The following is a 55,092-nucleotide window of genomic DNA, read 5'->3' as shown; positions in this document are numbered from 1 at the left end:
CCCTCGGCGAGCACCGTGTGCACCAGGCCGAACAGCAGGTAGGCGTCGGTGCCCGGCCGGACGAACACGTGCTCGTCGGCCAGCGCGGCCGTCCGCGTGCGGCGCGGGTCGACCACGACGAGCCTGCCGCCGCGTGCCCGCAGCGCCCGCAGCCGGCCGGGGAAGTCGGGCGCGGTGCACAGCGAGCCGTTCGACTCCAGCGGGTTCGCGCCCAGCATGAGCAGGTAGCCGGTCCGGTCGAGGTCGGGCACCGGGATGGCCATCGGGTGGCCGAACATCAGCCCGCAGGCGACATGCTTGGGCATCTGGTCGGCGGTGCTGGCGGTGAAGACGTTGCGGGTGCCGAGCGCCTTGATCATCGGACCGGCGTAGAGGGCGCCGGCCATGGTGTGGGCGCTGGGGTTGCCCAGGTAGACGCCGATCGCCTGGCGGCCGTGCGTCTCGGCGACCCGCGCGAAGCCCGCCTCGACGGCCGCGAACGCCTCGTCCCAGCCGGCCTCCCGCCACTGCTCGCCGTCGCGGATCATCGGGCGGCGCAGCCGGTCGGGGTCCTCGTCCAGGCGGCCGAGGCTGGCTCCCTTGGGGCAGATGAAGCCCTTGCTGAACGGGTCGTCCCGGTCTCCCCGGACGCCGGTCACGTGCCCGGCGTCGTCGAGGGTGAGGGTCAGTCCGCAGACGGCCTCGCACAGGGGGCAGGTGCGGTGGACGGTCGAGGGCATCACGACTCCTGAGTTCGTCAACTGAACTCATCTTGGCCGCTCTCGCGCGCGGGGGGAAGCCCCGGAGCCCCCGCGGTCTCCGGGGCTTGTCCGGAGGCGCGGCGCGGTTGCGCCCCCGGAGGTCAGCCCACCTGCGAGAGGACCAGCCCGTCGGGCAGGGTGGAGCGCAGATCGGGCGGCTCCTCTAGCTCGGACGAGCGGAGCGGGATCCACGACCGCCGGCCGTACAGGCGCTCCAGCCCGGGGGAGAGCGCCCCCGGCAGCTCGTCCCGCCGGACGATCTCCACCATGATCAGGTGCGCCCACCTGCGGTGCCGGTGGACGGCGGCGCTCCTGGCCCAGCAGGCGGCGGCGATCTCCTCCGCGTACGCCTCGAACTCCGCCGCCGAGATGCCGGCCCTGGTCAGCACCAGGGCCTTCTCCCCGGTGCGGGTCGGCGTGATCCACAGCACCAGCGGGATCCGGCCGGCGCGGGTGTGCATCGTCGTCTCCAGGCAGGTGCGCTGGAGGCGGTGCCGGGAGACCACGCACCAGAAGTGCGCCACCGTCCAGTTGCGGCCGCTCCTGGTGACGGCGGGCGCGGAGACCGCGGCGCTGAGCAGGACGAGCGGCATCCACCGGCCCTGCCCCGCCGCCCCCGCCATGGCCGCGGCGACCAGGACGAGCCCCGCGAGGAGCAGCAGCTCGGTCCGGTAGCGCCACAGCCGGGCCGGCAGGCCGGACCGGCCGGCGGCCGGCAGGTCCTCGCCGGCCGGGTAGATCTGGTTGCGCGGGTTGCGATCCATCTCACGACACCTCCTCGGCCACCGGTGGCGCGACGCGGAGCTGGTCGAAGCGTGGATCCCGGTAGACGCGGGCGCCGAAGCCGGCCCTGGACACCGTCCAGCCCCGCCGGAAGGCGAACTCGTCCGGCTCCATGCAGATCTCGCGGTCGGCCCAGGCGATGAGCTCCCGGATCCGGGACTTGATTCGGCTGAGCCCCTTGGTACCTTGTGAGTACATAGAAGACCCCTTTCGCGGCATTACTCGAGGTGGCTTCTCAAGCCGGACCGCAGGCTGGTCGACAGACGTCGCCGCAGGGTGGCAGCCCTTGTGCGGTGACCGGCCGGCGGCCTGGGTCCGGCTCTTCGGTGCGCTCCCACCGGGGTCTCCGGCGGAGCGACGGTCGCGGCTTCGTTTCAGACGAGTGCGAGATCCTTCCGGCAAGCGGCCTCCCTGGGGCGGGGATTCGTATCCGGGACGGCGCCGTTGCCGGTGGGGCGGCCCGCGTGGCCGCGCGCGAACATGAAGGGAAGGCCCGTGAGGTGCGGCCGTGTCGTCATCCCGGCCTCCTCCGCTGTTCGGTGCCTCCTGAGCCCGATGGTCTCTCCGTAACCTTTCCCCTGCAAGACCTTGAGCAAGAGAAGATTTACATTTCTTCGTTCCTTGCTAGATGTCTTGCGCTGCAAATTGCACGCGTAAGGCCGGACAGCCGGGACTGCTTGCCCGATATGCCGCGATCGTGGCACGCTGCAACCGCGGCTGCGTGCCACTACACATGCAACTTGCAAGGTAAGATTGGGCGACACGGCCCCCGTCCGGGCATCCCCAACGACCCTTCCCGGCTACACCTTCCTTCCCGACGAGGAGCGTGGGACGGTGCCATCGCAGCAGGGCAGCCCGACTGTCCGCAGGCTCAGGCTCGCCCAGGAGCTTCGCCTCCTCCGCGAGCGCAGCAAGTACACCGGGGGCAAGGCCGCCGGCGAGCTCGGCTGGTCGGCCAGCAAGGTCTCCCGCATCGAAGCGGCCAAGACCATGCCCAGCGCCGACGACATCAAGGCCCTGGCCAAGCTCTACCGGGCCGACGAGGCAAAGCTTGACGAACTCATCGGCCTGTTGCGAGATGCGGATCAACGCGGCTGGTGGGAAGATTACGAAGAGACTCTGCCGGAGGAGTACACAAGATTCCTCGGGCTGGAGGCAGAGGCGATATTCCTGCGCAACTGGGAACCCCAGCTCGTGCCGGGCCTCTTGCAGACCGAAGGCTATGCGCGCGAAGTCATCCTCGCCACGCGGGGCATCGCGCGCATCACGCAGAGCGGCGTCCGAAGCAGGGTCGAGGCGCGCATGGACCGCCAGCAACGGGTCCTGCACAGACCGGATCCGCCCAAGCTCCGCTTCGTGCTGGACGAGTCGGTTCTCACCCGCAAGTTCGGCGAGCCCTCGGTGATGCGGGCGCAGATGGAGCATCTGCTGGAGATGTCTCTGCTCCCGCATGTCAGCGTCCGCGTGCTGAGCATGGAGTCGCTCCATCCGGTCAACACGGGGACGTTCGTCCATCTCAAGTTCTCGGATTTCGACGATGTTGTATACCTGGAGCAGCTCTACACGGCTGACTTCGTCGAAGACCTCGAACGAGTGGCCGGATACGAGACCGCCTTCGACCACACCGCGTCCGAAGCGCTCGATGAAGACGAGTCACGCGTCCTCATCCAGCGCAAGGCGATGCTGTGGCGAGGCTAGGACGCACGACTCAACAGGGCAATGGCGCCCTACGCCCATATGGGGAGAACATGTACACCGGATCCAAGATCACGGCTTGGCGCAGGAGCAGCTTCTGCAACGGCAACTCGGCCTGCGTCGAAGTCGCTCCTCTCGCCGACGGCAACGTCGCGCTGAAGGACAGCAAGGAAGAGGACGGTCCCGTCCTCGTCTTCACGCCGTCCGAGTGGGAGGCCTTCACGGCCGGGGTTCGCGACGGCGAATTCGACCTGAGCGCGCTTGCCCGCAGTGAGTGAAGAACGGCCCTGGTCAGTTGTTGCGCCAACCATTCAGGGCCGTTCGGAAGGCTCGTGACAGCCTCTTCCTCGCTCGCCTTGCCGGGCGAGCAGCGATCACGTGCACATCATGGCACACAGCCTCAGAGTGATGATCCATTGACACGTCCGCGGAGCGGGGCCACCCGTCGCGGTCTCAGGAGCGCCGCCGTACGAGGAACAGGGAGCTCACCCCGGCCAGGACGGCGAGCGCGGCGCAGGCCAGGGCGGCCGTCAGTGCGGCCGTGGCGCCCTGACCCTGCAGCGAGATGAACAGTGTGCCGACCGTCGCCACGCCGATCACCTGGCCGAGCTGCATCACCGTGAGCAGCGCGCCGCTCGCGTCGGCGGCGTGCGCCTCGCCCACCCGCTCGGTGGCGAGGTTCGTCACCGCGATCTGGACGCCGAGCCCGGCGCCGATGAGCGCGCTCATCACCGCGTACGGCAGGCCGCCCCCGGCCGCCAGGCCGAGCCCCACGTACGCCGGCGTGGCCACCACGTAGCCGTAGGGCACCAGGGAACGCTGCAGGCGCGTGGGCAGGCGTGGCCAGGCGAGCCCGACGACGGCGAAGGCCAGCGCGCACGGCACCAGCATCATGCCCGAGGCCAGCGGCGACAGGCGCAGCTCGCCCTGCAGGTGCAGCGCCGAGGTGAACAGGAACGCGCCCCACGTGGCAGGCCCGAGGAGCAGCACCGCCAGGCCCGGACGCATGCCAGGAGCGCGCAGCACCGCGGCGGCGACCAGCGGCCGCCCGCCACGGGCGGTCACCCAGCGCTCGATCCGCACGAACACCGCGAACATCGGCACGCTCAGCGCCATCGACACCCAGCCCCACAGCGGCCAGCCCAGTTCCCGGCCCAGCACCAGCGGGACCACGAGCAGCAGCACGGCCGCCGCCAGCGTCACCAGACCGCCCGGGTCGAGCCCGGCCCGGCCGCCGCCCCGGTCCGCCGGCAGCACGCGCAGCCCCACCACCAGCAGCAGCGCGCCGATCGGCACCAGCACCAGGAAGACGATCCGCCAGCCCGCCCCGAACCCCAGCAGGATGCCCCCGAGCGCCTGGCCCACCACGATGCCGCCGCTCACCACGGCCGACCACAGGCCGAGCGCGCGGCCCCGGGCCGCGCCGTGGTAGTTGTGCTGGATCAGGGTGAGCACCTGCGGCATCATCAGGGCGGCGCCCACGCCCTGCGCGAGCCTGAACCCGACCAGCCAGCCGGTCGAGGGCGCCAGCCCCGCGCCGAGCGTGGTGAAGGTGAACAGCCCCAGCCCGGCGAGGAAGGCGTTGCGATAGCCGAACAGGTCGCCGAGGCGGGCTCCGGTGATCAACAGGACGGCGTAGACGATCGTGTAACCGGCGACGATCATCTGCAGCCCGGCGCCCGAGGAGCGCAGGTCGGCCTCGATCGTGGGGGTGGCCACGTTGACGACGTTGACGTTCAGGATGGCCAGGAACTGCCCGACGAGGATGACCGCCAGGAGCAGGCCACTGGCCCTGCTGCGCTCCTGGTGTACGGCCGGAGGGGGAGAGACGGCAGCGGTACGGGTCATGCTCCAACAGTGCCGGACATCGGATACCGGTAACGAGAGCCCCCTCATACTGGTATCAACGCTACCTGGATACCCGTTCCCGGCGGCTCCACCATGGAGAGGTGACAGTGGCAGAGGCCAAGCGCGCCGATCTCGCGGCGTTCCTGCGCACCCGGCGCGAACGCATCACCCCGGAGATGGTCGACCTGGCCCCCGGGCCGCGCCGGCGCACGCCCGGCCTGCGGCGCGAGGAGGTCGCCCAGCTCGCCGGAGTGGGCGTGACCTGGTACACGTGGCTGGAGCAGGGACGGCCGATCAACGCCAGCACCCAGGTGCTCGACGCCGTCGCCCGCACGCTCCGGCTCGACAACGCCGAGTGGCAGCACCTCTACCGGCTGGCCGGCCACCAAGCAGGCGTGCCCGCCGGTGACGCCGTACGGGTGACGCCGCAGATCCAGGAGATCCTCGACAAGCTCGACCCGATGCCGGCCTGCCTGTCCAACAGCCGCTGCGACGTGCTCGCCTGGAACTCCGCCTACGCCGTGATGGCGCCCGACGTGGTCGAGGCGCCCGAGGGGGAGCGCAACACGCTCTGGCAGAGCTGCGTGAGCTCCAGGCTGTCGGACATGCTGGTCAACCGCGAGCAGGAGCTGCCCGGCGTGGTCGCGGTGTTCCGCGGCGCCTACAGCCGCCACGCCGACGACCCGTGCTGGCAGGGGTTCGTCAGCAGGCTGTGCGCGGCGAGCCCGGAGTTCGCCCGGCTGTGGGCCCGGCAGGACGTCGCCGAGCCGGGCCCGCGCGAGAAGATCATGAAGCACGAGCGGGTCGGCGAGATGCGCTTCACCACGACGGTCCTCCACTCGCCCACCCCCGAGACCCGCATGGTCATATACACACCCATGGACGACGCCACCCGCCACGCGATCGACCGGCTGCTTGCCGAGACCTGACCTCGGCGTGACATCCGGCGGCATGGCATGCTCGATCCTTGACCCACCGGATCCAGCAGAAGTGGCGACATATGAGATTCCCCCCTGCCGCCGCGGCTGTGGCTCTCGCCGCCGCGCTCACCGCGTGCTCCGCTGCGGAGTCCGAGACCCCCGAACGCCGTGGCGAGACGGCCGCCGCCGAGAGCACGGCCCCCAGCCCCAAGCCCTCGCGGGTCCGCAAGCCGTTCACGATCGCGTTCGGCGGCGACGTGCACTTCGAGGGGGGCCTGCGGGCCCGGCTGAACAACCCCCGCACCGCGCTCGGGCCCATCGCCGGCGTGCTGCGCGACGCCGACCTGGCGATGGTCAACCTGGAGACCGCCATCACCACGGGCGGCACCCCGGCGCCCGGCAAGCAGTTCACCTTCCGGGCGCCGGCCAGCGCCTTCACCGCCCTCAAAGCCGCCGGGGTGGACGTGGTGTCGATGGCCAACAACCACGGCATGGACTACATGGACACCGGCCTGGCCGACTCGCTGGCCGCCATCAAGCGGTCGAGGTATCCCGTGGTGGGCATCGGCGCGAACGACACCGAGGCGTACCGGCCGTTCCGCAAGGTGGTCAACGGCAACCGCGTGTCGATCATCGGGGCCACCCAGGTGCTCGACGACCACCTCATCTCCGCCTGGACCGCCACACCCGACAAGGGCGGGCTGGCCTCGGCCAAGAACGAGACGCGGCTGCTGCGGGCCGTACGGGAGGCGCGCAAGCGGTCCGACACCGTGATCGTGCACCTGCACTGGGGCACCGAGATGCAGAAGTGCCCCAACCAGGCGCAGCTCGCGCTCGCCCCCAAGCTGGTCAAGGCGGGCGCCGACGTGGTGGTCGGCGGGCACGCGCACATCCTCCTCGGAGCCGGCTACCTCGGCGACTCCTACATCAGCTACGGCCTCGGCAATTTCGTTTTCTACAACTCAAACCCGGCGACCACCGGGCGGACCGGCGTGCTCACGCTGACCCTCAACGGCCGCAAGGTGCTCAAGGACACGTGGACCCCGGCGACCATCCAGGGCGGCGTCCCCGTCCCCATGACCGGTTCGGCCCGCACCCAGGCGGTCGCCGACTGGAGGGCGCTGCGCTCCTGCACCGGTCTGTCCACCCGGCCCTGACGGGTTATGTTCGAGGGGAGGAGCCGATAGCGGGAGGTCGCGATGCGGTGGATCGAGTCCGGTGACGTCCGGCTGGCCCTCGTCGAGGAGGGCGACCCCGCCCGCCCGACGGTGCTGCTCCTGCACGGCTATCCCGACACCCACCGCGTCTGGGACGAGGTCGCCGAACGGCTGCGCGACCGCTTCCACGTGGTCCGCTACGACGTGCGCGGTGCGGGCAGCTCCGGCGCCCCGGCCGACCACCGGCACTACGACCTCGACCACCTGGTGGCCGACCTCTCGGCCGTGCTCGACGACATCGGCAAGCCCGCCGTCCACCTGGTCGGCCACGACTGGGGCTCACTGCAGGGCTGGGACGCGGTGACCCGGCCCGGCGTCCGCGAGCGTGTCGCATCCTTCACCAGCCTCGGCGGCCCCGGGCTCGACCAGACGGCGGAGTTCCTGCGGCACGGCAGCCTCGGCGACGTCGCCGCCCAGCGCGCCCGATCCTGGTACATCGGCGCCTTCCAGCTCCCGGTGCTGCCCGAGCTGGCCTGGCGGACGTTCGTACCCGCGATGCTGGAGCGCACCATGCGGCTCGGCGACGGCGTCGAGCCCCGGCCCGGCCATCCCGCGGCCACGCTGCCCGCCGACGCCGCCAACGGGCTGTGGCTCTACCGGTGCAACCGAGCGGGACGGCGGCGCCGCCGCGACCCGCGCGTCGACGTGCCGGTGCAGCTCATCGAGGCCACCCGCGACTCCTTCGTCACCCCGAAGCTGCTGGCCTCGCTCACCCGGTGGGCGTCCCGCTGCTGGCACCGCCGGATCGTCGCCGGCCACTGGGCGCACCGCAGCCGTCCCGACGTGGTCGCCAGGATGATCGCCGAGTTCGCCGCGCACGTGGACGGCGGCGAGGCCGGGGGGAGCCTGCGCCGCTCCCGCGTGGCGCCGGGGCGCGGCGCCTTCGGCGACCGGCTGGTGGTCGTCACGGGCGCGGGGAGCGGCATCGGGCGGGCCACCGCGCGGGCGTTCGCCGCCCACGGCGCCGAGGTCGTCTGCGCCGACATCGACGCGGCCGCCGCCGCGCGCACCGCCGCCGGCATCGCCAAGGACCTGGCGGGTACCGCGCACGCCGTGCGGGTCGACGTGGCCGACGCCGCCGCGATGGAGGCCTTCGCCGAGGACGTGCGCTCCCGGTACGGGGTGCCCGACGTCGTCGTCAACAACGCCGGCGTCATCGTCGCCGGCCCGTTCCTCGACCACTCGATCGACGACTGGCGCAGGACCCTCGACGTCAACCTGTGGGGCGTCGTCCACGGCTGCCGGCTGTTCGCCGCCCAGATGACCGAACGCGGCGAGGGCGGCCACCTCGTCAACATCGCCTCCATGGCGGCGTTCGCCCCCACGGCCGTGCTGCCCGCCTACTCGGCGGCGAAGTCGGCGGTGAAGACGCTCAGCGAGTGCCTGCGGGCCGAGCTGGCCGCCGACGGCATCGGCGTCAGCGCGATCTGCCCCGGGTTCGTCTCCACGGCCATCGCGCGCAACGCCGACTACGTCGGCCCCGACCTGCGCGAACTCGCCGAGACGGGCGCCGAGCTGCGCGGCTACCCGCCGGAGCGCGTCGCGGCCCACATCCTGCGCGCCGTGCACCGCAACCAGGCCGTCGTCCCGGTCAACACCGAGGCGAAGCTCGGCTACGCGCTGTCGCACGTCTTCCCCGGAGCCATGCGCGGCGTCGCCCGGCTGTCCGCCGCCGCCAGAAATCTGTAATCGGCGGGTGACGATCAGCCGCTTCGGGAGAAGATGAGGGCGTGCCGACCCCTCAGACTGATGACTGCACCAGCCCACCGGCGTTGCGGCGCCGGCCCACCCAGCGCCGCAGCGCCCGCCGGGTCCAGCGGATGCTCGACGCCTGCGCGGCGCTGCTCGACGAGATCGGCTACGAGGCCCTGTCGACGACCCGCATCGCCGAACGCGCCGGCGTCGCGATCGGGTCCATCTACCAGTTCTTCCCGGACAAGCGGGCGATCACCCAGGAGCTGACCCGGCGCAACGTCGAGCAGTTCGTCTCGCGGGTGGGGCACCGCTTCATCGAGGAGGACTACCGCGGCTGGTGGGAGGCCGTCGACGCGATCATCGACGAGTACGTCGACATGCACCGGACCGTTCCCGGCTTCAAGAGCCTCCACTTCGGCGACGTCGTCGACCTCAACCTGCTCGACTCCGACTCCGACAACAACACGGTCATCGCCGGGCGGCTGCGCGGGCTGCTGCTCAAGGAGTTCGGGCTGGCCGACAGCCACGAGCTCGACGTGGCCATGCTGGTCGCCGTCGAGGCGGGCGACGCCGTCCTCAAGCTGGCCTTCCGCCGGAGCCCCGACGGCGAGCCGGAGATCATCGAGGCGGCCAAGCAGCTCATCCGGGGCTTCCTGTCGCGCCAGCTCCGCGCCTGGTCGCCCCGGCCGGCCTGACCGGCCCGGGCTGCGCTGTCGGCTTGACCGGCCCGGGCGGGGCTGTCTGCCGGTCTGACCTGCCTGGGAGCATTGTCGGCCGGTCTGACAGGCCTGGCCTGGCTGTCGGCCTGCCTGCGCTATCGGGGGGAGTGCGGCCGGTCGGCGATGGACGCGGGGCCGCCCACGCAGGGTGCGGGGAACGACACGGGCCGGATGTCCTCGCGGACCATCCGCGCGGTCAGCCTGGCCTCGACCGCCCGGAGGTTGCGCTCGGCCGTCTCGACGGCCTCCAGCCGGGCCGACAGGTAACCGGCCGCACCCGGGATCACGGCGGAGAGCACGATGGCGCAGCCAAGGGCGAAGGTCATCTGCTTCGACATGCCCATGACGGCCCCCTCGACTCGCGGCGCGCGAGGGCAGTTATGCCCGGGGGTCCGAGCGACACGCCGATCGCCGTCATCCTTTGACCCGTCAGTGGCGAAGTCGTGGCCGATCGGCGATGCGCATTGCCGGGGCAAACCGGCAAAGGGCTCGGTAGTCTCGCGGTGTGGCGCATGTGACCCGTGAGCACCTTGATCGCCTGCTAGAGCAGGCCCTGCTGGCCGACGACCACGACTCCCTGGCCCAGCGGCTGTACGACGTCGCGCTGGGCTATTCCTCGGGCGACGTCTCCAGGGCGTCGATCCTGGTCCTGGCGGCCGAGGAGTGGCGAGCGGCGGGGCAGCCCGCGCGGGCGCTGGAGTGCTTTCAGCGCGCGGTGGAGGACGGCGGCGAGTCGATCATCGACCCGCGTGCCGGCATCGCCGACACGCTGTTCGAGCTGGACCGGCCCGACGAGGCCAGGGAGGTCATCGAAACCATCAGAGCGGAGGGCGGCGCCACCACGGCGACCGCCCACACGGTCGCCGAGACCCTCGTCGCCTACGGAGACCTGCACGCCGGGCTCGACTGGGTCACGCAGGCCGTGCTGGCCAGCGACGAGGACGACCCCGAGCACGAGGCGTTGCTGCGCACCCGCTACCGCATCAGGGTCGATCTGGGGCTGCCGGAAGACGAGCTGGACGCGCTGGTCTCCTGACCTGGCGCACCAGGGCCGCGCCGCTGAGGTGCCGCGGCCCGTTCCGGCGTGCCCGAACCCCACACCGCACCCCGCCGGTGACGGCCGGACGCCGCCGGTCGTGTCCCGCGATCGGCCGGGGCTCGCGCAGGGGACGCCGTCGATCGTGTCCCTCGGGGCGGTGGGCGCCGCCGACCGTGTCGCGGGATCGGTCGAGGCACCGGGGCGGGGAGGATGTCGCGAGCGTGTCCCGGGATCGGTCGAGACGCCGAAGCGGGGAGGGTGTCGCGAGCGTGTCCGGGGTCAGTCGGGGGCGGGGCGGGGAGGGCGTCCGGGGTCAGTCGAGGTCGAGGTCCGGCAGGACGCCGTCGACCGAGTTCAGGGCGGGGGCCTCCGGCAGGCCGGGCACGCCCGGCACGTCCGGCAGGGTCTCGGACTTCTGATGGGTCCTGGGGGCGATCCGCTGACGGTCCGGACCGGCGGGACGCTGCGTGGAGGCGGCCGCCCCGGCCACCGGGACGCCGGCGAACGACTTACCGGTGGGCATGACCGGCAGCACCGGGAGGCCGGGCAGATCGGGCGCCGGGTGCACCGACGAGACGTCGGGCAGGCCCGCGGGGTTCGGGAGACCGGCCGGCCGCTCGGGCCGGTGCCCATCGGGGGCCGCCCCGGCGCCGCCGCTGGTCCCCGCGCCGTTCGTTCCCGTGCCGTTGGTCCCCGTGCCGTTGGTCCCCGCGCCGTTGGTTCCCGTGCTGCCGTTCGCGGTGGTCTCGCCGGGCTTGGCGGTGCTCCTGCCGCTCTCGTCGAGCGCGCTCCCCTTGCCGCGCTCCCTGCCGTGCCCCTTCCCGCCCTTCTCGGCCTTGCCGCGCGCGCCCGCCCCGCGGCCGTCCCCCTCGTCCCTGCCGGCGCTCCGGGACAGGGCGCTCCCGGAGGGGACGGTCCCGGCCGGGGGCGAGACCTCGCCGGTCCGGCCGTCCAGGCCCGTCAGACCGAGGCGCTGGGCGGTCCGCGTGACCAGCAGCGCCACCTTCTCGTCGTCGGTCGGCAGCCGGTCGTCGGTGGCACGGGTGAGGCCGTCGCAGACCGGCGCGGCGGAGCCGGCCGGCACCGGCAGGCAGGAGTCGGCGGTCACCGGGCCCACCCCCGGCAAGCTCACCCCCGCGGTCAGAGCGGCCACCGCAATGATGTTCCGAGATGACACTTCACGTCCCCCTGATCGTGTTTCGGCGATCCGATGAAGCGTCAAGCTAGTCACGGCGAACCGGAGCGGGGGGCCGCTTGCCCGAAGGCTGGGGCAGACGTTACCGACGATCGGCCGGCATGACCCTTCCCTGGAACGGCGAAGCCCGGAGGCCGATGGACCTCCGGGCTTCCCCCGCGCAACGTCAGGCGCGCTGGATGGTCAGCTCGTCGTCGCCGAGGTCGACCTTGACCTGGTCGCCGTCGACGACCTCGCCGGACAGCACCGCCTTGGCCAGCTTGTCGCCGATCGCCGACTGCACCAGCCGGCGCAGCGGGCGGGCGCCGTACAGCGGGTCGTAGCCGGTCAGCGCCAGCCACTCGCGGGCCGCCGGAGTGACCTCCAGCGTCAGCCTGCGGTCGGCCAGCCGCCGGGCGAGCCGGTCGACCTGCAGGTCGACGATCCGCGTCAGCTCCTCCGAGCCGAGCGCGTCGAACAGGATCACGTCGTCGAGCCGGTTGAGGAACTCCGGCTTGAACGCGCCCCGGACCGCGCTCATCACGGCCTCGCGCTTGGCGTCGCTCTCCAGCGTCGGATCGACGAGGAACTGCGAGCCGATGTTGGAGGTGAGGATCAGGATCGTGTTGCGGAAGTCGACCGTGCGGCCCTGGCCGTCGGTCAGCCGCCCGTCGTCGAGCACCTGCAGCAGGATGTCGAAGACCTCGGGGTGCGCCTTCTCCACCTCGTCCAGCAGCACCACCGTGTACGGGCGACGCCGCACCGCCTCGGTGAGCTGGCCGCCCTCCTCGTAGCCGACGTAGCCGGGAGGCGCCCCGACCAGCCGGGCGACGCTGTGCTTCTCGGAGTATTCGCTCATGTCGATGCGGGTCATCGCCCGCTCGTCGTCGAACAGGAACTCCGCCAGCGCCTTGGCCAGCTCGGTCTTGCCGACACCCGTGGGACCGAGGAACATGAACGAGCCCGTCGGCCGGTCGGGGTCGGCGATGCCGGCCCGGCTGCGCCGCACCGCGTCGGACACGGCTTGTACGGCCTGCCGCTGCCCGATGAGCCGCCTGCCCAGCTCGTCCTCCATGCGCAGCAGCTTGGCCGTCTCGGCCTCCAGCAGGCGCCCGGACGGGATGCCGGTCCAGGACGAGATGACCTCGGCGATGTCGTCGGGGCCCACCTCCTCCTTGACCATGGCGTCCTCGGGCTGGGCGGCCTCGGACGCCTCCCGCAGGGCCTGCTCCAGCCGGGGCACCTCGGCGTACATGAGCCGCGAGGCCGCCTCGAAGTCGCCGTCGCGCTGCGCCCGCTCGGCCGCGCCGCGCGCCTCGTCGAGCTGCTTCTTCAGCTCGCCGACCTTGTTGAGGCCGGCCTTCTCGCGCTCCCAGCGGCCGACGAGGGCGTTGAGCTCCTCCTGGCGGTCGGCCAGCTCCTTGCGGAGCCGTTCGAGCCGCTGGACGGAGGCCTCGTCGGTCTCCTTGGACAGCGCCAGCTCCTCCATCTTCATCCGGTCGACGTTGCGCTGGAGCTGGTCGATCTCCACGGGACGGGAGTCGATCTCCATGCGCAGCCGCGAGGCGGCCTCGTCGACCAGGTCGATGGCCTTGTCCGGCAGGAACCGGCTGGTGATGTAGCGGTCGGACAGCGCCGCGGCGGCGACCAGCGCGCTGTCGGCGATCTGCACCTGGTGGTGGGCCTCGTAGCGGCCCTTCAGCCCGCGCAGGATCGCGATGGTGTCCTCTACCGTCGGCTCGCCGACGTACACCTGCTGGAAGCGGCGCTCCAGCGCCGGGTCCTTCTCGATGCGCTCGCGATACTCGTCGAGCGTGGTGGCGCCGATCATGCGCAGCTCGCCGCGGGCCAGCATGGGCTTGAGCATGTTGCCCGCGTCCATGGCGCCCTCGGCCGCCCCCGCGCCGACGACCGTGTGCAGCTCGTCGATGAAGGTCACGATCTGCCCGTTGCTCTCCTTGATCTCGGAGAGCACGGCCTTCAGCCGCTCCTCGAACTCGCCGCGGTACTTGGCGCCCGCCACCATCGCGCCCAGGTCGAGCGAGATGAGCCGCTTGCCCCGCAGCGACTCGGGCACGTCGCCGGCCACGATGCGCTGGGCCAGGCCCTCGACCACGGCGGTCTTGCCGACGCCGGGCTCACCGATCAGCACCGGGTTGTTCTTGGTGCGCCGGGACAGCACCTGCACGACGCGGCGGATCTCGGAGTCACGGCCGATGACCGGGTCGAGCCTGCCGCCGCGCGCCCGCTCGGTCAGGTCGACGCCGTACTTCTCCAGCGCCTGGTAGGTGTCCTCGGGCGTCTCGCTGGTGACGCGGGCGTGGCCGCGCACCTTCTCGAACGCGTCCAGCAGCGCCTGCGGCGTCGCCCCCTGCGCCTTGAGCAGCTCGGCCACCTGGCCGCCGTCGGTGGCCAGGCCCACGAGCAGGTGCTCGGTGGAGACGTACTCGTCCTCCAGCCGCTTGGCGCGCTGGGCGGCGGTGTTGATGACGGTCAGCAGCTGGCGCGAGCTCGACGGCGCGCTGACCGTCGAACCCTGCGCCTTGGGCAGCGCGGCGAGCAGCTCCTCCGCCCTGGTGCGCAGCGCCTTCCAGTCGGCGCCCACGGCCTCCAGCAGCGGGACGGCGGTGCCGCCCGTCTGGTTGAGCAGCGTCGTCAGCAGATGAGCCGGAGCGATCTCCGGGTGGCCCTCGGCGGCGGCGCGCCGCATGGCCCCGGAAAGGGCTTCCTGGCTCTTCTGGGTGAGCTTGTAGTCCATCTGTTCTAGGCCCCCGGTGGCAGCTCGTAGCGGATCAGCGCCTTGACCATCTGCATCTCGGCGCGCAGCCGGTGAACCTCCTCACGCAGCCGCAGAGCTTCGTTCTCCAGCTCCAGGATTCGCTTGATGCCGGCGAGGTTGATGCCCTCCTCCTGGGACAGGCGCTGCACCTCGCGCAGCTGGACGATGTCGCGTGTCGAATAGAGACGGCCCCGCCCGGCCGTGCGACCCGGGCAGACGAGCCCCAGCCGGTCGTACTGCCGCAACGTCTGAGGATGCAGGCCCGACAGCTGGGCGGCCACGGAGATCACATAGACGGGAGTGTCGTCGGACAGGTCGAAATAGTTGGCGTCCATCGGCTACTCGCTTCTGGCTCTCTGAATGAGATCAGCCCGCGGGTCGTCTCCCGCGGTCGCGGTGGCGAACTCCGTCAGGAGGTCGCGTGACTTGTCGTCGAGCGTCTTGGGCACCAGCACCTCGACGGTGACGAGCAGATCGCCCTTGGTGCCGTCCTTGCGGGTGAGCCCGCGGCCGCGCACCCGGAAGGTGCGGCCGTTGGGCGTGCCCGCGGGGATGCGCAGGGTGACCGGCAGGCCCTTCAGGGTGGGCACCTTGATCTCGGCGCCCAGCGCGGCCTCCGAGAACGTCACCGGCACGGTGATCGTCAGGTTGTCGCCGCTCCGCCCGAACACCGCGTGCGGTTTGACGTGGGTCTGGATGTAGAGGTCGCCCGCGGGCCCGCCGTTCTCGCCCGGCGCGCCCTTGCCCTTGAGCTTGACCCGCTGGCCGTCGGCCACCCCCGCGGGGATGCGCGCCTGGATGGTGCGCGTGCTCTTGGCCCGGCCGCTGCCCTCGCACACCGGGCAGGGGTCGTCCACGAGCAGCCCGCGGCCCTTGCAGTCGCGGCACGGCTCGGAGAAGGCGAAGTTGCCGAGGTTGCGGCTGGCGGCTCCGGTGCCCTCGCAGGTGGGACAGACCCGTGGGGTCGTGCCCGCCCTGGCTCCCGTCCCGCTGCACGCCGTGCAGGCGGCCGAACTGGTCAGCCGGAGCGACACCGTGGTGCCCTCGGCCGCCTCGGTGAACGTGAGCGTGACCTCCGACTCGACGTCCTGGCCGCGGCGCGGCCGGGTGGTCCTGGTCGTGGTGCGGGTCGCACCGCCCCCGCGGTTGAACAGCCCGCCGAACAGGTCGCCGAGACGGTCGCCGGCCCCTGCGCCGCCCGGCTGGCCGGCCGTGCCGCCGAACAGGTCGCCGAAGTCGAACGGGAACCCGCCACCGCCGCCGGGACGCTGCCCGCCCATCCCCGACCCGAACAGCGTGCGCGCCTCGTCGTACTCCTTGCGGCGCTTGCTGTCGGACAGGACGTCGTAGGCCTCCGAGACCTCCTTGAACTTGGTCTCCTTGGCCGTGTCGCCCTGGTTGGTGTCGGGGTGGTACTGCCTGGCCAGCTTCCGGTAGGCCTTCTTGATCTCGTCGGCGGTGGCGGTCTTGGGCACACCAAGGACGGCGTAGTAATCCTTCTCCAGGTAGTCCTTGGTGCTCATCTACGGCCCTTCGTTCTCTGGTCAGTTGTCGTCGTCTGCGGACGCCGGGGGGGCGTCCTCGGGCTCGGCCACGGCCACCCGCGCCGGGCGCAGCACCCGGTCACCCATGCGGTAACCGGACTGCAGCACCTCGACCGCGGTCGGTTCGGTCACGTCCGGTGAGTAGCTGTGCATCAGCGCCTCGTGGACGGTCGGGTCGAAGGGCTCGCCCTTCTGCCCGAACGGGCTGAGCCCCAGCTTGGTGAGCGCCGCCTCCAGCGACTCCGCCACCTTCGCGAAGCCGCCGGTGAGCTCGCCGTGGTCACGGGCCCTGCCGATGTCGTCGAGCACCGGCAGGAGCTCCGTCAGCGCGCCGGCGACGGCCTGCTCGCGCACCGCGACGCGGTCGCGCTCGACGCGCCTGCGGTAGTTGGTGTATTCGGCCTGGAGACGCTGCAGGTCGGCGGTCCGCTCGGCGAGCTGCGCCTGCAGCTCGCCCTCCTCGCCGGTCGCGCCGGCCCCGGCCGGGGCCGCCCCGCCCGGCTCGGCCGGGGCCTCGGCGGGCTGCTCCGGCTTGCCGTCGGAGCTGACCCGGGCCTGACCCGTCTCCGGGTCGATCTTGCGGTTGTCGCGGATCACCGGCTCGCTGTGCTCGTGTCCGTTGTCACGCGGCGGCATCACTTGTCCTTCTTCGGCTCGTCGTCCACGATCTCGGCCTCGACGACGTCCTCGTCGGCCTTGGCCTGCGCGTCCTCACCGGGCGCGGCGTCCTGCGGAGCGCCCTCGCCGGCGGACTGCTGGCTCTGGGCGTAGATCGCCGAGCCCATCTTCTGGCTGACCGTGGCGAGCTTCTCGGCGGAGGTGCGGATCACGTCGGTGTCCGTGCCCTCCAGGGCCTTCTTCAGCTCGGCCAGCGCGTCGTTGACCTCGGTCTTGATCTCGCCGGGGACCTTGTCGTCGTTCTCGCGGAGGAACTTCTCCGTCTGGTAGGCGAGCCCGTCGGCGTTGTTGCGGACCTCGGCCTCCTCGCGGCGCTTCTTGTCCTCCTCGGCGTAGGACTCGGCCTCGCGCATCATGCGCTCGATGTCGTCCTTCGGCAGCGCGGAGCCGCCGGTGATCGTCATCGTCTGCTCCTTGCCCGTGCCCAGGTCCTTGGCGGAGACGTTGACGATGCCGTTGGCGTCGATGTCGAAGGTGACCTCGATCTGCGGGATGCCGCGCGGCGCCGGGGCGATGCCGGTCAGCTCGAACGTGGCGAGCTTCTTGTTGTAGGAGGCGATCTCGCGCTCACCCTGGAAGACCTGGATCTGCACCGACGGCTGGTTGTCCTCGGCCGTGGTGAAGACCTCGGAGCGCTTGGTCGGGATCGTCGTGTTGCGCTCGATGATCTTGGTGAAGATGCCGCCCTTGGTCTCGATGCCCAGCGACAGCGGGGTCACGTCGAGCAGCAGGACGTCCTTGACCTCGCCCTTGAGCACGCCGGCCTGCAGGGCGGCGCCGATGGCGACGACCTCGTCGGGGTTGACGCCCTTGTTGGGCTCCTTGCCGCCGGTCAGCTCCTTGACCAGCTCGGAGACGGCGGGCATGCGGGTCGAGCCGCCGACGAGCACCACGTGGGCGATGTCGGAGACCTTGATGCCGGCGTCCTTGATGACCTGGTGGAACGGGCCCTTGGTCCGCTCGAGCAGGTCGGCGGTGAGCCGCTGGAACTCGGCGCGGGTCAGCTTCTCGTCGAGGTGCAGCGGGCCCTCGGCCGAGGCCGTGATGTAGGGCAGGTTGATCGTGGTCTCGGACTGGCTGGACAGCTCGATCTTGGCCTTCTCGGCCGCCTCGCGCAGGCGCTGGAGCGCCATCTTGTCCTTGGACAGGTCGACGCCGTGGGCGTTCTTGAACCTGGTGACCAGCTCGTCGACGATGCGCTGGTCCCAGTCGTCACCACCGAGGTGGTTGTCGCCCGAGGTGGCCTTGACCTCCACGAAGCCGTGGCCGTCCTCCTGGCCGACGTCGAGCAGGGACACGTCGAAGGTGCCGCCGCCGAGGTCGAAGACCAGGATCGTCTGGTCCTCCTCCTTGTCGAGGCCGTAGGCCAGAGCGGCGGCGGTCGGCTCGTTGATGATGCGCAGCACGTTGAGGCCCGCGATCGTGCCGGCCTCCTTGGTGGCCTGCCGCTGGGCGTCGTTGAAGTAGGCCGGGACGGTGATCACGGCGTCGGTGATCTTCTCGCCCAGGTAGGCCTCGGCGTCCTGCTTGAGCTTCTGCAGGACGAAGGCGCTGATCTGCTGCGGCGAGAACTTCTTGCCGTCGATCTCCTTGGACCAGGAGGTGCCTATCTCCCGCTTGACCGAGCGGATGGTCCGGTCGACGTTGGTGACGGCCTGCCGCTTGGCGACCTCACCGACGAGGACCTCGCCGTTCTTCGCGAAGGCGACCACGGACGGCGTGGTCCGCGAGCCCTGCGCGTTGGCGATGACGGTGGGCTCACCGCCCTCGAGGATCGAGACGACGGAGTTGGTCGTCCCCAGGTCGATACCTACCGCACGTGCCATGAGTACGTCCTTGGAGTCAAAGTTGAGTCGGTCAGACTCAACGTACGAATGACGGGTGTGTTTGTCAAACGTCTTGAGCCTACTCGACTCAACCCCAAGGACGGCCTGCGCATTCCCTCCTGTTCGCCGTCGGCGTGATCGGTTCCGGCGGGTGTCAGCCCTTGGCGCCGTCCACGATCCTGCGCTTGCCGAGCGGGGCCTTGAGCTTCACCGTGGTGGTCTTCTCGATGGCGATCATGATGCAGGAGACGTTCCTCGCCTTGGGCGAGGTGCCCTCGTACAGGGTGATCGTGACGCGCGAGCGCGTCTCCTTGACCTTCACCCGGTCGAGCACCGTGCACGGCGCGACGCCGGACATCCAGAAGAGCTGGACCTTGCGCCCCTTGTCGACGGGCTTGGCCTTGGTCCAGCGGACCTTGCGGACGTCCACCGCGTCACCGGTCGGCCTGACCGGCTCCGGGCCCTTGGCGGGGGGCGTGCCGGGCGTCGGCGTGGACGCCGTGGACACCGCGGTGGCGGTGACGGTCGTGCCGGAGGAGGACGGTGTGGAGGAGCCGGCGCGCCCGTCGGGCGGCGCGGTGCCGCAACTCGTCGCGAGCAGACATCCGGCCAGAAGAGTCGCTGTCATCGTTCGCATACCCCTACGACGGACCGCGTCAACGAGCGGTTCACGACGGGATCCGGCGGGCGGGCGCGGGTCCGGGGGCTAGGGTGGTGACGTGCTTCGTCAGGTCCTGCTAGCCGCCTCAAGGAGCGAGCGCGTCGAGCGCTTCGTGTCCGTCTCTCCGCTGACCAAGGACGTGGTCAGGCGCTATGTCGCCCAGGACGTGGGCGCGGTCGTCTCGGAGCTGACCCGCGACGGGCTGCTCGTCACCGTCGACCACCTGGGCGAGGAGGTGACCGACCGGGCGCAGGCCGAGGGCGAGGTGCACGCCTACCTGGCGCTGCTCGCCCGCCTGCCCGAGGGCTCCGACGTGTCGGTCAAGCTGACCGCCCTGGGCCTGCGGCTGTCGGAGCAGCTCGCGCTGGACAACGCCGCCACCATCTGCGAGCACGCCGCCCTGCGCGGCATCACGCTCACCCTCGACGCCGAGGAGCACGACACGATCGCCGGGCTGCACTCGGTGCACGCCACGTTGCGCAAGGAGCACCCGTCGGTCGGCGTGGTCGTCCAGGCCTACCTGCCCGACTCGCAGGAGCGCTGCGCCCGGCTCGCGGCCGCCGAAGGGGCGCGGGTACGGCTGTGCAAGGGCGCCTACACCGCCCCCGGCGCCCACACCGCGCAGGCCGACATCGACCGGTCGTTCGTGCGCTGCCTCAAGGTGCTGATGGCCGGCTCCGGCTACCCCATGGTGGCCACGCACGACCCCCGGCTGGTGGAGATCGCCTCGGCGCTGGCGGTGCTGCACGGGCGCGACTTCTCGGCGTACGAGTATCAGATGCTCTACGGAGTCCGGCCCGCCGAGCAGCAGCGCCTGGCGAGGCTGGGCGCCCAGATGCGGGTCTACGTGCCCTACGGCGACGACTGGTACGCCTACCTCATGCGCCGCCTGGCCGAGCGGCCCCGCAACCTCGCCTTCTTCGCCCGCTCCCTGCTGAGCAGGGGGTAGCGAGCCGATAGGCTGCTTGGCGTGATTGCGATCCTGGGCACGGGCAAGATGGGCGAGGCCCTGCTGTCCGGCCTGCTGCGGGCGGGCTTCAAGCCGGACGACATCGTGGCCACCACCCGCCGCCCCGAGCGGGCGCAGGCGCTGCGCGAGACCTACGGCGTGCGCACGATGTCCAACCCGGAGGCCGCCAAGGCCGCCGAGACGCTGATCCTCGCCGTCAAGCCGCAGGACATGGCGTCGCTGCTCGCCGAGATCGCCCCGCACGTGCCCGCCGACCGCCTGGTGATCAGCGCGGCGGCCGGCATCACCACCGCGTTCGTCGAGCAGCGCCTCGACGCCGAGGTGCCCGTGGTCAGGGTCATGTCCAACACGCCCATCCGCTTCGACGAGGCGATGAGCGTCATCTCGGCCGGCGCCCACGCCGGCGAGGAGCATCTCCGGCACACCGAGGACCTCCTGCGGCCCGTCGGCAAGGTGCTGCGCATCCCCGAGTCGCAGCAGGACGCCGCGACCGCGCTGTCCGGCAGCGGGCCCGCCTACTTCTTCTACCTGGTCGAGGCCATGGTCGACGCGGGCATCCTGCTCGGCATGCCGCGGGCGGCCGCCCTCGACATGGTGACCCAGTCGATCGTGGGCGCGGCCGTGATGCTGCGCGACTCGGGCGAGCACCCGGTGATCCTGCGCGAGGCCGTGACGTCGCCCGGCGGCACCACGATCGCGGCGATCGCCGAGCTCGAACGGCACAGCGTGCGCGCCGCCTTCCTGGCCGCCATCGAGGCCGCCCGCGACCGCGGCCGCCAGCTCGCCTCCGGCTGACACCACAGCCCCTGACCGTCCCGGCCCCTGAGTGTTCCGGGCCTCGCCCGGCGACCCGGCGGGGGTGATCCCTACCATGGGTCGGGTGACGATACGTCGCGGCATCCCCCCGCTGCTCGTCGTGCTCCTGCTCGCCCTGACGGGCTGCACCGAGGACGAGCCCGCGAACATCGCGCTCGCCGAGGTCAGGCGCGCCCCCGTCACCGAGGTCGTCGAGGCGCCCGCCACGGTCGGCGCCCGGGCCACGGCGACGCTGCGCTCACCCGCGCCGGGCACGATCGCCAAGCTGTACGTGCGCGAGGGCCAGAGCGTCAAGAAGGGCCAGGTCCTGGCCAGGATCAGCTCACCGCAGACCGAGGCGCAGCTCCGGCAGGCCCGCCAGGCCGCCAGGCTCGCGGCACCGGCCGTCCCCGCCCCGGTCAGGCCCGTCGACGTCCGGCTCGCCTCGTTCGACGGCAGGGCGTTCGACGCCAAGGTGAGCAGGCACTTCGCCAGGGCGCGCAAGGAGGCCGCGCGCGTGCGCGACGCGCACGCGCGCAGGCAGCTGCTCAGCGCCATCGACCTGGCCGAGGCCCAGCACCGGGCGCAGACCAGAGCACTGGCGAGCATCACCGCCCAGCTCAACCGCTCCATCAGCGGTGTCATGTCCGGGGTGAGCAGCGGCATCGGCGGCCTGACCGCGTCCATGGCCTCCCTGCGGGCGGCCTCCACCTCGCAGGCCAGGGCCGCGGTCCGGGCCGCCGAGAGCACGAAGAAGGCGCTGACCGTCAGGGCGCCGTTCGCCGGGGTGGTCACGCTCGGCCGCGGCTCCGGCGGAGCGACGGGCGGGCTCGACGGGCTCCTCAGCGGGCTGCCGGGCGGCGGACAGCAGCTCCCGTCGCTGCCGTCCGCCGGCTCCGGCGGGAGCGGCTCGCCCGTCGCGGTGGGCGTGCCCGTCTCGGCGGGCGACACCGTCGTGACCGTCACCGACGTCTCCGAGCTCACGCTGGCCGCCGACATCGACGAGACGGACGTGCTGCTCGTCGAGAAGGGGACCAAGGCGAGCGTCGAGCTCGACGCGGTGCCCGGCGCCGGCTACCCGGGCCGGGTGACCGGCGTCGGCGTCACCCCCAAGGAGGGCACGACGGGCGGCGTCAGCTATCCCGTGCAGCTCACGCTCGGTTCCGGCGCGTACGACGACGGCACGAAGGCGCCCACCCCGAAACCGGGCATGAGCGCGGTCGCCCGGCTGACCGTGCGCGAGTCGCCGGCGGCCGTGGCCGTGCCCGCCTCCGCGATCGTCTCCAGCGGGCGCGAGAGCGTGGTCTGGGTCGCGGGCGGCGGCGGAGCCGCCGAGCGCCGCACGGTCAAGCTGGGCGCCCAGGGCGACGCCGTGGTGGAGGTGCTGTCCGGCGTGGCGGTGGGCGAGCGCGTCGTGGTCAAGGGCGCGGACTCGGTACGGCAGGGCCAGCGCCTGCCATGACCTCCGGCGAGCGGGCACCCGCGATCGAGGCCGTCGACCTGACCCGGCGCTACCAGCTCGAAGGGGTCGCCGTCGACGCGCTGCGCGGCGTCTCGCTGCGGATCGGCCAGGGCGAGTTCGCGGCCATCGTGGGCCCGTCCGGCTCCGGCAAGTCCACGCTCATGCACCTGCTCGGCTGCCTCGACCGTCCCACCTCGGGCGTGCTCCGGGTCAACGGGGTCGAGATGTCGGGCCTGTCGGAGAGCCGGCTGGCCGAGCTGCGCAACCGGACCATCGGGTTCGTCTTCCAGTCGTTCCACCTGCTCGCGAGGACCACGGCGCTGGACAACGTCGCGCTGCCGCTGGTCTACCGGGGTGTCGGCCGGTCCGAGCGGCGGGCGCGGGCGGCGGCGGCCCTGGAGGCGGTGGGGCTCGGCCATCGGCTGGAGCACCGGCCGTCGCAGATGTCCGGCGGCGAGCAGCAACGCGTCGCCATCGCCAGGGCGCTGGTCGGCGAGCCGAAGGTGCTGCTGGCCGACGAGCCCACCGGCAACCTCGACACCCGCAACGGCGCCGAGGTCATGGCCATCCTCGACCGGCTCAACGCCGACGGCGGCGTGGCCGTGGTGCTGGTCACGCACGACCAGGAGATCGCCGCCTGCGCCCGCCGCCAGATCCACGTCCGCGACGGGCTCATCGAGCTGGACACCGGGAGCGCGCGGTGAGGGGGCGCGAGGCGTTCGCGATGGCGCTGGAGGCGCTGCGGGTCAACCGGCTGCGCAGCACGCTGACCATGCTCGGCGTCATCATCGGCGTGCTGGCCGTGGTCGTCCTCGTCTCCGTCGGCACCGGCGCGAAGGACGCCGTGGAGGAGCAGATCTCCGGCCTCGGCACGAACATCATCCTCGTCGTGCCGGGCCAGCTCACCGTGGGCGCGGCGCCGACGCAGAGCCGGCTGAGCCTGGCCGACGTCGCCTACCTGCGCCGGGTGGTCGGCGACCCGGCCAAGGTGACGGTGTCCCTGCAGTCGGGCGAGACCGTACGGGTCGGCCGCACGGAGGCGTTCGTCACCGTCATCGGCACCGACCAGAGCCTCACCGGGATCTTCGAGCGGCCCCTGGCCAAGGGCCGGCCGCTCAGCGAGACCGACGTGGACACCCGGCGCCGGGTGGCCGTGCTCGGCGCCGAGGTGGCCACGCGGATGTTCGGCGACGTCGACCCGGTGGGGCGGCAGGTGTCGATCGCGGGCGCCAGGTTCCGGGTCGTCGGCGTGTACGCGACGATCGGGCAGACGTTCGGGCTGTCCCGGGACCAGGAGGTGCACGTCCCGGTGACCACGGCACAGCGGATGCTCGGCGTCGACCGGGTCAACGGGCTCGCCGTCGGCGCCTCGGGGCCCGACGAGATCGAGCCGCTCCAGCGGAAGGTGGTGGACGCGCTCACCGCGCGGTACCCCGGGGAGAAGTTCTCGGCCGTCACCCAGACCCAGCTGCTCGGCACGATCGGCAGCGTGCTCGGCATGCTGACCGGCGTGCTGGCCGCCATCGCGGGCATCTCGCTGCTGGTGGGCGGGGTGGGGGTGTCCAACATCATGCTGGTCAGCGTGCGGGAGCGGACCCGCGAGATCGGGTTGCGCAAGGCGCTCGGCGCCCGGCAACGCGACGTGCTGGCCCAGTTCCTCATCGAGGCGGTGCTGCTCACCACGATCGGCGGGGTGATCGGCATCGTGCTGGGGGTCGGGGGCGCGCTCGCCATCAGGTCGTTCACCGAGGTGCCGGCCACGATCACCTGGTGGTCGATCGCGCTGGCGTTCGGGGTGTCGGCCGCGGTCGGCGTGTTCTTCGGCGTCGCGCCGGCGCGGCGGGCGGGCCGGCTGGACCCCGTCATCGCGCTCCGCGCCGAGTGACCGTCCGGGTGCGGGGTCACGCGTCGCGGCGGCGCATCAGGACCGCGGCGACGACCAGGACGACCGCGATCCAGGCGAGGTAGACGCCGAAGCCGCTCCACGGGCCGAGCTGGTTGGCGTCGGAGGGGAAGGGCAGCTCCATGCCGGCGTTGGAGGTGAAGTGGTCGCGCACGACCTGGCCCCACCGGCCGGGCAGCCCGTTCGTGAGCGGGGGCAGCACGAGGATCAGGGCGACGGCCGAGACGATCGCTCCGGGCGTGTGCCGGATGAGGGCGCCCAGCGCCAGCCCGAACAGGCCGCACGCCGTCAGGTAGAGCCCGGTGCCGGTGACCGCCCGCACGGTGCCCGGGTCGCCGAGCGCCGCGCCGTCGAGGATGGCCTGCCCGATCAGGAAGCTGGCGAGCGAGGCGGCCATGCTGACGGCCAGCGCCACCGCCGTGAACACGATGATCTTGCCGGCGAGCAGCTTGAGGCGTCGCGGCACGGCCATGAGCGTCGTGCGGATGCCGCCCGTCCGGTACTCGCTGGAGATCACCAGCACGCCCAGCGTGGCCGTGGCCATCGAGGCGAGCATGATGCCGTTGAGGCTGATCCGCGTCGCCGAGACCGGGTCGATCGGGCCCTCCGCCGAGGAGGCCGCGGAGCCCGACAGCAGCGCGCCGAGGCCCACCATCAGCAGGGCGGTGATGGCCAGCGTCCACACGGTCGAACGGACGGACCGGATCTTGGTCCATTCGGACCGGATGATGTCGATCATGCCGAGAACTCCAGACTGTCCTTGGTGAGCTCCATGTAGGCCGCTTCGAGCGAGGGCTGGACGAAGGTCAGCTCCTCCAGCGGCAGACCCGCCCGCGCGGCGAGGGTGCCGATCTCCAGCGGGGTCATCGCGGTCACGCGCAGGTGGTCGGGGTGCAGCTCGCCGACCCTGACCAGCTCGGCGACCTCGGGCAGCCGGGGCGAGCGCACCCGTACGTATCCCTGGGAGCTGCGCCCGATGAACTCCCGCACGCTCGTGTCGGCGATCAGCCTGCCCTTGCCGATCACCACCAGGTGGTCGGCGGTCTGCGCCATCTCGCTCATCAGGTGGCTGGAGACGAAGACCGCCCGGCCCTCGGCCGCGAGCCCCCGCATGAACGTGCGGATCCACAGGATGCCGTCGGGGTCCAGGCCGTTGACCGGCTCGTCGAAGATGACGGTCTCCGGGTCGCCGAGCAGGGCGGCGGCGATGCCGAGCCGCTGCGACATGCCCAGCGAGAACCCGCCGATCCGCCGCCGCGCCACCTCGCGCAGGCCGACCGTCTCCAGCACCTCCTCGACCCGGCGCGCCGGGATGGCGTTGCTCTGCGCGATGGCCAGCAGGTGGTTGCGCGCGCTGCGCCCGCCGTGCACGGCCTTGGCGTCGAGCAGCGCGCCGACCTTGCGGAGGGGGTGCTTCCACTCCTGGTACGGCTTGCCGTCCACGAGCGCCGAGCCGTCCGAGGGACGGTCCAGGCCGAGGAGCATGCGCATGGTCGTCGACTTGCCGGCCCCGTTCGGGCCGAGGAAGCCGGTCACCCGGCCGGGCTCGACGGCGAAGGACAGGTCCGCCACGGCCGCGGTCCGGCCGTAGCGTTTGGTGAGGTTCGTTGCCCGTATCGAGGTCATGGGTCCAGCGTGGCGGCGCGGACCGGAGACTTCTTCCTGCCCGGGAACCGTTCGTCGCCCGCAGGACTGGGAGCGCGGTCCTACGCTCCGGGGGTGACGAGCCCGGCCTCGTAGGCGGCGATCACCGCCTGGGCGCGGTCCCTGACGGCCAGCTTGGCGAACACGCTCGTGACGTGGTTCTTCACCGTGGAGGGGGAGACGCCCAGGTCGGCGGCGATCTCGCCGTTGGACCGGCCGCGCGCGATCAGTACGAGGATCTCGCGCTCGCGCTCGGTCAGGCCGCTCAGCTCCAGGCGGGCGCCGGGCCGGTGGGGCGGCTCGGCCCGGACGAACGTGCCGATGAGGCGGGTCAGCAGGCGGGGCGCCACGGCCGACTCGCCCCGGTGCACCACCCGCACGCCCTCGACCAGTTCCTCGGGGGAGACGTCCTTGGGCAGGAACCCGTCGGCGCCGGCCCGCAGCGCGGCCACCACGTTCTCGTCCAGGTCGAACGTGCTCAGCGCCAGCACCCGCACGCCGGGCAGCTCGGCGGTGATCCGCTCGGTGGCCCGCACCCCGTCCACGCCGGGCATGTGCAGGTCCATCAGCACCACGTCGGGCCGCAGCAGCCTGCTCCGCTCGACCGCCTCGGCGCCGTCGGCGGCCTCGCCGACCACGCGGATGTCCGGCTGCGCGTCGAGCATCAGGCGGAAGCCCACGCGGACCAGCGCGTGGTCGTCGGCCAGGAGGACCGCGATCATGTCTTCTCCAGGGGGATGCGGGCGCGCACCCGGAAACCACCCTCCGGGCGCGGGCCGGTCTGCAGTTCGCCGCCGCACAGTGCCACGCGTTCGGCCATGCCGCCGAGCCCGAACCCGGGCGGCGCGGCGGGGTGCCTGCCGGGATGCCTGTCGGCGTGCTGGGGGACGCCGTCGTCGACGACCTCCACCTCCACCTCCTCGGGCCGGTAGGTCAGCACGACTCCGGCGCGGGCTCCCGCGGCGTGCTTGCGGGTGTTGGTCAGGGCCTCCTGCACGATGCGGTAGACCGCGTGGTCGACGGCCGTGGGTAAGGCCACGGCCGGGCCCCGCACGGACAGGGTGGCGGGCAGGCCGGCGGTCCTGGCCTCCTCGATCAGCGCGGGCAGCCGGTCCGTGCCCACGCCGGTGGCGGCGCCGTCGCCCTCGCCGCCGTCGGCCCGCAGCACGTGCAGAAGCTGGCGCATCTCGGTCAGCGCCTGACGGGCGGTGCCCTCGGCGCTGGACAGCGCCTCGCGGGTGACGTCGTGTCCCGGGGGCAGGGTGGCGCGGGCGCCGCCGACGAGCGCGTTGATCACGCTGAGGTGGTGGGCCACGACGTCGTGCAGCTCTCTGGCGATCCGCCGACGTTCGGCGCGGACCGCGGCCTCGGCCGCCTCACGGCGGCCCCGCTCCCTCAGCTCGGCGCGGACGCGCACGAGCTGGCCCAGGCCCATGAACACCAGGAACGCGAACGTGGTCGCCAGCCAGGCGGGGGACGCTGCCGCCCGCGGGGTGAGCGGGAGCATCGCCACGTTGTAGCCGGCTGACGCGGCCATCGCGACGACCACGGCCGTCCGGCCCGTGGAGTGGCGCCCCAGGCTGTAGAGGGCGATCAGGACGGGTAGATTGTTGGCCCGGATCACGCCGCCGAGCAGGCCGACGACGTCGAGGACGGTGACGGCGGCGACGACGGCGACCGGGCGGGCGCGGCGGAGGAGGAGGGGGAGGGCCGACACGGTGAAGTGCGCGGCGCCGGCGGCGATCTCCGCGTGCCCCTGCGCCAGTGCGGTGCCCGCGGCGAGGAGTCCGCCGGTGACGAGCAGGACGACGAGCGTGGTGTCGAGGACGCGGGGGCGCTGGAGGAAACGCCATGCGGCCTCGACACGGCGTACCCAGCGCATGACCAGACCCTACGCGGAAAAGCGGCTTCGTCCCGCTTCGATCACCGGCGTCACCGGGGCGACGGGGCCTGTGGGCGCTGCGGTAACGTCGGCCCAAGGGCGAGGGACGGGAGTGCGTATGAGTCGGACAGTGCGGGTCATCTGGGACGATGCTCTCACCTCATACAATTTCGGCCCCGGCCATCCGCTCGCGCCCGTCCGCGTCGAGCTGACGATGGCGCTCGCCCGGGAGCTGGGCGTGCTCGACAAGGTGGAGACGGCCGGCTGCGTCCCCGCCACCGACGACGAGCTGGCCATGGTGCACGACCGCGGCTACATCGAGGCGGTCCGGCGCTGCTCCGCCACCGGCGCGCCCGACCTGTCCGCCGGGCTCGGCACCTCCGACAACCCGTCCTTCGCCGGCGTCCACGAGGCCTCCGCGCTGATCGCCGGCGCCTCGCTCGCCGCCGCCCGCGCGGTCTGGGAGGGTGCGGCCGAGCACGCGGTCAACGTGGCCGGGGGTCTCCACCACGCGATGAAGTCGCAGGCCAGCGGCTTCTGCGTCTACAACGACCCGGCCCTGGCCATCGCCTGGCTGTTGCGCCAGGGTGCCCGCCGCGTGGCCTACGTGGACGTGGACGTGCACCACGGCGACGGCGTGCAGGCGCTGTTCCACGACGACCCCCGGGTGCTGACGATCAGCCTGCACGAGAGCCCGCGCACGTTGTTCCCCGGCACCGGGTTCGCCGAGGAGACCGGCGCCGAGGGCACGGCCGTCAACGTGGCCCTTCCGGCGGGCACCGGCGACTCGGGCTGGCTGCGCGCCTTCCACGCGGTGGTGCCGCCGCTGCTGCGCGAGTTCGCGCCGGAGATCCTGGTGACCCAGCACGGCTGCGACAGCCACGCGCTCGACCCGCTCGCCAACCTGATGCTCAGCCTCGACGGCCAGCGCGCCGCCTACGTCGCCCTGCACCGCCTGGCCCACGAGACGGCCGGCGGCCGGTGGATCGTCACGGGCGGGGGCGGCTACGAGCTGGTCCAGGTGGTGCCGCGGGCCTGGACCCACCTGATCGCCGAGGTGGCGGGGCACCCGCTCGACCCGGCGACGCCGACCGGCCAGGCCTGGCGCCGGCTCGTGCAGGAACGCACGGGGGAGACCGCGCCGCTCACCATGACCGACGGCCGTACACCGGAATTCCAGGACTTGTCCGGTGGTTATGACCCAGGAGACCCGATCGACCGTGCGATCATGGCGACCCGCAAAGCGGTCTTCCCCCTGCACGGCCTCGACCCGATCCCCTAGCGAGGAACCGTGCTGAGTCGTGACGCCCTCCACGAGCACCTGATCCGTACCCGCATCGCCGGCGATGTCGCGACCTCACGGGAGAACAACCTCGACCACTACAGCTCCCTGGCCAACGGCGACCCCTACTACGCGCTGGGCCTGACGTTCGAGCAGCCGTGGTCCTTCCGCGACGTCCTGGAGCTGATGGCCAAGTCCGCGGGCGTCGTCGCGGACCCCCGGCACCGCTCCGGCCAGGACACCATCGACCCCGAGCGGACGATCGCCGCCCTCGACGCCATGGCCGGGCGCATCGCCGCCGCGCTGTCGCGCGAGCGGCCGCGGCTGCTGTTCGCCACCGGCCACCCCACGGGGCTGCTGGCCGTCCACCTGCCCCTCGCCAGGTTCGCCGCCGAGCACGGTGCGACGCTCCTCACACCCGCCGAGGGCTGGTCGTACGCCGGGTCCGGGTTCGGCCGGCTGCGCCGCATCCGCTACCTCGGCGAGGTGGCGATGCTCGACGACAGGGGAGGTTTCGTGCACACCCACGACGCGGCCCCGATGGAGCAGATGCTGGACGAGCTGGGCGAGGAGCCGCCGGACCTGGTCATCGCCGACCACGGCTGGGCCGGGGCCGCGGGCGAGGCCGGGGTGCCGACCGTGGCCTTCGCCGACTCCAACGACCCCGGTCTCTTCCTCGGCGAGGCCGAGGGCAAGATCGACGTGGTGGTGCCGCTCGACGACAATGTGCTGCCGCGCTATTACGCTCCGCTGACCGAGTGGCTCGTCACTGCAGTCTCAAGAGCCCTCTGAGTCGAAAACGGTCAGCTCGATACGGTCTTTTCGCGCCTGCATTCCAAGAGGCTCGCTGTCCCTTTGCCAACTTTTGACACGTCCTGGGCGACTCTTATGTGTGACAAGTTGGACAGTTCCAACGATCAGGCGAGGTGCTCGGAAGGCTGCTGACCAGGTGTTTTACTGGTCTGGCTGACACGCGGCTCCGGCGGCTGAGAAACTGGGGGGTTTGCCGACTCGGAGTCCCGTCTTACGCTGACGGCAGTACACGTGCGTGAGCAATGGCACCAGTGGGGATAACCCGGAAACCACGTGCGGAAGAGGCGTCCGATGGGTGCAGGCGAAAGACCTCTCAGCGAGGTGAAGTTCCTGACCGTGGCAGAAGTCGCCACGGTCATGCGGGTGTCCAAGATGACCGTGTACCGGCTGGTGCACTCCGGCGAGCTTCCGGCCATCCGTGTCGGCAGATCGTTCAGAGTCCCCGAGCAGGCGGTCCACGACTATCTCCGGGAGGCCTACATCGAGGCAGGATGACGTAGGAGTAGCGGTGTGACGCACAGGTGAGGTCGCACCGCGAATGGCCGACGCGGGCGAAGCCCGGCCGGCACAACGCGGCCGGGCCACCCCCCTTGGGGCGATCTACCGTGGATCGCCGGTAGTCTGTGACCCGGTGTGCGCTCGCACATCGGTTCAGCCTTGCTATCACCACCTGGGGGTCCCGTGGGCTCTGTGATCAAGAAGCGCCGCAAGCGGATGGCCAAGAAGAAGCACCGCAAGCTGCTCAAGAAGACGCGCATCCAGCGGCGTAACAAGAAGTAACCAGACGCAGCTGCGAGGCGCTGATGACCCACACCGTGCTCGTCACCGGGGTCTCGCGCCCTATCGGCGCCCGGGTGGCGAGCGTTCTCGCTGCCGATCCGGGCATCAGCCGCGTGATCGGTGTCGACACCGTGCCGCCGCCCTCGCTGACGCGAGAGGGCGGCGTCTCCCTCGGGCGGACCGAGTTCGTCCGCGTTGACCTGCGCAGCCCCGACATCGCGCGGGTGATCGCGGACGCCGACATCGACACCGTCGTGCACATGAGCCTGGTCAGCGCTCCGTCGCGGAACGCCGGGCGGGCGCTGATGAAGGAGCACAACGTCATCGGCGCCATGCAACTGCTCGGCGCCTGCCAGCGGTCGGCCACCGTCCGGCGGGTCGTGGTGCGCTCCACCACCGCGGTCTACGGCTCGTCCCCCAAGGACCCGGCGGTGTTCACCGAGGACCTGGAGCCGCACGACGGGCCGGTCCACGGCTACGCCAAGGACGCGGCCGAGGTCGAGGCCTACGTGCGCGGGTTCGCGCGCCGCCGCCCCGACGTCACCGTGACGCTGCTGCGCTTCGCCAACTTCATGGGGCCGGGCGTCGACTCGCCGCTGACCCGCTACTTCACCCAGCCCGTGGTGCCGACCGTGTTCGGCTTCGACCCGCGGCTGCAGTTCGTCCACGAGGACGACGCGGTCGAGGTGCTGCGCCGGACGGCGACCGAGGACCACCCCGGCACGTTCAACGTGGCCGGGGCCGGCGTGCTGCTGCTGTCGCAGTGCGTGCGGCGGGCCGGCCGGATGCCGCTGCCGCTGCCCTCGCCGGCCTTCCGGATGCTGGGCAACACCGTGCGGCGCATGGGCCTGGTCGACTACTCACCCGAGCAGCTCAGGCTGATGAGCTACGGCCGGGCGGTCGACGCCGGCCGGCTGGAGGCCGAGCTGGGCTGGCGGCCCAAGTTCACCACCGGGGCGGCGTTCGACGACTACCTGCGTTCGCGTGAGCTGCGTCCGTTCGGAGGTGTCCCACGGTGAACGTCCCCGACCGCGAGGCGCGGGTGATCCCGATCACCGACGCGCCGTCCTACGACGAGCCCGCACCCGACCCGCTGGCCGAGGCGCTGGCGTTCGTGCGCCGGCGCATCACCGGCGACTACGAGGTCGACGAGTTCGGCTACGATCCCGAGCTCACCGACAAGGTCATGCTGGAGCTGCTCAGGCCGCTCTACCACCACTGGTTCCGGGTCGAGACCGTCGAGCTGAAGAACGTGCCGCACGACAGCGGCGCGCTCGTGGTGGCCAACCACTCGGGCACGCTGCCGCTCGACGCCCTCATGCTGCAGGTGGCGCTGCACGACGAGGCCGACCGGCCCCTGCGGCTGCTCGGCGCCGACCTGGTCTATCAGCTTCCCGTGCTGGGCCACCTGGCGCGCAAGACCGGTCACACGCTGGCCTGCCCCGAGGACGCCGACCGGCTGCTGCGCAAGGGCGAGCTCGTCGGGGTGTTCCCCGAGGGCTTCAAGGGCGTCGGCAAGCCGTTCTCCGAGCGCTACAAGCTGCAGCGGTTCGGCCGCGGCGGCTTCGTGGCCTCGGCCATCAGGGCCGGCGTGCCCATCGTGCCCACCGCGATCGTCGGGGCCGAGGAGATCTACCCCAAGATCGGCGACCTGGCCTCCCTGGCGCGGCTGCTCGGCCTGCCCTACCTGCCCATCACGCCGTTCTTCCCGCTGCTCGGCCCGCTCGGCCTGGTCCCGCTGCCGTCGAAGTGGATGATCGAGTTCGGTGAGCCGGTGCACACCGACGCCTACGACCCGTCCGACGCCGACGACCCGATGCTGGTGTTCGAGCTCACCGACCACGTGCGCGAGCTGGTCCAGCAGATGCTCAACGAGCTTCGGCTGCGCCGCGGGCACGCTTTCCCGCCGTTCCTCTGATCCGTGCAACCGGTGGCGGCAGGCCGGTGTTCCAGCCTGTGCAAGTGACAACCGGCATGAAGGAACACCATGGATCTGCAGCTTTCCGGACGCGTCGCCATCGTCACCGGCGCCTCCAAGGGCATCGGCCTGGCCGTCGCGCGCACCCTGTTCGAGGAGGGCGCGCACGTCGTGGCGACCTCCCGCACGCGCACGGCCGACCTGCCCGACAAGGTGATCCACGTGGCCGCCGACCTGATGGACCCGCAGGCGCCCGCCCGGATCGTGGCCCGCGCGGTCGAGGAGTTCGGCGGCGTGGACATCCTCGTCAACAACGCGGGTGGCCCGCCGCCCGGCGTCACCCTGCCCCGCGTCGGCTCCCTGACCCCGGGCGACGACGACTGGCGGGAGATGTTCGAGTTCAACCTGTTCTCGGTGGTCCGGATGGTCCGCGCCGCCGTACCGGCGATGCTGGAGCGCGGCGGCGGCGCGATCGTCAACGTCTCCTCGGGCTCGGCCCGCCAGCCGTCGGCGATGAACGTCGACTACGGCGCCGCCAAGGCGGCGCTCAACCACGTGAGCAAGGCCCTGTCGGAGGAGTACGGCCCGCAGGGCATCCGGGTGAACACCGTCTCGCCCGGCCCCGTGCTCACCGACTGGTGGACCAAGGACGGCGGCGCGGCCGACGTGATCGCCGGCATGGCGGGCGCCGACCGTGACAGCGTCATCGCGACCCTGGCGCCCGAGATGATGAAGCTGTCCACCGGCCGCCTGGTCCACCCGCAGGAGATCGCCGACGTCATCGCCCAGCTCGTCTCCCCGCGTTCCGGCAGCACGACCGGAGCGGAACTGGTGGTCGACGGCGGCTTCCTGAAGGAGATCTAGCCCCTCGGCGAACCCGTGCGGCGGGTTGTGGCGATACATCGCTGACCGACTTCCCCACAGAAGGGCGGAGATGATCACACAACCCGCCACCCGGGGTCCGGACGCCGACCTCGTGCGAGCCTCCTGGACCCAGCCGGAGGCGTTCGCCGAGCTGTTCGACCGCTACTCCGCCATGCTCTACCGGTACGTCTCCAAACGACTCGGCCCCGAGCCGGCCGAGGACCTCGTCGGAGAGACGTTCCTGGTCGCCTTCTCCCGCCGCCGCAGCTACGACCTGTCCTACACCGACGCGCGGCCGTGGCTGTTCGGCATCCTCACCAAGCTCCTGTCCCGCCACCACCGCTCCGAGGCGGCCCGCTACCGGGCACTGTTGCGGGCCCCGGTCGACGGCCACGTCGACTCCCCGGCCGAGCGGGTGGCCAGCGGGGTGAGCGCGCAGGCCGTCCGCCCGGAACTGGTCGGCGCGCTCGCGGCGCTGCCCGCCAAGGACCGCGACGTGCTGTTACTCGTCGCCTGGGGCGACCTCACCTACGTGGAGGTCGCCCAGGCGCTCGGCATCCCGGTCGGCACCGTGCGCTCCCGCCTCAACCGGGGCAGGCGGAAGGTCCGCGCGGCACTTGGTGACACCAACCCCCTGCAGGAGGAGGCGTGACGATGGATGACCTGAAACTGCTGCGCGACCTCGGCGCGGAGCTGGAGCACCGGCCTCCGGCGACGCTGGCCCGCCAGCGCAACCGCCTGCTCACCGAGCGGCCCCGCCGCCGCAGGATCGGCTGGTTCGTGACGGCCCTCGCGGCGGTGGCCACCGCGATCGCCGTGGCCGTGCCCACCTTGGTGCTGAGCGGCCACGAGACCGTGCCGCCCCCTGTCGGGGCCCGGCCCCCGAAGGTGACCGGGGCGATGAACATCCTGCTGGTCGGCACGGACAGCCAGGCGGGCACCCCTCGGTTCCGCACGGGCGCCCGTTCGGACACCATCATGCTCGTGCACCTGCCCGCCGACCGGAAGCAGATCACCGCGATCGCCGTCCCGAGGGACTCCATGGTCCAGATCCCCCGGTGCGGCTCCGCGCCGCCCCGCCGCGACATGATCAACTCGGCGTTCGACAAGGGCGGGCTCACCTGCACCGTCAAGACCATCGAGACGCTGACCGACGTGCGGATCGACCACACGATGGAGTTCGACTTCGCCGCCTTCAAGGAGGTGGTCGACGCCCTGGGCGGCGTGGAGATCCTGATCAGGAAACCGATCGACGATCCGAAGGCCAAGCTGAAGCTCCCCGCAGGCAAGGTCCTGCTCGACGGAGAGAAGGCGCTCGGATACATGCGGCTGCGCAACCACGGCGACGGCTCGGACGTGCAGCGGATCAAGCGCCAGATGACTCTCCTGCTGGCGATGCTCAGGAAGGGGCAGTCGCTGCTGGACGAGCCAGGCAGGCTGCGCGGCTTCCTCGCCACCGCCACCAGGTCCGTCAAGACGGACCCGGCTTTCGACCTGGAGACGATGACCGCCCTCGCCATGACCATGGACCAGCCCGCGGGGTTCGTGTCCATCACCGTGCCGTGGAAGCCCGACCCCCGCGACCCGAACAGGGTCGTCTGGAAGCAGCCTGAAGCCGGCGAGCTGTTCGAACGATTCCGATAGTCCGCAAGCGGATTGACGACCGATCTTCGATGCACCAGATTGTTCGCGTCATCCCCCTCGTTCCCAGGGAAACCTTATGAAGCGAACCATCGTGGGTGTCGCCGTGGCCGTGGGCGTCGCCCAGCTCACGGCCGTGCCCGCGCAGGCGGCGACCCAGCCCGACCCGGTCAACGCGCTCCAGGCCGAGTCAGGCCGCGGCAAGGCCGTCAACTTCCGATCCACGGCCACGGTGACGTACGCCCGCGGCCTGTCCGCCACCTCCGAGGTGGAGGGCACGATCGGGTTCGGCCCGCGGGGCGCGGCCGCCTCCGACGTGACCCACACCCTGCGCTACAGCGAGGACATGCTCCGGCGCATGCTGAAGCAGCAGCCCGAGGAGACCGAGGCGCTGCAGGAGGGGCCCATCCAGGCGATCTCCACGCGGGGTGTGAGCTACGTCTCCGGCCCGCTGGTCGACCAGGCCCTCCTGTCCAACGGCGCCGGCTGGGTGCGCTACCGGCGGGCGGACCTGCCGCCGAGCGACCTGCTGCTCGACGTGCTGGACCCCGCCACGCTCAAGACGCTCCTGCGCCACCGCACCTCCGTGCGCGACGGCGCGGTCAAGGGGTCCATCAAGGCCACCAAGCTCGCCGCCGTGTCCTCCGCCTTCGCCTCGCGCTTCGGCACCCGCATCGGCCGCCGCGGCACGGTCACCTACACCCTCAGGCTCGGCCCGACCGGCCTGGTCGAGCGGGTGACCGCCAAGGCCGTCCTGCCCTACGCCAACACCACCCTCGGAGTGGAGTCGGACACCCGCTTCTCGGCATGGGGCCGCGAGGCCACCGTGCACCTGCCGCTGGAAGGAGACGTGATCGACAAGGAGCAGGTCGCGGACACCGTGCCCGCCCGGATCCCGGGGATCTGGTACTAGCCGGCTAGCGGGGGCCGCGGTAGTGCTTGCGCAGTGCGATGCCCGCGGCCACACCGCCCGCCACCGCGCCCACCCCGGCCGCGATCGGCAGCGCGGTCAGCGTCGCCTTGCGGCCGGTGCGGAAGTCCTTGATCGGCCAGTCGTGCTTCCTGGCGTGCTCGCGCAGCTCGGTGTCGGGATTGATGGCGACGGCCTGGCCGACCAGCGACAGCATGGGCAGGTCGTTGGCCGAGTCGCTGTAGGCGGTGCACCGGGTCAGGTCGAGGCCCTCGCGGCGGGCGAGCGCCCGCACCGCCTCGGCCTTGGCCGGCCCGTGCAGCAGGTCGCCGACCAGCCGCCCGGTGTAGACGCCGTCGGTGCTCTCGGCCACCGTGCCGAGCGCGCCGGTCAGGCCGAGCCGCTGGGCGATCACCCTGGCCAGCTCCACGGGCGTCGCGGTGACCAGCCAGACCCGCTGGCCGGCGTCCAGGTGGCTCTGCGCCAGCGCGCGGGTGCCGCCCCAGATGCGGTCGGCCATCACCTCGTCGTAGATCTCCTCGCCGAGCCGTACGACGTCGTCGACCTTGGCGCCCGCCACGAACGCCAGCGCCGTCTCGCGGGCCACCGCGATGTGCTCGGGGTTCTCGTTGCCCCGCAGCCGGAAGACCGCCTGCCCGACCGCGAACTTGAACAGGTCGGAGGTGGTGAACATGCCCCGCGTGGCGAGCCCGCGCGCGAAGTGGTAGATCGACGCGCCGCGCATCATCGTGTTGTCGACGTCGAAGAAGGCCGCCGCCTGGAGGTCGGGCTCGGCGGGGGGAGCGGTCACCGCCGCCGCTGCCGCGGCCTCGCCGGCGATCTCCGCCTCGATCTCGTGCCGTCGTCGGATTAGCCGCCACATGGGCTTCAGCTTACCCACGAGGCGCGGCCAGGCCCTCGATGCAGCCGGAGCGGCCGCCCGTACCGCCCGCAGGTCGTGAGGGCCCACGCCGTCATGGCCCCGGCCGGCCGGACGTGACGAGCCGCGGCAGTCACGGCACCAGTCGCCGGGGCGCGGCCGACGGCGCCGCCGGAGGGGGCGGAGCGGCCGGCGGCGGCAGGGCGGGCGGCGACGGGTCGGCCTGCGGGCGGCCGGACACCAGCTCCGCGCGCAGCCGCGCGCGGAAGGCGTCGCTCGGCCCGCCCCGCAGGGGCGACCGCCGCAACTGCGCGAGGTGATCCAGCACGTGCTCGCGCGAACTGCGCGACCTACCCATGACAGCTCCCTGACGCCCCCGCGAAGACATCCAGTGATGGCACATGCCTAACGACGGGACGGCGGCGAGGTTACGCCAGCTCGTTCTGCAGGGCCCGGCCCAGCGCGCGCACCGCGCGGAACTGCAGCGCCTTGACCGCCCCGCTCTTCTTGCCCATGACGAGAGCGGTCTCCGCGAGCGACAGCCCGTGCAGGAACCGCAGCACCACGCACTCCTGCTGCTCCGGGTTGAGCTCCCGTACGGCACGCAGCACCCGGTCGTTGATGACCGCCGTGACCACGGCGTTCTCCGGGATGTGCGCCCCTTCCAGCGGCACGTCGATCACCTCGCCGGTGGTGACCTCCAGCCGGTAGCGCCCCGACTTGAAGTGGTCGGTCACCAGGTTGCGGGCGATCGTCACCAGCCAGGCGCCGAAGTCACGGCCCTGCCAGGTGAAGTCGGTGATGCGGCGCAGCGCGCGCAGGAACGTCTCGCTGGTGAGGTCCTCGGCCAGGGGATGGGAGCCCACCCGGTAGTAGATGTAGCGGTAGACCAGATCCACGTAGCGGTCGTAGAGCGTGCCAAAGGCGTCCGCGTCGCCGGTCTTGGCATGCAACACCAGCGTGCGGAGCTCGTCGGGCACCTCTTCGCGGGCGATTTCGCGGGCGGTGGGCTCGCCGGCGCCGGCGGTGCCGGCGGCCGCCGGCGACAGCAGCCCGGCGAACGGCCACGAGTCAGGCATCCGGTATCCCTGGGGGTAAGGGGTGCGGCGTGCTCGAACACTCTAGAAATCAACTGCGGATTCCACAATCCACGCTCCAAAGTCATGGACAGCCGTAAGTGGCGGATACGGTGTTGAACCGACCCGTTCCCTCTTCGGCTACCGGCTGGGAGGCATAGTCCGGCAGCATTGGAGTCACCATGGAGATCCTCGTTGCTGTCATCGCCTTCGCCGGTGCCCTCCTCGCCGCCGTCGCCACGGGCGCGCTGGCCAACCGGTTGCGTGAGGAGATCGAGGGGTGGCTGATCGCCTGGACCGTGGCGGTGGCCGCGCTGTGCCTGGCGCTGGCGGTGATCGGCATCGGCCACCTCATGGGATTCGGAGCCGCCACCTTCAAGATCTACCAGGTCACCGGATCGCTGCTGGCCCCGCTGTGGCTCGCCGTCGGCCTGATCCAGCTGCTGGCCGAGAAGGTGCCGCCGAAGTTCGCGGCCTGGCTGTTCGGCGTCGCGATCACCATCGTCGCGGGCGTGATCCTCTTCGTCGACCCGCTGATCTCCGAGCAGATGGGCAAGGTGCTGCCCGCCGCCAAGCAGCACTGGGGCCTGATCCCCGACATGCTGCTCCTCGGGGTGCACGTCGTCGTGGCGGTGATCCTGCTGGGGGCCGTGGTCGTGGCGGCCCTGCGGTGGCGGTCCGGCGACGAGTACGACACCGACAACCTGCACGCCGTGGCGGTCATCGCCCCGGCCACGCTGGCCATCCTCGGCGCCATGCGGTTCGGGCTGCCCGGCTTCTTCACGGCGGCGCTGTTCGTGGTGTCCGCCGCCGGCATCTGGTACTGCGTGCTGCGCCCGCTGGCGCCGTACGAGGACGAGGAGGAGGACGAGGAGCCGGACGGCCACGCCGGCTCCCGTGAAGGCTCACGTGAAGGCTCACGCGGGGGCTCCCGGGACGGGCGGCAGGGCGAGCAGGCGCCGCCGGGCCGCCGGGCCGCCGCACGGGCCGGCCAGCCCGTCGCGGCAGCCGCGGCCGAGCCGCCCGGCCTCCAGCCGCCCCGCAGGGTGTCGGGGCTGGGCGACCTGGTGGCCGAGTACCGGGCGGGCGACCGGGACGCCGGCCACGCCGCCCGGATGGCGGCTCCGCCCGACGCGGGCCCGTCCACCGGCTACATCATGAACGGCCGCCACGGAGGCCTCCAGGACGACTACGGGGCCTCCCGGCAGGGTTACGACGGCCCGCGCACGGACCCGCCCGGCCACGGCGCCGGCTTCGGCCCCCGTCCCGTCGGCGGGTCCGGCCACGTCGGCGGGTCCGGCCACGGCGCCGAAACCGGCTACGGCTCCGAAACCGGCTACGGCGCCTCGCCGCCGGACTACGGTGACGACGGCCCGGCGACCGGCGCGCTGTTCACGGGCGCCGACCTGTTCGCCGCCGGCGGGCGCGCCGCCCAGCCCGCCCAGCCGCCCGGCCACTCCCCGTCGCAGCAGCCCCAGCAGCAGGCCCAGGCCGGCGGCGGCCGGCCCTCGCCCAGCATCTACGGCCTGCTCACCGTCTTCACGATCATGGACGGCTCGGGCGAGGCGTTCGACCGGCTGGCCGAGCAGACCGTCGAGGCCGTCCGGCGGGGTGAGCCCGACACGCTGATCTACGCCTGCCATGCCGTCAAGTCGGCTCCGCTGCAGCGCATCGTCTACGAGCTCTACCGCGACGAGGTGGCCTATCGTGACCACCAGCGCCAGCCGCACGTGGAGCGGTTCGTCAACGAGCGCCAGGCCATGGTGCTGGCCACCAACGTCATCGAGCTCAACGTCAACGCCGCCAAGGTGGTGCCGCTGCCGACGGTGCTGTTCTAGGGGGTCGCGCCGGCCGGCCCGGCCTCAGGTCAGGGCCGCCCGGAGCCGGTCCTCCGACACGCGCCAGAAGTCGTGCTGGACGCCGTCGACAAGTGTGACGGGAATCATCTCCCCGTACTTCTCCCGGAGCTCCGGGGAGGTGTCGATGTCGACCTCCTCCCACGGCACGCCCAGCTCTCCCGCGACTTTGGCGATGACCTCGCGGGCGTCGTCGCAGAGGTGGCAGCCCTGCCTGCCGAGCAACGTGATGCTGTGCATGGCCCCCACCGTAGCGCCTGACTTTGTGCGTCGGTTCACAAAGGGATTAACCTGAAAGGCGGTTCGATCCCATCCCGCGGCCCCCGGCCGCCCGTTCCCATGGAGCCCCGGCACGTGAAGAGCCCGTCCCAACCTCGCGACCGCGGCATCCCCGACGCCACGGTCGCCCGGCTTCCGTTGTACCTGCGGGCGCTGCACGGGATGGCCGAGCGGGCGATCGCCACCGTCAGCTCCGAGGACCTGGCCATGGCCGCGGGCGTCAACTCCGCCAAGCTCCGCAAGGACCTGTCGCACCTCGGCTCCTACGGCACCCGCGGTGTCGGCTACGACGTCGAGTACCTCGTCTACCAGATCTCCCGCGAACTGGGCTTGACCCAGGACTGGGCGGTGGCCATCGTCGGAGTCGGAAACCTCGGCCGCGCGCTCGCCAACTACGGCGGGTTCGTCTCCCGGGGGTTCCGCGTGGCCGCGCTGGTGGACGCCGACCCCGAAGTGGTGGGCGACGACATCGCGGGGTTGAATGTGGAGCACATCGACGAACTGGAAGCCGTCATCAAGCGGCGTGGAGTATCGATCGTGGTTCTGGCGACACCTGCTGCGGCCGCACAGGAAGTGTGCGACCGTGTGGTGGCGGTCGGCGTGACCAGCATCCTCAACTTCGCTCCTGTCGTCCTGTCAGTGCCGGACGGCGTCGATGTCCGTAAAGTCGACCTATCAATCGAACTGCAGATCCTTGCGTTCCATGAGCAACGCAAAGCTGGGGGGCCACTGATGGCCGTGGACAGCCAGTGAGTGTTCTGGCGATCGGACTCAGCCACCGGACAGCACCGGTGGCCATGCTGGAGCGCGTCTCGGTGACCGGCGACGCGCTCGTCAAACTCCTGCACGACGTGCGGCAGGATGCCTGCGTGGCGGAGGCCATGGTGGTCTCGACCTGCAACCGGGTCGAGGTGTACGCCGCGGTCGACCGGTTCCACGCCGCGTTCACCTCGATCTGCGACCTGCTGAGCGTCCACACGGGCGTCGCCGCCGACGAGCTGAGGCCCCACCTGTACGTGCACTACGAGGAGCGGGCCGTCGAGCACCTGTTCTCGGTGGTGTGCGGCCTCGACTCGATGGTCGTCGGCGAGGGCCAGATCCTCGGCCAGGTGCGCAGGGCGCTCAAGCTGGCGCAGAAGCAGGGCACCGTCGGCGCCGTGCTCAACGAGCTCGTGCAGCAGGCGCTGCGGGTCGGCAAGCGCGCCCAGACCGACACCGGCATCGACAAGGCCGGCGCCTCGCTGGTGAGCGCGGGCCTGGCGCTGGCGGGCGAGCTGCCCGGCCGGCGGGCGCTGGTGGTCGGGGCGGGCTCGATGAGCTCCCTGGCCGCCGCCACGCTGGCCCGCGCCGGGGTGACCGACATCGTCGTGGCCAACCGCACCTTCGCGCGCGGCGAGCGGCTGGCCGCCTCGGTCGGCGGCCGGGCCGTGGAGCTGTCCGCCGTCCAGGAGGAGCTGGCCGCCGCCGACATCGTCATCACCTGCGTCGGCGCCGGACGTCACGTGATCACGCCGGACATGCTGACCCGCGAGGCCTTCCTGCTGGACCTCGCGCTCCCGCACGACATCGACCCGGCGGTCCGCGAGGTTCCCGGCGTCACCCTGGTCGACCTGGAGACCATCCAGGAGTCCGGCATCGGCTCGCGCGAGGGCGACGCCGTCAGGTCGGTTCGCGAGCTCGTCTCCCAAGAGCTCGACGCCTACCTCGACGCCGAGCGGGCCGCCAAGGTCACCCCGACCGTGGTCGCGCTGCGCGGCAAGGCCGCCGGCGTGGTCGAGGCGGAGCTGGGCCGGCTGCTGATGCGCATCCCCCATCTCGACGACAAGACCCGCGACGAGGTCGCCCAGGCCGTGCACCGGGTCGTCGACAAGCTCCTCCACGAGCCGACCGTGCGTGTCAAGCAGCTCGCCACGTCGCCCGGCGGCGATCATTACGCGCAGGCCCTGCGCGAGCTGTTCGATCTCGATCCGAAGATGCCCGAGGCCGTGAGGGAGGTGGAGCTGTGACGTTGCGACTGGGGACCAGGCGCAGCCTGATGGCGACCACGCAGTCGCAGATGGTCGCCGACTCCTACACCGAGCGCACCGGCCGGGCCATCGAGCTCGTCGGCGTCACCACGTTCGGCGACGTCTCCAAGGCCCACCTGGCACAGCTCGGCGGCACGGGCGTGTTCGTGAGCGCGCTGCGCGACAAGCTGCTGGAAGGCGAGATCGACTTCGCCGTCCACTCGCTGAAGGACCTGCCCACCAAGCCCGACCCGCGCATCGCGCTGGCCGCCCTGCCCGCCAGGCACGACCACCGTGACGCGCTGGTCGGCCGGGTGCCGTTCGCCGAGTTGCCCGACGGCGCCAGGGTGGGCACCGGCTCGCCGCGCCGGGTCGCCATGCTCCGCGCCCTGCGTCCCGAGCTGGAGTACGTCCCGATCCGCGGCAACGCCGACACCCGGATCGGCAAGGTGACCTCGGGCGAGCTCGACGCCGTCGTGCTCGCCTCGGCCGGTCTGACCCGCATCGGCCGCACCGCCGAGATCGCGCAGATCTTCGAGGTCGAGCAGCTGATGCCGGCTCCCGGCCAGGGCGCACTCGCCGTGGAATGCCTCGCCGAGCGCGAGGACCTGGTCGACTTCCTCGCCGTGCTCGACGACCCCCGCACCCGCTCCGCGGTGACCGCCGAGCGGGTCGTCCTGTCCGCCCTGGAGGCCGGTTGCTCGGCGCCCGTGGGTGCGTTCGCGCTCGATGACGGGCAGACTCTCAATCTGACCGCCCTGGTCGTCGCCATCGACGGCTCGGCGGCGGTCCGCAAGTCCGCCGCCGGCTCTCCTTCGGAGGCTGTCGCTCTCGGTCACGCACTCGCGGCCGAGATGATCTCCGAGGGGGCCGACAGATTGATGGGGGAGCATTCCCATTGAGCCCCGATAGTCCTACCTCCGGCTCCGTCGCTTTCGTCGGCGCCGGTCCCGGTGATCCCAACCTGCTCACGCTCCGCGCCGCCGAGCTCCTGGGCAAGGCCGACGTGGTCGTGCTCGACGAGGAACGTCACGGTCCGCTGCTGCGGCACTGCCGCGAAGGCGTCGAGGTGGCCACGGCCGACCTCGTCAAGCACGCCGAGGCGGGCCGTTTCGTCGTGCGCGTGTGCGAGGGCGACCCGATGCTGTTCTCCTCGATCACCGAGGAGGTCGCGGCCTGCGCCGCGGCCGAGGTGGACTTCGAGATCGTGCCCGGCGTGCCGCCCGCGACCGCCGTGCTCACCTACGCGGGCATCCCGGCGGCGACGGCCGTGCCCGAGTTCCGCGTCGTCGACGCCGCCCAGGAACAGGACTGGTCCTCGCACGCCGCCTGTCCCGGCACCCTCGTCGTCTACAACGGTCTCGCCGACGCCGTCGCCATCGGCAAGGCGCTGATCGCCGGAGGCCGGGCCGACACCACGCCCGTCGCCGTGACCAGCGGCGGCACCACCACCGAGCAGCACACGGTCGTCTCCTCGCTGGGCCGGCTGCAGGCCGACCTCAAGCACGCGGGCGCCACGGAGCCGGCGCTCATGGTCGTGGGCGACGCCGTGGGCAGGCGCGACACGCTGTCGTGGTTCGAGACCAAGCCGCTGTTCGGCTGGCGGGTCCTGGTGCCGCGTACCAAGGAGCAGTCCAAGAGCCTGTCCGAGCAGCTCGTCTCCTACGGCGCGGTGCCCGAGGAGGTGCCGACCATCTCGGTCGAGCCGCCCCGCACCCCGCAGCAGATGGACCGCGCCATCAAGGGCCTGGTCACCGGGCGCTACGAGTGGGTGGCCTTCACCAGCGCCAACGCCGTCAAGGCGGTGCGCGAGAAGTTCGAGGAGTACGGCCTGGACGCCCGCGCCTTCGCCGGGCTCAAGGTCGCGGCCGTGGGCGACGCCACCGCGCGGGCGCTGGTCGAGTTCGGGGTCAAGCCCGACCTGCTGCCGTCGGGCGAGCAGTCGTCGGAGGGACTGGTCGCCGAGTGGCCGCCGTACGACTCGATGCTCGACCCGATCAACCGCGTGCTGCTGCCGCGCGCCGACATCTCCACCGACACCCTGGTCGCCGGCCTGACCGAGCTGGGCTGGGAGTGCGACGACGTCACCGCCTACCGCACCGTGCGGGCCGCACCGCCGCCCGCGCCGATCCGGGAGGCGATCAAGGGCGGCGGGTTCGACGCCGTGCTCTTCACCTCCTCCTCGACCGTGCGCAACCTCGTCGGCATCGCCGGCAAGCCGCACAACGTCACCGTGATCGCCGTCATCGGCCCGCAGACCGCGAGCACCGCCGAGGAGTTCGGGCTGCGCGTGGACGTCATGGCCGACAAGCCCTCGGCCTCCGCGCTCGCCGCGGCGCTCGCCGAGTACGGCGCCAAGCTGCGTCAGGCGGCGCTCGCCGCGGGCGACACGCCCCGCCGGCCGTCGCAGAACCGCAGAGGAGCCAGGAGGAGAGCCAAGTGAGTGCCGAGTTCCCGACGGCCCGTCCGCGCCGGCTGCGCCGCACCGCCGCGCTGCGGCGGATGGTGGCGGGCACCCGGCTGCACCCGGCCGACCTGATCCTGCCGCTGTTCGTCAAGGAGGGCATCCAGGAGCCGGCGCCGGTCGCCTCGATGCCCGGCGTCTTCCAGCACACCCGCGACTCGCTGCGCAAGGCCGTGCACGAGGCCGCCTCGGCCGGAGTGGGCGGAGTCATCCTCTTCGGCATCCCGGCGGTCAAGGACGGCCGCGGCTCGGCCGGCGACGACCCCGACGGCATCCTGCAGGTGGCGCTGCGCGAGGTGACCGCCGAGGTGGGCGACGCCCTGGTGGTCATGGCCGACACCTGCCTGGACGAGTTCACCGACCACGGCCACTGCGGCATCCTCACCGAGACCGGCGACGTCGACAACGACGCCACGCTCGAACGCTACGCCGCCATCGCCGTGGCCCAGGCCCGCGCCGGGTCCCAGATGGTCGCGCCGAGCGGGATGATGGACGGCCAGGTCGCGGCCATCCGCGCCGCGCTCGACGCCGACGGCTTCGCGCAGGTGCCGATCCTCGCCTACTCCGCCAAGTACGCCTCCAGCTTCTACGGCCCGTTCCGCGACGCCGCCGAGTGCGCGCCGCAGTTCGGCGACCGGAGCACCCACCAGCAGGACCCGGCCGGGCCGCTGGAGGAGGCGCTGCGCGAGGTCCGCCTGGACCTGGCCGAAGGCGCCGACGCCGTCATGGTCAAGCCGGCCCTGGCCTACCTCGACGTGATCAGGCGCTTCCGCGACGAGGTGGACGTGCCGGTGGCGGCCTACCAGGTCAGCGGGGAATACGCGATGATCGAGGCGGCCGCGGCGAACGGGTGGATCGACCGGGATCGGATGATCATGGAGTCGCTGGTGTCGATCCGTCGCGCCGGCGCCGATCTCATCCTCACGTACTGGGCCACCGAGGTGGCTCGCCGCCTCTGACCCTGCCGCCACACCTCCGTACCCCGTCCCGCCGGACGGGGTACGTCACGCCATGCCGCTCCGACGCCGTACGGGAACGCCTCCGGGCGCGGCGGTGCCGGCCCGACGTTCGCGCAGGGCGTGCCCCCGCCGCCACGGACGGCAGCACGTACGGGCCCACGGAGCGGGGGTCCGGGGCCTGGCGCGCCACGCCGTCGGCTGCCGGGTTTTCGTGGCGCGGGGCTGGGCGGGGCGGGCCCTGTGGAGAGCGCAGGGGCTCCAACGTGGGGATTCCCGTCGGGTCATGGGACGTGTGCGATAAACTGTGACGACTAGTGCTGGTGTGTCCCGCGTGAGCCCATGGCCAGGAGCCGGGAACCTTCAAGGCACGAATCGACGGGAGACACCATGGTGGGGGCACCACTCGCTCGGCGTACCAGAAAACGATCCCGGCCGTCCCGGATCGACTCCGTCCTGGGCTACGCCGCCCTGGGGTGGCCGGCGGTGCCGGGCGCCTTCCCGCTGCGGCGCGGATCGCGGGCGTGTTCGTGCGACCGGCTCGGGTGTCCGGACCCGGGGGCGCACCCGATCTCGCCCGCCTGGCACCTGCAGGCCACGACCGACGCCACCCTGCTGGCGCGCTGGTGGCAGCTGGAGCCCGAGGCGAACGTGATCCTGCCCACCGGCAAGGTGTTCGACGTGTTCGACGTACCTCTGGCCACGGGTCTCACGGCCCTGTCCCGCCTCGACGCCGAGGGAGTCCACTCCGGCCCGGTCGCCGCCAACGGTGACCGGGTCTTGTTCTATGTGGCGACCCGCGGCAACCCGGAGGACGAGGACGAGTGGTGGTCGTGCCACCTCGACTGCGACCCGGCCACCATCGACGACACCCCGGGGCTGCGCTGGCACTGCCGCGACAGCTACGTCCTCGCCCCGCCGTCCACGCTCCCGACCGGCCAGCCCGTCTCGTGGCTCCGCGCCCCCGACGGCCGTCCGCTTCCCGACCCGCTGCGCATCCTCGAACGCCTCACCGACTAGCCGATCGGCGCGGTGGGCGGGGCGTCAGCCGCCGAGGAGGAGGGGGACGAGGACGAGATTGCTGATCACGTGGATCAGGATGATCGCCCAGATGTTGCGGTAGCGGGACCACAGGTAGCCCAGCATGAGGCCGAAGACGCCCTGGAAGGCCACGATGCCCGCCAGCCCCGGCAGCAGCGCGTCGGGGCGGACGTGGGAGGTGTGCATGAGGGCGAACAGCAGCGACGAGCCCAGGACCGCCGGCCACCTGCCGTACAGCGCCTCCAGGCGCGTCTGCAGCCAGCCGCGGTAGAACACCTCCTCCAGCACGCTCGCCGTCAGCAGGGTGATCAGCGAGCCGATGACGAGGACGACGGGGTCGGGCAGCTCCTGGGTCAGGGGCACGGCGAGCGGGCCCACCTGGGAGAGCAGGAACCAGGCGACGACCGCCGGCAACGGGGCGAGCCAGGTGACCGGAGCCGGGATCGCCCTGGCGACAGGCCCGTCGCCGCGCAGCAGGCGGAAGGCGACGAGGGGAACGGCCAGCAGGACGACGATCTTGGCTGCCGGGTAGAGCAGGCCGGCGCGGGACGCGAACGGGGCCAGGCAGGCCATCGCCAGGGCCGCCGCCACCAGGACCGACGCCTCGCGGCGCAGCCGGGCCACGGGCAGGGCGGCCAGCGGCTGGGGCGGCTCCACCCGGGGCGGCACCAGCCGGGCCAGCGCCGTCGCCGCCAGCGGGGGCAGGAGGGCCGCCCACAGGGACATGCCCGAGGCGCCGGGGTCGGCCGACCCGGTGATCGAGGTGGTGCCCGTCGCCACGAGCCAGGCGTAGGCGGCGACGAAGACGGCCAGGCCCATGCCCGTGAAGGCCTGCCGGGGCGGGGTCGCGGGGACGGTGGGGGACGCGGGAGGTGCCATGGGCTGATGGTCCCGAAGCGCGGGGGCGTCTGTCGTCCTCCCGGGGTCCGATTCCCGGGGGCCGACTTTCGATGTACGGCGGCGGCCCGGGCCTCGCGGTCGGCCGGCGTGGGGCGCGGCTAACCTGGAGCGCGTGAGCCGTACACAGAAGTCCGAGGACCTGTTCGCCCGCGCCCGCGCCCTCGTGCCGGGAGGCGTCAACTCGCCGGTCCGCGCGTTCGGCGCGGTCGGCGGCACGCCCCGCTTCATGGCCTCCGGCGACGGGCCCTACATCACCGACGTCGACGGCAACCGCTATGTCGACCTCGTCTGCTCCTGGGGGCCGATGATCCTGGGGCATCGCCACCCCGCCGTCGTCGAGGCGGTCTCCGAAGCCGTCTCCCGCGGGTTCGGCTACGGGACGGCCACGCCGGGCGAGGTGGAGCTGGCCGAGGAGATCGCCGCCCGGGTCGCGCCGGTGGAGCGGGTGCGCCTGGTCAGCTCCGGCACCGAGGCGACGATGAGCGCGGTGCGGCTGGCCCGCGGCTTCACCGGCCGGTCCAAGGTGATCAAGTTCGCCGGCTGCTACCACGGCCATGTCGACGCGCTGCTGGCCTCCGCGGGGTCGGGCGTGGTGACCTTCGGGCTGCCTGACACGCCCGGCGTGACCGGGGCGTCGGCGGCCGACACGATCGTCCTGCCGTACAACGACGTCGCGGCGGTCGAGGCGGCCTTCGCGGCGGCCGAGATCGCCTGCGTGATCACCGAGGCGTGCCCGGCCAACATGGGCGTGGTGCCGCCGCGCGACGGCTTCAACACCCGGCTGCGCGAGCTGTGCACGGCCAACGGCGCGCTGCTCATCGTGGACGAGGTGCTGACGGGCTTCCGCGTGTCGCGGTCCGGCTGGTACGGCCTGGACCCAGTGGACGCCGACCTGATGACGTTCGGCAAGGTCATGGGAGGCGGGCTGCCGGCGGCGGCGTTCGGCGGGCGGGCCGAGGTGATGGCGCGGCTCGCGCCGGAGGGCCCCGTCTACCAGGCGGGCACGCTGTCGGGCAACCCGCTGGCGTGCGCGGCGGGCCTGGCCACGTTGCGCGCGCTCGACGCCGACGCCTACGCCAAGGTGGACGCGGCGGCGCTGGCGGTGGGGCAGGCCGCTTCCGACGCCCTGGCGGCGGCGGGGGTGCCGCACCGGCTGCAGCGGGCGGGCAACCTGTTCTCGATCTTCTTCACGGACGAGGAGGTCCGGGACTTCGCCGGGGCCCGGAGCCAGGACACGGCGGCGTTCACCGCGTTCTTCCACAGCATGCTCGACCAGGGCGTCTACCTGCCGCCGTCGGCCTACGAGGCGTGGTTCCTGTCGGCGTCGCACGACGACGAGGCGCTCAACCGGGTGGCCGACGCCCTGCCCGCCGCCGCCAAGGCGGCCGCCGCGACGCGCTGACGTTCGCCGCCCGGCCGGCGCCCGAGCGGCCCGGCGTCATGCGCGACCGGCATCTCGGCTGCACGAGGGGATCGGCTGCACGAGGGGATCGGCTGCACGAGGGGATCGGCTGCGCGAGGGGATCGGCTGCGCGAGGGGATCGGCTGCGCGAGGGGTCATGGCCTGCTCGGCGCGGCGGCCCTGGGAGTCAGCGTGCGGCGGGCGCGGGCTCGGCCGGGACGGGCGCCCGGCGGGTGCCCGCGTACAGGACACCGCAGACGATGAGCGCGCCCGCCACGAGTTTGACCCAGGAGATCGGCTCGCCCGTGACGAGGGCGGCGGAGGACATGCCGAAGACGGGCACGAGCAGCGTGTACGGGGCGACGGTGGACGCGTCGTAGCGACGCAGCAGCCACCCCCACACCCCGAACCCGCCCAGCGTGGAGACGAACGCCACGTAGCCGAGCGACAGCCAGCCCTCGGCGGGCGCGGCCAGGCTGGGGGCACCCTCCACGAGCAGGGAGAGGGCGAGGAGGGGTGGCGCCGACAGGGCGCTCACCCACACCATGAACCGCAGTGAGTCGGGCGGCGCCGCGCGGCGCTGGACCACGTTGCCGAGCCCCCACGCGGCGGCGGCGGCCACGCAGAGGGCGAAGGCGCCGGCCGGTCCCGCCAGGCCGAAGTCGACGGCGACGAGCGCCAGCCCGGTGAAGGCGAAGCCCAGCCCGGCGACGCGCCGGGCGGTGAGCCGTTCACCGAGCAGGGTCACCGCGAACAGCACGGTGAACAGGGCCTGCACCTGCAGGACCAGTGAGGTGAGACCGGCGGGCATACCGGCCCGCATGCCCATCAGCAGCAGGCCGAACTGCCCGACCCCGATCGTCGCGGCCACCCCGGCCACCCAGCGCCACGGCACTCCCGGCCGGCCCGCGAACAGCAGGGCCGGGAAGGCGGCCATGGCGAACCGCAGCCCCGCGTACAGCAGGGGCGGGAAGTGGCGCAGGCCCACCTGCATGACCACGAAGTTGAAGCCCCAGACGGCCGCGAGGCCGATCGCGAGGGCCAGGTGACGTGGCGTCACCGTGTCACGCGGCGTGCGGCTTCTGGTAGCGGATGCGCTGCTCCCGGGCCTGCTCGGCGAGGACCTTGAGGTAGGAGACGGACGTGGACTCGTGCTTCTTCGTCTTGAGGATTCGCATGCATATATTTTCGTTCGCTACAGATTGAAGGACAAGCGAGACTTTCTACGCTAAACCCTTTAGGCTGGCTTACATGTTGGACCTGAACCGGCTCAAGGCTCTTCACGCGGTGCACGTCTACGGCTCCGTCGGCGCCGCCGCCGACGCTCTCATGGTCACTCCCTCGGCCGTCTCCCAGCAGATCGCCAAGCTGGAACGCGAGACCGGCGCCCGGCTGATGGAGCGCAACGGCCGCGGCGTGCGGCTCACCGACGCGGCCGGGCTGCTCGCCGAGCACGCCGAGCGGATCCTCGCCCTGGTCGAGACCGCCGAGGCCGACTTCGAGGCGCTGCGCGGCGAGGTCGTGGGCCGGTTGCACATGGGGGCGTTCCCCACGGCCGTGCGCGGGCTGATGCCCCTCGCGCTGACCAGCATGCGGCGGCGCCACCCCGACCTGCAGGTCCTGCTGCACGAGCGCGAGCCGGAGCGCGTGGTGCGCGAGGTGTCGCGCGGCGAGCTCGACCTCGGCATCGTCCAGGACTGGATGAACCGCCCCATGGCCCTGCCCGACGGGCTGTCCAAGGCCACCCTGCTCGACGACATCGCCGACGTGGTGGTGCCCGCCGACCACCCGCTGGCCGGCCACAAGGAGGCCGAGCTGTCGTCGCTGAGCGGGGAGCAGTGGATCAGCTCCTCGCCCGGCACCGTCTGCCACGACTGGCTGGTCTTCACCCTGCGCAGCGCCGACCTGGAGCCGGAGATCTCCTGCATGGCCGACGAGTACCCGACCCAGATGGCGCTCGTCGCCGCCGGCATCGGCTGCGCCATCATCCCCAGGCTCGGCAGGGACCTCGTGCCCGCGGGGGTGAGCATCGTCCCGCTGCGCCCGCGGCAGACGCGCCGGATCAGCGCGATCTGGCGCACCGACGCCGCCCGCCGCCCGGCGATCAGGGCCGCCGTCGAGGCGCTCACCCAGGCCAGCCGCAGCCACGAGAACTCCTGGGCGGTCGACTGATCCCCGACCTCCAGCGCCCGGAGCCGCTCCCCGCCTCTGATCGCCGCGCCCTGATGCCGCCTTCCGGCCGCGGGCGGATAGGCTGTGGCGCACCATGGCTGAAACCACCGTCGTTCACCTGATGCGGCACGGTGAGGTGCACAACCCCGAGGGGATCCTCTACGGCAGGCTGCCCGGCTACCACCTGTCCGACACGGGCCGGCAGATGGCCGAGCTCGTGGCCAAGTCGGTCGCCGCCCGTGACGTCGTCGCCCTCTACAGCTCGCCGCTCGAACGCGCCCAGGAGACCGTGGCGCCGCTGGCCGCCACGTTCGGCCTGGAGGTCACCCTCGACGACCGCCTGATCGAGGCGGGCAACCTGCTCGAAGGCCGCATGATCGGCCAGGGCCTCGGGGTGCTGCGCGACCCGCGCAACTACCGCTACTTCTGGAACCCGATGCGCCCGTCGTGGGGCGAGCCCTACCCCTCGATCATCCAGCGGATGCGCTCCGTCGTCGACGCCGCCCGGCGCGCGGCGCGCGGCCACGAGGCGGTCCTGGTCAGCCACCAGCTCCCCATCTGGGCGATCCGGATGGCCGCCGAGGGCCGGCGCCGGCTCTGGCACGATCCGCGGCGCCGGCAGTGCGGGCTGGCCAGCCTCACCACGTTCACGTTCGAGGGCGACCGGCTCGTCAGCGTCGGCTACAGCGAGCCGGCCGGATCGCTCGTCAAGGGCCCGACGATTCCCGGGGCCTGACCCGGGCCCGTCCGTGACCGGACGCCGGCCGACGATCCCCGCCGACGGTCCCGGCCCGAGAGCCCGGCCCGAGAGTCCGGCGCCCGAGAGCCCGGCCCGTGCTCCCGGGCCCGTGCTCCCGCCGACGCCCCAGCGACCGGGGCGGCCCGCCACGCCGGTAGAGTTGAGAGCTCTACCGCTTGTAGTACAAGGAGATCTTCCCCGTGCGCGCGAAGCTCGTCTCCCTCACCCTCCTGGCCCTGCTGGCGGCCGGCTGCGCGGGCAGCGGCCAGACCGGGCAGCCCAAGGCGGGCGACACGCGCTTCGTCGCGGGCGACGGCACCATGCAGCTGTTCGCCGCGGCCGACCGCAAGCCCGCCCCCGCCGTGGAAGGACAGACCCTCGAAGGCGGCACCGCCTCGCTGGCCGCGCACAAGGGCAAGGTCGTGGTGCTGAACTTCTGGGCGTCCTGGTGCGGGCCGTGCCGGGCCGAGGCCCCGGTGCTCAAGGAGGTCGCCGCCAAGACCAAGGGCGGCGGCGTGGAGTTCCTGGGCGTCGACTTCAAGGACCGCAAGGCCGACGCGCTGGCGTTCGAGCGCACCGAGCAGACCGGCTACCCGAGCATCTTCGACCAGCCGGGCAAGGTCGCGCTCGCCTTCCAGGGCACGGTGCCGCCCGCGGCCATCCCGTCCACGCTCATCATCGACGAGCAGGGCCGGATTGCGGCCAGGGCGCTCGGCGCTGTCCGCTACACCGACCTGATGAACACGGTCACCAAGGTGCGCGATGAGTGACGTCGTCGCCTCCGGGTCGCTGCTGCTGGCCGTGCCCATCGCGGTCCTCGCGGGCCTGGTGTCGTTCCTGTCGCCGTGCGTGCTCCCGCTGGTGCCGGGCTACCTGTCGTACGTGACCGGGATGAGCGCCGACCCGCGCAAGGGGCGGCTGGTGCTCGGCACCGTGCTGTTCGTGGCCGGGTTCGCGGTGGTGTTCGTGCTCAGCGGGGCGTTGTTCGGCGGGCTCGGGGCGGCCATGCTGGGCTACGCCGACGTCATCACGCGGCTGATCGGCGTGCTGACGATCCTGCTCGGGCTGGCCTTCCTCGGCGTGCTGCCCGGCCTGATGCGCGACGTGCGCATCCACCGGCTCCCCTCGGCCGGCCTGGCGGGGGCGCCGCTGCTCGGCGTGGTGTTCGGGCTCGGCTGGACGCCGTGCATCGGGCCGACGCTCGCCGTCGTGCTGGCGCTCGGGCTCAACGAGGGCAGCGCGTCACGGGGCGCGCTGCTCGCCGTGGCGTACGCGCTGGGGCTCGGGGTGCCGTTCGTCGTCGCGGCGCTGGCCTACAGCAGGGCGCTGCGCACGTTCCAGGCCATCCGGCGGCACTCGCGGCTGATCACCCGGATCGGCGGCGGCATGATGGTGGTGGTGGGCGTCCTGCTCGTGACCGGCCTGTGGGGAGAGATGATCGCGTCCATGCAGGGGCTCGTCGCCGGGTTCAGGCCGGTGCTCTGATGGCGGTGACCTCATGACGGTGGACGAACTGCGCAAGCAGGAGGCTCCCAGGCCGGCCGGGCTCGGCCCGGTGGGCTGGCTGCGGTGGGGCTGGCGCACCCTCACCTCGATGAAGACGGCGATCATCCTGCTCTTCCTGTTCGCGCTGGCCTCCGTGCCGGGGTCGCTGGTGCCGCAGCGCGGCGTCGAGCCGGAGAAGGTCGCCCAGCTCTACCAGCAGAACCCCACGCTGGCCGAGTGGTACGACCGTTTCCAGCTCTTCGACGTCTTCAGCTCGGTCTGGTTCGCCGCGATCTACCTGCTGCTGTTCACGTCGCTGATCGGCTGCATCGTCCCGCGCACCGCCACCTACCTGCGCGAGCTGCGCCGGCGCCCGCCAGCCGCGCCGCGCAACCTGTCGCGGCTGCCGCACTTCTCCTCCTTCGCCGGCGACCTGACGGCCGAGGCGGCCGCCGCGCGGCTGCGCGCGCGGCGCTTCCGCGTCGACACGGGCGACGGCTGGGTGGCGGCCGAGAAGGGCTACCTGCGCGAGACCGGCAACCTGCTCTTCCACATCGCGCTGCTCGGCCTGCTGATCGCCGTCGGCTTCGGCTCCCTGTACGGCTACCGCGGCAACGTCCTGGTCGTCGAGGGCGACGGGTTCGCCAACACTGTCGCCGCCTACGACCGCTACCTGCCGGGCAACCAGGTCTCCGCCGAGTCGCTGGAGCCGTTCTCCTTCCAGCTCGACCGCTTCGAGACCACCTACCAGGTCGAGGGCGACAAGCGCGGGCAGGAGCTCGACTACTCCGCCTTCCTCAAGGTCAGCGACGCCCCCGGCGCGCCCGAACGCCCCTACGAGCTCAAGGTCAACGAGCCGCTGGAGATCAACGGCACCCAGACCTACCTCATCGGCCACGGCTACGCCCCCGAGTTCAGGATCACCGACGGCAAGGGGCAGGTGGCCTTCGAGGGGCCCGTGCCGTGCCTCATCGAGGACAAGCCGTCGATGACCTCGGGGTGCGTCGTCAAGGCGCCCGACGCCCGGCCCGAGCAGCTCGGCTTCCTGCTGAGGTTCCTGCCGACGAGCGTCGCGCTGGAGGGGGGCGGTCACGCCTCCGCCTTCCCGGGCGCGCTCCAGCCGGAGGTGCAGGTCGTCGGGGCGTTCTCCGGCGATCTCGGCGTGCGCTCCGGGCGGCCGCAGTCGGTGTACGAGCTGGCGCCGCCGGAGCTGATGAAGAAACTGAAGCCGCTGGTCATGGGCACGTCGGTGCCCAGGCCGCTGGCCGTGGGACAGTCGCTCGACCTGCCGGACGGCGCGGGCAAACTGGAGTTCACCGGGGTCAAGGAGTGGATGACGCTCCAGATCGCCTACGACCCGGGGCGGCTGCCCGCCCTCGTGGCCGCCGCGGTCGCCACCGTCTCGATCGCGCTGTCGCTGATGATCCGCCGTCGCCGGGTGTGGGTGCGGGTCAGGGACGGCGTCGTCGAGGTCGGCGGCCTCACCCGGACCGAGGGCTCGGCGGCGGGCTTCACCGAGGAGTTCGCCGACATCGTGAAGGCTCTATCAGCAGGAGACAAGGATGCCCGCTGAGCAACTGGCCGAGGTGAGCGACCTGTTCATCCTCGCCGCCGTCCTGCTCTACCTTCTGGCCATGATCGGCTTCGCGCTGGA

At 72.1% G+C, this 55,092-nt stretch carries 57 protein-coding genes (1 of these 57 only partly in view); 35 read left to right on the top strand and 22 right to left on the bottom strand.

Annotation, left to right across the window (positions count from 1 at the left end):
- From CXR44_RS14320 to CXR44_RS14310, 3 genes are all read right to left on the bottom strand, one after another.
- Window positions 1-719 carry the start of a molybdopterin-dependent oxidoreductase gene (locus tag CXR44_RS14320; protein ID WP_101786484.1) on the bottom strand. It extends 1,453 nt beyond the left edge of the window, so 719 of the gene's 2,172 nt are visible here — the first part of the coding sequence; its start codon is at window positions 717-719; its stop codon lies beyond the left edge, outside the window.
- A gap of 122 nt (window positions 720-841) precedes the next feature.
- Window positions 842-1,504, bottom strand: a complete 663-nt coding sequence (locus CXR44_RS14315; protein ID WP_101786482.1) for a hypothetical protein — start codon at window positions 1,502-1,504, stop codon at window positions 842-844.
- A gap of 1 nt (window position 1,505) precedes the next feature.
- The gene (locus CXR44_RS14310) at window positions 1,506-1,721 is read right to left on the bottom strand and encodes a hypothetical protein (RefSeq protein ID WP_101786480.1); all 216 of its coding nucleotides are present in this window, start codon (window positions 1,719-1,721) and stop codon (window positions 1,506-1,508) included.
- Window positions 1,722-2,357: 636 nt separating this feature from the next.
- Here CXR44_RS14310 and CXR44_RS14300 point away from each other — a divergent pair.
- Both CXR44_RS14300 and CXR44_RS14295 read left to right on the top strand, forming a co-directional pair.
- A complete protein-coding gene (locus CXR44_RS14300; RefSeq protein WP_101786476.1) occupies window positions 2,358-3,221 on the top strand; it encodes a helix-turn-helix domain-containing protein in 864 nt (287 codons plus the stop codon).
- A 50-nt stretch (window positions 3,222-3,271) separates the two neighbouring features.
- Window positions 3,272-3,496, top strand: a complete 225-nt coding sequence (locus CXR44_RS14295; RefSeq protein ID WP_101786474.1) for a DUF397 domain-containing protein — start codon at window positions 3,272-3,274, stop codon at window positions 3,494-3,496.
- Window positions 3,497-3,671: 175 nt separating this feature from the next.
- On the opposite strand, the gene CXR44_RS14290 is transcribed toward CXR44_RS14295, so the two are convergent.
- Window positions 3,672-5,066 (bottom strand): MFS transporter, encoded by a 1,395-nt coding sequence (locus CXR44_RS14290; protein ID WP_101786472.1) that lies wholly within the window; start codon window positions 5,064-5,066, stop codon window positions 3,672-3,674.
- 101 nt (window positions 5,067-5,167) lie between these two features.
- Between CXR44_RS14290 and CXR44_RS14285 the strand changes: the two genes are divergently transcribed.
- The 4 genes from CXR44_RS14285 (at window position 5,168) to CXR44_RS14270 (ending at window position 9,593) form a co-directional block, all read left to right on the top strand.
- Complete coding sequence (locus CXR44_RS14285) at window positions 5,168-5,995, top strand: helix-turn-helix transcriptional regulator (protein WP_219601792.1); 828 nt, start codon at window positions 5,168-5,170, stop codon at window positions 5,993-5,995.
- Window positions 5,996-6,066: 71 nt separating this feature from the next.
- Window positions 6,067-7,143 carry a CapA family protein gene (locus tag CXR44_RS14280; protein ID WP_101786468.1) on the top strand — a complete coding sequence of 359 codons (1,077 nt, stop codon included), beginning with the start codon at window positions 6,067-6,069 and terminating at the stop codon, window positions 7,141-7,143.
- Between the two features lie 42 nt (window positions 7,144-7,185).
- Window positions 7,186-8,892 carry an SDR family oxidoreductase gene (locus CXR44_RS14275; protein WP_101786466.1) on the top strand — a complete coding sequence of 569 codons (1,707 nt, stop codon included), beginning with the start codon at window positions 7,186-7,188 and terminating at the stop codon, window positions 8,890-8,892.
- Window positions 8,893-8,933: 41 nt separating this feature from the next.
- On the top strand, window positions 8,934-9,593 hold the full coding sequence (locus CXR44_RS14270; RefSeq protein ID WP_245899135.1) for a TetR/AcrR family transcriptional regulator: 660 nt from the start codon (window positions 8,934-8,936) through the stop codon (window positions 9,591-9,593).
- A 119-nt stretch (window positions 9,594-9,712) separates the two neighbouring features.
- On the opposite strand, the gene CXR44_RS14265 is transcribed toward CXR44_RS14270, so the two are convergent.
- On the bottom strand, window positions 9,713-9,961 hold the full coding sequence (locus tag CXR44_RS14265; RefSeq protein ID WP_101786465.1) for a hypothetical protein: 249 nt from the start codon (window positions 9,959-9,961) through the stop codon (window positions 9,713-9,715).
- Window positions 9,962-10,122: 161 nt separating this feature from the next.
- On the opposite strand from CXR44_RS14265, the gene CXR44_RS14260 reads away from it, so the two are divergent.
- The gene (locus CXR44_RS14260) at window positions 10,123-10,653 is read left to right on the top strand and encodes a tetratricopeptide repeat protein (protein ID WP_245899134.1); all 531 of its coding nucleotides are present in this window, start codon (window positions 10,123-10,125) and stop codon (window positions 10,651-10,653) included.
- Between the two features lie 316 nt (window positions 10,654-10,969).
- Here the strand turns inward: CXR44_RS14260 and CXR44_RS14255 are convergent, their stop codons facing one another.
- The 7 genes from CXR44_RS14255 to CXR44_RS14225 form a co-directional block, all read right to left on the bottom strand.
- Window positions 10,970-11,809 (bottom strand): hypothetical protein, encoded by an 840-nt coding sequence (locus tag CXR44_RS14255; protein ID WP_144069960.1) that lies wholly within the window; start codon window positions 11,807-11,809, stop codon window positions 10,970-10,972.
- A gap of 208 nt (window positions 11,810-12,017) precedes the next feature.
- Window positions 12,018-14,588: an ATP-dependent chaperone ClpB gene (clpB, locus tag CXR44_RS14250; RefSeq protein WP_101786459.1), complete on the bottom strand. Its 2,571-nt coding sequence runs from the start codon at window positions 14,586-14,588 to the stop codon at window positions 12,018-12,020.
- Window positions 14,589-14,593: 5 nt separating this feature from the next.
- On the bottom strand, window positions 14,594-14,944 hold the full coding sequence (locus tag CXR44_RS14245; RefSeq protein WP_101786457.1) for a heat shock protein transcriptional repressor HspR: 351 nt from the start codon (window positions 14,942-14,944) through the stop codon (window positions 14,594-14,596).
- 3 nt (window positions 14,945-14,947) lie between these two features.
- The gene (dnaJ, locus tag CXR44_RS14240) at window positions 14,948-16,132 is read right to left on the bottom strand and encodes a molecular chaperone DnaJ (RefSeq protein WP_101786455.1); all 1,185 of its coding nucleotides are present in this window, start codon (window positions 16,130-16,132) and stop codon (window positions 14,948-14,950) included.
- Window positions 16,133-16,153: 21 nt separating this feature from the next.
- Window positions 16,154-16,789, bottom strand: a complete 636-nt coding sequence (grpE, locus tag CXR44_RS14235; protein ID WP_101786453.1) for a nucleotide exchange factor GrpE — start codon at window positions 16,787-16,789, stop codon at window positions 16,154-16,156.
- The gene (gene dnaK, locus CXR44_RS14230; RefSeq protein WP_101786450.1) at window positions 16,789-18,657 is read right to left on the bottom strand and encodes a molecular chaperone DnaK; all 1,869 of its coding nucleotides are present in this window, start codon (window positions 18,655-18,657) and stop codon (window positions 16,789-16,791) included. The genes grpE and dnaK overlap by 1 nt, the downstream gene beginning before the upstream one ends.
- 154 nt (window positions 18,658-18,811) lie before the next feature.
- Window positions 18,812-19,285, bottom strand: coding sequence for a hypothetical protein (locus CXR44_RS14225; protein WP_245899133.1), 474 nt, complete (start codon window positions 19,283-19,285; stop codon window positions 18,812-18,814).
- Between the two features lie 91 nt (window positions 19,286-19,376).
- On the opposite strand from CXR44_RS14225, the gene CXR44_RS14220 reads away from it, so the two are divergent.
- The 5 genes from CXR44_RS14220 (at window position 19,377) to CXR44_RS14200 (ending at window position 24,430) form a co-directional block, all read left to right on the top strand.
- A complete protein-coding gene (locus CXR44_RS14220) occupies window positions 19,377-20,267 on the top strand; it encodes a proline dehydrogenase family protein (protein WP_101786445.1) in 891 nt (296 codons plus the stop codon).
- A gap of 21 nt (window positions 20,268-20,288) precedes the next feature.
- The gene (proC, locus tag CXR44_RS14215) at window positions 20,289-21,083 is read left to right on the top strand and encodes a pyrroline-5-carboxylate reductase (RefSeq protein WP_219601791.1); all 795 of its coding nucleotides are present in this window, start codon (window positions 20,289-20,291) and stop codon (window positions 21,081-21,083) included.
- An 85-nt stretch (window positions 21,084-21,168) separates the two neighbouring features.
- Window positions 21,169-22,545, top strand: a complete 1,377-nt coding sequence (locus CXR44_RS14210) for an efflux RND transporter periplasmic adaptor subunit (protein WP_180903396.1) — start codon at window positions 21,169-21,171, stop codon at window positions 22,543-22,545.
- Window positions 22,542-23,249 carry an ABC transporter ATP-binding protein gene (locus CXR44_RS14205; RefSeq protein ID WP_101786439.1) on the top strand — a complete coding sequence of 236 codons (708 nt, stop codon included), beginning with the start codon at window positions 22,542-22,544 and terminating at the stop codon, window positions 23,247-23,249. The genes CXR44_RS14210 and CXR44_RS14205 overlap by 4 nt, the downstream gene beginning before the upstream one ends.
- Window positions 23,246-24,430 carry an ABC transporter permease gene (locus CXR44_RS14200; protein WP_101786437.1) on the top strand — a complete coding sequence of 395 codons (1,185 nt, stop codon included), beginning with the start codon at window positions 23,246-23,248 and terminating at the stop codon, window positions 24,428-24,430. The genes CXR44_RS14205 and CXR44_RS14200 overlap by 4 nt, the downstream gene beginning before the upstream one ends.
- 16 nt (window positions 24,431-24,446) lie before the next feature.
- Here the strand turns inward: CXR44_RS14200 and CXR44_RS14195 are convergent, their stop codons facing one another.
- The 4 genes from CXR44_RS14195 to CXR44_RS14180 all read right to left on the bottom strand — a co-directional run bounded on the left by CXR44_RS14195 (window position 24,447) and on the right by CXR44_RS14180 (window position 27,974).
- A complete protein-coding gene (locus tag CXR44_RS14195; RefSeq protein ID WP_101786435.1) occupies window positions 24,447-25,187 on the bottom strand; it encodes an ABC transporter permease in 741 nt (246 codons plus the stop codon).
- Window positions 25,184-26,074: an ATP-binding cassette domain-containing protein gene (locus CXR44_RS14190; protein WP_101786433.1), complete on the bottom strand. Its 891-nt coding sequence runs from the start codon at window positions 26,072-26,074 to the stop codon at window positions 25,184-25,186. Before CXR44_RS14190 ends, CXR44_RS14195 begins: the two co-directional genes overlap by 4 nt.
- A gap of 80 nt (window positions 26,075-26,154) precedes the next feature.
- Window positions 26,155-26,814, bottom strand: coding sequence for a response regulator (locus tag CXR44_RS14185; protein ID WP_101786431.1), 660 nt, complete (start codon window positions 26,812-26,814; stop codon window positions 26,155-26,157).
- A complete protein-coding gene (locus CXR44_RS14180) occupies window positions 26,811-27,974 on the bottom strand; it encodes a sensor histidine kinase (protein WP_101786429.1) in 1,164 nt (387 codons plus the stop codon). Before CXR44_RS14180 ends, CXR44_RS14185 begins: the two co-directional genes overlap by 4 nt.
- A 118-nt stretch (window positions 27,975-28,092) precedes the next feature.
- Here CXR44_RS14180 and CXR44_RS14175 point away from each other — a divergent pair, with 118 nt between their 5' ends.
- From CXR44_RS14175 to CXR44_RS14130, 10 genes are all read left to right on the top strand, one after another.
- Complete coding sequence (locus tag CXR44_RS14175) at window positions 28,093-29,256, top strand: acetoin utilization protein AcuC (RefSeq protein ID WP_101786428.1); 1,164 nt, start codon at window positions 28,093-28,095, stop codon at window positions 29,254-29,256.
- Between the two features lie 9 nt (window positions 29,257-29,265).
- Window positions 29,266-30,048 (top strand): phosphatase, encoded by a 783-nt coding sequence (locus CXR44_RS14170; protein WP_101786426.1) that lies wholly within the window; start codon window positions 29,266-29,268, stop codon window positions 30,046-30,048.
- 312 nt (window positions 30,049-30,360) lie between these two features.
- The gene (locus tag CXR44_RS14165) at window positions 30,361-30,564 is read left to right on the top strand and encodes a helix-turn-helix domain-containing protein (RefSeq protein ID WP_026214222.1); all 204 of its coding nucleotides are present in this window, start codon (window positions 30,361-30,363) and stop codon (window positions 30,562-30,564) included.
- Between the two features lie 186 nt (window positions 30,565-30,750).
- Complete coding sequence (locus CXR44_RS14160; RefSeq protein WP_018654693.1) at window positions 30,751-30,849, top strand: 30S ribosomal protein bS22; 99 nt, start codon at window positions 30,751-30,753, stop codon at window positions 30,847-30,849.
- Window positions 30,850-30,872: 23 nt separating this feature from the next.
- Complete coding sequence (locus CXR44_RS14155) at window positions 30,873-31,868, top strand: NAD-dependent epimerase/dehydratase family protein (RefSeq protein WP_101786424.1); 996 nt, start codon at window positions 30,873-30,875, stop codon at window positions 31,866-31,868.
- 23 nt (window positions 31,869-31,891) lie between these two features.
- The gene (locus tag CXR44_RS14150; protein ID WP_101786615.1) at window positions 31,892-32,767 is read left to right on the top strand and encodes a lysophospholipid acyltransferase family protein; all 876 of its coding nucleotides are present in this window, start codon (window positions 31,892-31,894) and stop codon (window positions 32,765-32,767) included.
- Window positions 32,768-32,836: 69 nt separating this feature from the next.
- Window positions 32,837-33,631: an SDR family NAD(P)-dependent oxidoreductase gene (locus tag CXR44_RS14145; RefSeq protein ID WP_101786422.1), complete on the top strand. Its 795-nt coding sequence runs from the start codon at window positions 32,837-32,839 to the stop codon at window positions 33,629-33,631.
- Window positions 33,632-33,701: 70 nt separating this feature from the next.
- A complete protein-coding gene (locus CXR44_RS14140) occupies window positions 33,702-34,283 on the top strand; it encodes an RNA polymerase sigma factor (protein WP_101786420.1) in 582 nt (193 codons plus the stop codon).
- A gap of 2 nt (window positions 34,284-34,285) precedes the next feature.
- Window positions 34,286-35,275: an LCP family protein gene (locus tag CXR44_RS14135; RefSeq protein ID WP_101786418.1), complete on the top strand. Its 990-nt coding sequence runs from the start codon at window positions 34,286-34,288 to the stop codon at window positions 35,273-35,275.
- A gap of 76 nt (window positions 35,276-35,351) precedes the next feature.
- On the top strand, window positions 35,352-36,185 hold the full coding sequence (locus tag CXR44_RS14130) for a hypothetical protein (protein ID WP_101786416.1): 834 nt from the start codon (window positions 35,352-35,354) through the stop codon (window positions 36,183-36,185).
- A gap of 4 nt (window positions 36,186-36,189) precedes the next feature.
- Here CXR44_RS14130 and CXR44_RS14125 read toward each other — a convergent pair whose 3' ends face one another.
- The 3 genes from CXR44_RS14125 to CXR44_RS14115 all read right to left on the bottom strand — a co-directional run bounded on the left by CXR44_RS14125 (window position 36,190) and on the right by CXR44_RS14115 (window position 38,141).
- A complete protein-coding gene (locus tag CXR44_RS14125; RefSeq protein ID WP_101786414.1) occupies window positions 36,190-37,065 on the bottom strand; it encodes an HAD family hydrolase in 876 nt (291 codons plus the stop codon).
- 130 nt (window positions 37,066-37,195) lie between these two features.
- Window positions 37,196-37,420: a hypothetical protein gene (locus CXR44_RS39420; protein ID WP_180903395.1), complete on the bottom strand. Its 225-nt coding sequence runs from the start codon at window positions 37,418-37,420 to the stop codon at window positions 37,196-37,198.
- A 70-nt stretch (window positions 37,421-37,490) separates the two neighbouring features.
- The gene (locus tag CXR44_RS14115) at window positions 37,491-38,141 is read right to left on the bottom strand and encodes a sigma-70 family RNA polymerase sigma factor (protein ID WP_101786412.1); all 651 of its coding nucleotides are present in this window, start codon (window positions 38,139-38,141) and stop codon (window positions 37,491-37,493) included.
- Window positions 38,142-38,320: 179 nt separating this feature from the next.
- Between CXR44_RS14115 and CXR44_RS14110 the strand changes: the two genes are divergently transcribed.
- Complete coding sequence (locus CXR44_RS14110; protein WP_101786410.1) at window positions 38,321-39,976, top strand: antibiotic biosynthesis monooxygenase; 1,656 nt, start codon at window positions 38,321-38,323, stop codon at window positions 39,974-39,976.
- Between the two features lie 24 nt (window positions 39,977-40,000).
- Here CXR44_RS14110 and CXR44_RS14105 read toward each other — a convergent pair whose 3' ends face one another.
- Window positions 40,001-40,234 carry a glutaredoxin family protein gene (locus CXR44_RS14105; protein WP_101786408.1) on the bottom strand — a complete coding sequence of 78 codons (234 nt, stop codon included), beginning with the start codon at window positions 40,232-40,234 and terminating at the stop codon, window positions 40,001-40,003.
- A 99-nt stretch (window positions 40,235-40,333) separates the two neighbouring features.
- Between CXR44_RS14105 and CXR44_RS14100 the strand changes: the two genes are divergently transcribed.
- The 6 genes from CXR44_RS14100 to CXR44_RS14075 all read left to right on the top strand — a co-directional run bounded on the left by CXR44_RS14100 (window position 40,334) and on the right by CXR44_RS14075 (window position 46,719).
- The gene (locus CXR44_RS14100) at window positions 40,334-41,026 is read left to right on the top strand and encodes a redox-sensing transcriptional repressor Rex (RefSeq protein WP_101786406.1); all 693 of its coding nucleotides are present in this window, start codon (window positions 40,334-40,336) and stop codon (window positions 41,024-41,026) included.
- Window positions 41,023-42,279: a glutamyl-tRNA reductase gene (locus CXR44_RS14095; RefSeq protein ID WP_101786404.1), complete on the top strand. Its 1,257-nt coding sequence runs from the start codon at window positions 41,023-41,025 to the stop codon at window positions 42,277-42,279. Before CXR44_RS14100 ends, CXR44_RS14095 begins: the two co-directional genes overlap by 4 nt.
- A 29-nt stretch (window positions 42,280-42,308) precedes the next feature.
- Window positions 42,309-43,181, top strand: a complete 873-nt coding sequence (hemC, locus tag CXR44_RS14090) for a hydroxymethylbilane synthase (protein WP_219601812.1) — start codon at window positions 42,309-42,311, stop codon at window positions 43,179-43,181.
- A complete protein-coding gene (locus CXR44_RS14085; RefSeq protein WP_219601790.1) occupies window positions 43,178-44,722 on the top strand; it encodes a bifunctional uroporphyrinogen-III C-methyltransferase/uroporphyrinogen-III synthase in 1,545 nt (514 codons plus the stop codon). Before hemC ends, CXR44_RS14085 begins: the two co-directional genes overlap by 4 nt.
- Window positions 44,719-45,702 (top strand): porphobilinogen synthase, encoded by a 984-nt coding sequence (gene hemB, locus CXR44_RS14080; RefSeq protein ID WP_101786397.1) that lies wholly within the window; start codon window positions 44,719-44,721, stop codon window positions 45,700-45,702. Before CXR44_RS14085 ends, hemB begins: the two co-directional genes overlap by 4 nt.
- Before the next feature lie 387 nt (window positions 45,703-46,089).
- Window positions 46,090-46,719: a bifunctional DNA primase/polymerase gene (locus tag CXR44_RS14075; RefSeq protein ID WP_101786395.1), complete on the top strand. Its 630-nt coding sequence runs from the start codon at window positions 46,090-46,092 to the stop codon at window positions 46,717-46,719.
- A gap of 24 nt (window positions 46,720-46,743) precedes the next feature.
- On the opposite strand, the gene CXR44_RS14070 is transcribed toward CXR44_RS14075, so the two are convergent.
- Window positions 46,744-47,619, bottom strand: a complete 876-nt coding sequence (locus tag CXR44_RS14070) for a CPBP family intramembrane glutamic endopeptidase (protein WP_219601789.1) — start codon at window positions 47,617-47,619, stop codon at window positions 46,744-46,746.
- A gap of 133 nt (window positions 47,620-47,752) precedes the next feature.
- Here CXR44_RS14070 and hemL point away from each other — a divergent pair, with 133 nt between their 5' ends.
- Window positions 47,753-49,042, top strand: a complete 1,290-nt coding sequence (gene hemL / locus CXR44_RS14065) for a glutamate-1-semialdehyde 2,1-aminomutase (protein WP_101786393.1) — start codon at window positions 47,753-47,755, stop codon at window positions 49,040-49,042.
- A 187-nt stretch (window positions 49,043-49,229) separates the two neighbouring features.
- Here hemL and CXR44_RS14060 read toward each other — a convergent pair whose 3' ends face one another.
- The gene (locus tag CXR44_RS14060; protein ID WP_101786391.1) at window positions 49,230-50,102 is read right to left on the bottom strand and encodes an EamA family transporter; all 873 of its coding nucleotides are present in this window, start codon (window positions 50,100-50,102) and stop codon (window positions 49,230-49,232) included.
- Between the two features lie 191 nt (window positions 50,103-50,293).
- Here CXR44_RS14060 and CXR44_RS14055 point away from each other — a divergent pair, with 191 nt between their 5' ends.
- The 5 genes from CXR44_RS14055 (at window position 50,294) to resB (ending at window position 55,011) form a co-directional block, all read left to right on the top strand.
- A complete protein-coding gene (locus CXR44_RS14055; protein ID WP_101786387.1) occupies window positions 50,294-51,214 on the top strand; it encodes a LysR family transcriptional regulator in 921 nt (306 codons plus the stop codon).
- A gap of 94 nt (window positions 51,215-51,308) precedes the next feature.
- Window positions 51,309-51,950: a histidine phosphatase family protein gene (locus tag CXR44_RS14050; RefSeq protein ID WP_101786385.1), complete on the top strand. Its 642-nt coding sequence runs from the start codon at window positions 51,309-51,311 to the stop codon at window positions 51,948-51,950.
- Between the two features lie 203 nt (window positions 51,951-52,153).
- Window positions 52,154-52,723, top strand: coding sequence for a TlpA family protein disulfide reductase (locus CXR44_RS14045; protein WP_101786383.1), 570 nt, complete (start codon window positions 52,154-52,156; stop codon window positions 52,721-52,723).
- Window positions 52,716-53,438 (top strand): cytochrome c biogenesis CcdA family protein, encoded by a 723-nt coding sequence (locus CXR44_RS14040; RefSeq protein ID WP_101786381.1) that lies wholly within the window; start codon window positions 52,716-52,718, stop codon window positions 53,436-53,438. The genes CXR44_RS14045 and CXR44_RS14040 overlap by 8 nt, the downstream gene beginning before the upstream one ends.
- Window positions 53,439-53,451: 13 nt before the next feature.
- A complete protein-coding gene (gene resB, locus CXR44_RS14035) occupies window positions 53,452-55,011 on the top strand; it encodes a cytochrome c biogenesis protein ResB (RefSeq protein WP_101786379.1) in 1,560 nt (519 codons plus the stop codon).
- Window positions 55,012-55,092: the final 81 nt, after the last annotated feature.

Source organism: Nonomuraea indica (genome assembly GCF_002850745.1).
GTDB lineage: Bacteria > Actinomycetota > Actinomycetes > Streptosporangiales > Streptosporangiaceae > Nonomuraea > Nonomuraea indica.
Note: the sequence above shows the minus strand (reverse complement) of the source record. Positions and strands in the feature narration are given on the sequence as shown.

Bases quoted from the DNA above. Each gene is read 5' to 3' on its own strand.
- CXR44_RS14315 (WP_101786482.1), bottom strand. From the start codon at position 1,504: ATGGATCGCAACCCGCGCAACCAGATCTACCCGGCCGGCGAGGACCTG.
- CXR44_RS14310 (WP_101786480.1), bottom strand. From the start codon at position 1,721: ATGTACTCACAAGGTACCAAGGGGCTCAGCCGAATCAAGTCCCGGATC.
- CXR44_RS14295 (WP_101786474.1), top strand. From the start codon at position 3,272: ATGTACACCGGATCCAAGATCACGGCTTGGCGCAGGAGCAGCTTCTGC.
- CXR44_RS14290 (WP_101786472.1), bottom strand. From the start codon at position 5,066: ATGACCCGTACCGCTGCCGTCTCTCCCCCTCCGGCCGTACACCAGGAG.
- CXR44_RS14280 (WP_101786468.1), top strand. From the start codon at position 6,067: ATGAGATTCCCCCCTGCCGCCGCGGCTGTGGCTCTCGCCGCCGCGCTC.
- CXR44_RS14275 (WP_101786466.1), top strand. From the start codon at position 7,186: ATGCGGTGGATCGAGTCCGGTGACGTCCGGCTGGCCCTCGTCGAGGAG.
- CXR44_RS14265 (WP_101786465.1), bottom strand. From the start codon at position 9,961: ATGGGCATGTCGAAGCAGATGACCTTCGCCCTTGGCTGCGCCATCGTG.
- clpB (WP_101786459.1), bottom strand. From the start codon at position 14,588: ATGGACTACAAGCTCACCCAGAAGAGCCAGGAAGCCCTTTCCGGGGCC.
- CXR44_RS14245 (WP_101786457.1), bottom strand. From the start codon at position 14,944: ATGGACGCCAACTATTTCGACCTGTCCGACGACACTCCCGTCTATGTG.
- dnaJ (WP_101786455.1), bottom strand. From the start codon at position 16,132: ATGAGCACCAAGGACTACCTGGAGAAGGATTACTACGCCGTCCTTGGT.
- grpE (WP_101786453.1), bottom strand. From the start codon at position 16,789: ATGCCGCCGCGTGACAACGGACACGAGCACAGCGAGCCGGTGATCCGC.
- dnaK (WP_101786450.1), bottom strand. From the start codon at position 18,657: ATGGCACGTGCGGTAGGTATCGACCTGGGGACGACCAACTCCGTCGTC.
- CXR44_RS14225 (WP_245899133.1), bottom strand. From the start codon at position 19,285: ATGACAGCGACTCTTCTGGCCGGATGTCTGCTCGCGACGAGTTGCGGC.
- CXR44_RS14205 (WP_101786439.1), top strand. From the start codon at position 22,542: ATGACCTCCGGCGAGCGGGCACCCGCGATCGAGGCCGTCGACCTGACC.
- CXR44_RS14195 (WP_101786435.1), bottom strand. From the start codon at position 25,187: ATGATCGACATCATCCGGTCCGAATGGACCAAGATCCGGTCCGTCCGT.
- CXR44_RS14190 (WP_101786433.1), bottom strand. From the start codon at position 26,074: ATGACCTCGATACGGGCAACGAACCTCACCAAACGCTACGGCCGGACC.
- CXR44_RS14185 (WP_101786431.1), bottom strand. From the start codon at position 26,814: ATGATCGCGGTCCTCCTGGCCGACGACCACGCGCTGGTCCGCGTGGGC.
- CXR44_RS14180 (WP_101786429.1), bottom strand. From the start codon at position 27,974: ATGCGCTGGGTACGCCGTGTCGAGGCCGCATGGCGTTTCCTCCAGCGC.
- CXR44_RS14175 (WP_101786428.1), top strand. From the start codon at position 28,093: ATGAGTCGGACAGTGCGGGTCATCTGGGACGATGCTCTCACCTCATAC.
- CXR44_RS14165 (WP_026214222.1), top strand. From the start codon at position 30,361: ATGGGTGCAGGCGAAAGACCTCTCAGCGAGGTGAAGTTCCTGACCGTG.
- CXR44_RS14155 (WP_101786424.1), top strand. From the start codon at position 30,873: ATGACCCACACCGTGCTCGTCACCGGGGTCTCGCGCCCTATCGGCGCC.
- CXR44_RS14145 (WP_101786422.1), top strand. From the start codon at position 32,837: ATGGATCTGCAGCTTTCCGGACGCGTCGCCATCGTCACCGGCGCCTCC.
- CXR44_RS14140 (WP_101786420.1), top strand. From the start codon at position 33,702: ATGATCACACAACCCGCCACCCGGGGTCCGGACGCCGACCTCGTGCGA.
- CXR44_RS14135 (WP_101786418.1), top strand. From the start codon at position 34,286: ATGGATGACCTGAAACTGCTGCGCGACCTCGGCGCGGAGCTGGAGCAC.
- CXR44_RS14130 (WP_101786416.1), top strand. From the start codon at position 35,352: ATGAAGCGAACCATCGTGGGTGTCGCCGTGGCCGTGGGCGTCGCCCAG.
- CXR44_RS14125 (WP_101786414.1), bottom strand. From the start codon at position 37,065: ATGTGGCGGCTAATCCGACGACGGCACGAGATCGAGGCGGAGATCGCC.
- CXR44_RS39420 (WP_180903395.1), bottom strand. From the start codon at position 37,420: ATGGGTAGGTCGCGCAGTTCGCGCGAGCACGTGCTGGATCACCTCGCG.
- CXR44_RS14115 (WP_101786412.1), bottom strand. From the start codon at position 38,141: ATGCCTGACTCGTGGCCGTTCGCCGGGCTGCTGTCGCCGGCGGCCGCC.
- CXR44_RS14110 (WP_101786410.1), top strand. From the start codon at position 38,321: ATGGAGATCCTCGTTGCTGTCATCGCCTTCGCCGGTGCCCTCCTCGCC.
- CXR44_RS14105 (WP_101786408.1), bottom strand. From the start codon at position 40,234: ATGCACAGCATCACGTTGCTCGGCAGGCAGGGCTGCCACCTCTGCGAC.
- CXR44_RS14100 (WP_101786406.1), top strand. From the start codon at position 40,334: ATGGAGCCCCGGCACGTGAAGAGCCCGTCCCAACCTCGCGACCGCGGC.
- hemC (WP_219601812.1), top strand. From the start codon at position 42,309: ATGGCGACCACGCAGTCGCAGATGGTCGCCGACTCCTACACCGAGCGC.
- CXR44_RS14075 (WP_101786395.1), top strand. From the start codon at position 46,090: ATGGTGGGGGCACCACTCGCTCGGCGTACCAGAAAACGATCCCGGCCG.
- CXR44_RS14070 (WP_219601789.1), bottom strand. From the start codon at position 47,619: ATGGCACCTCCCGCGTCCCCCACCGTCCCCGCGACCCCGCCCCGGCAG.
- CXR44_RS14055 (WP_101786387.1), top strand. From the start codon at position 50,294: ATGTTGGACCTGAACCGGCTCAAGGCTCTTCACGCGGTGCACGTCTAC.
- CXR44_RS14050 (WP_101786385.1), top strand. From the start codon at position 51,309: ATGGCTGAAACCACCGTCGTTCACCTGATGCGGCACGGTGAGGTGCAC.
- CXR44_RS14040 (WP_101786381.1), top strand. From the start codon at position 52,716: ATGAGTGACGTCGTCGCCTCCGGGTCGCTGCTGCTGGCCGTGCCCATC.
- resB (WP_101786379.1), top strand. From the start codon at position 53,452: ATGACGGTGGACGAACTGCGCAAGCAGGAGGCTCCCAGGCCGGCCGGG.